The organism is Streptomyces sp. NPDC104313, assembly GCF_055583985.1.
The window spans coordinates 402,292-457,978 of the sequence record NZ_JBVJMW010000004.1; the positions used below are offsets into that span (position 1 = coordinate 402,292).

Sequence of the window (55,687 nt, forward strand, 5' to 3'; positions counted from 1 at the left end):
CGCCACCCGCTGGGTCTTCGGCTCCAGGATTCCGGTGGCCGCGGCCGACACCGAGGCCAGTACCGACCCGATCACGGCGAGCAGCCCCACCATGATCATCGACGGCAGCGCCGATCTCAGCCGCTCCTCGATAGGCCCAGGGGCCAGGAGCTCGACCAGCGATGCGTTCACGGTCACCAAGGACGCCGCCTGCGCGAGTCCCCGCCCGACCTCGCCGGCCGCGACCGCGTACAGCGCCCGCCGGTCGGCCTGATGCGCGAGCCGGATCGCCAGAGCGACCTGCCGGGGCAGGGTAAGCGCCATCGTCTTCAGGCTGAGCTCCAGCCAGGCGTCGTGGTGCTGACTCCACCCCGTGTCGTAGGCGAGTTCGCCGCCGAACAGCAGCGTCTCGGAAGCCGATACGTGCGCGTCGGACGGCGAGCTGTCCGAGGGCGTGTCACTCATGGGAGCCCCCGGTGTCCTTTCGTTCCGGACTGCCGGTGACGGCGTTCGGGCAGGGTTGGACCGTCCCGTGGCCGGTCGGCCGGCAGGGATGGAGAAGCGGGTTGGGGGCGGTGAGTCTGGGGGCGGGCGCAGGGCCCATGGTGACCTCCGGTGAGGGTCGGTGGGGAGGCGGTGCGTGGGTGCTGCCGGGCTCAACGAGCCGCCCGCACTTTTCGAACACACGTTTTTGAGACGGAGTCGGATGCCGGTGCCCCAAGGGCGACGGGCGAGTGCCGGATACACCGACCCCGCCCGGCAAGGGCGTTGATCCGTAGTGCAGTTGGCTGAAACGCACTACCCACTCCTGACCCTCGGGCGCCGCGGTCCGGAGCATCACGGTGGCCGGGGACGGGCGCTTTCAGGCGTGCGGATCGGTGAAGGCGACGGACGGGTGCCGCGCCGACGGAGGTACGCCTTCTGCCGTGGCTCGCCGCCCGGAGTCGTGGAGGAGATCATGAGAGACCATGTGCACGGGGGTCTTCGTGGTGGCGAGGAGGACGGCTGAGGGGAGAGCCGCTCCGAGCCGCTGTCCCTCCGCCGGGTCGGTGTGCGCAAGGGACAGGAGTGTCAGGGCGATGCGGCGTACGTACCCGAGGAAGCCGCACGGGGTGGCCGTGGCGCCACCTGAGCGTGGTCGTCGGCGACGCGGGAGCGTCATGGGATGTGCGGTGTGGTGCCGTTGGGCGCGATCACCCGGACAGGACCGCTGCGCGGAGCCGTCGGACGACGAAGTCCGGCGGTGTCGTGCCGCCGGACCGGGTTCGGACGCGTGGGATCAGCGGTCGCCGCCGTGGAAGACGCAGCCGACCGTAGCGCCGCTGCCCATGCTGACCACCCCCACGGCCGGATCGGCGCTGCCTCGTACGAAGCCTCCCGCGTAGCCGTCGTCCTCGGCGCCGCGTGCGCTCAGGTAGACGCCCCAGTTGAGGAAGAGTTCCCGCAAGCCGCCGGCGCTGTCGGGAAACGGCTCGGCGGTGGGACGTACGCGGCGCTGGAGTACGAACGGGCCGTTCATGGCCGAGGTGACCCTGCTTGCCCACTCGGACGGGTCCACCGTCCAGCCGGCGGTGATTCCGTTGCCGCCGTGCAGCAGCGTCGGCTTCAGAATCAGCTCGTGCTGGTGACCCAGGGCGTGGGCGAGCAGATCGACCCGGGTGCCCCCAGGGTCCGTGGCGTGGGGGCGCACATACCGCGTCCACGGCAGGATCCGGTCGAGGCAGGCCAGCTCGGCGGCATCGTACAGGTCACGGTGCTGCTCGTCGGAGAGCATCGCCAAGGTGCCCTTGTTGCCGTACAGCTCGGCGTCCAGTCGGCTGAACAGGCCCAGCCTGCCCTGCTCGACCGCGGTCAGCAGCGGCTCCAGCTGAGCCGCCGCGGTGGGGTCGGTGAGGTCCTCGGGCAGGAAGTACCGGAAGACGATGTCGACGGTTCGGCCCGAGGCGGTTGGACGGCCGTTCGGGTACGTGATCTCGCCGAGGTCGCAGGCGATCCCCTCGACCCCGAAGTCGGCCAGCTTCTCGGCGAACACCCGCAACCGGGGTCCCACGACAGCGAAGTTCTCCACCGTGTCCACCACGGCGACGACGGGGGCCCGGTCGGTGGGGATGTTCGCGGAGCACTCGGCGTACATGGTCCGCACCATGTGGCCCAGTGTGTCCTCGTAGCGGAGTCCGTGCCGCCGTACGAATTCTTCAAGCGGTGGATAGGCCAACATCGCCCGGTTGATGTCCGCGTTCTCGAATCCGCCGAGCGCGCTGGTGATATTGAATTCGAGAAGCTTGAACCCCGCACCGTCGTGATAAAGGTCCGCCCGTCCCAGGGGGAGGAGTGACCCGGTCCGGGCGCTCCGTGTGATCAGCGCCGATTGCAGAGGGTCCAGGCCGACCGCCGCGGCCAGTGCGGTGAGGCTTCCGCCGAATCCACGCTCCGGCAGCGAGCGCAGCAGCCCGTAGACGGTGTGGAGGTCTCCCACGAGGGTGCGGAGCTCGCTCTCGCCGAGGAAAGCGGGGCCGTTCAGGAACCGGTCCTGGTACGCCAACTTCAATGTGTCGGACTCCAGGGCGGCGGCCGTGGGGTTGCCTCTCGACGCGTTCCGCACGAGCTGCTCACCGTACGCGTGGCCCAGCCGCGACCTGGGCGGCCTGCGCGGACTCGTGGTCGTCGTCATGGGGTGTCCCTTCCGGAATGGACCGTGCTTTCGGTGCGGGCGGCGGCCGTGGTCGGTATGGTGCCGTGCTCTGGTCGGTAGCGGGCGGCCGTTCCGCGGGGCGCCGGACGGCCGCCCGCTCAGTCTGTTTCCGTCGTTCGCGGAGCCGGGTCGGCGCGGGTGATCCACCGTCGGCGGGCGCCCACGAGGAGCCCCATCGCGACCACCGCCATGACGACCGCGCCGGCACCGAACACGGCGCGGGTGCCGACCTCGGCGGCGACGATACCGCCGGCTGCCGCACCGACGGGCAGTCCGCCCCAGGCCACGAGCCGGTACACGCTGTTCGCCCGCCCGAGCAGGTGCTGCGGCACCAGGGTCTGCCGCAGGACGACCACGACGACGTTCCAGGTCACCGTCCCGCACGCGAAGATCGCGAGGGCCACACCGGCGGCGTACACCGAGGGTACGGTGGCAAGCACCGTCTCGCTCGTGGTGATCAGGACGGCGGTGGCGACCAACGCTCCCTCCCGGCCGAGACGTTCCGTCAGCGCGGGGGCGAAGCGTGAGGCCAGGACGGCTCCAACCGCTTGGCAGGCCAGCAGGACGCCGTAGCCGAACGGACCGAGGCCGAGCTCCTTCCCGCTGTGCACCACGAGGACCGCGAGCATCGCGCTCCCGGCGAGGTTGATCAGACAGGACACCAGGGCGAGGCTGCGCAGCAGATGATGCGAGAACAGCCATCTGGCGCCGGCCAGCATCTCCGACAGCACGCCGGCCCTGTCCGGTGCACGCTCGACGGGCCGGGTGCGGCGGATGCGGCTGATCAGGACGGCGGAGCACAGGAAGGTGGCCGCGTCCACGCCGAAGGGCAGGGCCGTCGCCACACCGAACATCAGCGCGCCGAGGAGCGGGCCGATGAAGCCGGTGCCGGCCTCCTGCGCCGCCATGATGCGGGCGTTGGCGGTGGAGAGACCGGCCTGCGGGGTGATGAAGGGGACGAGTACCTGGGCCGCGTTGCGGCAGAGGACCTCGCCGACGCCGAGCAGGAACATGCATAGGTAGAGCAGCGGCAACCCGCCCCAGCCGCCGAGGATCCCGAAGGTGAGCACCGCCAGCAGGACGGCCCGGCCGACGTCGACGCGCACCATCATCGCCCGGATGTCGATGCGGTCCACCAGAAGCCCCGCCGGGATGCCGAACAGGAGGAACGGCGCGGTGAAGGCGACCGATGCCGCGCCGATCAGGCGGGGATCGTCGGTCAGACGGGTGGCCAGCAGGGGCGCGGCGGCGATGGTGGCCCCGTCACCGAGCGAGGACACCGCGGCGGACCACCACAGCCGGGAGAAGTCGCGTCCCAGCACGGGCCGTTGTGCGTCGGCCTTGTCTGTCGTCGACGCGGTCATGAAAGCGCGTGGCAACGCAACCGGCAGTACATCGCCTCCCCCTTCGATGTGGCTGCCCCGCCGACGACGCCCCACCAGTGCGTGGTCGCTCCCGAGGCCCGCACAGCCAGGTGCACGGGGTCCCCGAGAGTAGTCGGCGCCCGCCATGGAGTCGAGGGAAAGATCGGATCCGGCGGGGAAAGGCGGGCGACCGCCGTTCACGTACCCGGGACGAAGCCGCCGAGCACTTCCCGCAAAGATCAAACAGTGTACGTATGAAGGGGGTTGTGTCCTGCGGTCTTCTGATATGTTCACCGCCGCTGGGCGGGTGAATCGGCGGTCAGCGACGTGCACGCAGGGGAGGGCATGCCGTCAACGGGGCTTCAAAACACTGCGTCAGGCCTCCGGTTCGTGCTCAGGGCCGATTGTTCGGCGCGACGACATGCGGCTGGTGATTTCCTCGTCCCCCAAGCGCGCGACCGCGTATCGCGCTGCCCGCGGCCAGGACTGCCACGAAGCAGCCGGCGCGCAGATGGAAGGGTGGGAACAACGTTCATGAGAACCTACGAACCCGACGGGGAGAGACAGCCGACCGGCGCCCGCCGTCGCCTCGCACGTCATCCGCTGGTCCGCCGCCTCCGGCGCCCCGGAGGCATACGTTGAGTCTCGCGGCGGGCCTGACGGACGCCCGCCCGGACGCCGTCGAAACGGTGACGGTCGCCGTCATCGGCACCGGGGCGATCGGGCGGGATCTGGTCAGCAAGATCGACCGGTCGCCCAGGCTGGACTGCCGGCTGGTGGCCGGACGCAATCCGGAGTCGGCGGGCCTGCGGTACGCGGAAAGCCTCGGCTGTGCCACCACCGCCGCGGGGATCGAGGCCGTACTGGCGGCGGAGAGTCCGTTCGACGTCGTCTTCGACGCCACCAGCGCAGCGTCCCACCGGGACCACTGGCCGCTGCTGGAGCCACTCGGGACACTGGTGATCGACCTGACCCCCAGCAAGGTCGGGCAGATGGTGGCGCCCACCGTGACCGGGGTGGCGGCCGAGGCCGCGCGCAACGTCAATCTGATCAGCTGCGGCGGCCAGGCGTCCGTTCCGGTCGTGCACGCTCTCGCGGCCCGCTTCCCGGTGACGTACCTGGAGGTCGTGTCGACCGTGGCGAGTGATGTGGCCGGACGCGCGACCAGGCTGAACCTCGACGAGTACGTGGCGGCCACCGGTCACGCCGTGACGACGTTCTCCGGTGTGACCGACGTCAAGGTGATCCTCAACATCAGTCCGGCCGTGCCGCCGGCCACCTTCCGCACCGTCATCCATGCCCGGGTGCCGGGCGCCGATCAGGCGGCGGTGCGGGCGGTGGCAGACCGAGCGGCCGAACGGGTGCGGTCCTTCGCCCCCGGGTACGAGGTCGTCGCCTGCACCGCGGTCGGCGATTTCGTGACGATCGTCCTCAAGGTCACGGCGCACAGTGACGTCCTGCCTCCGTACGCGGGGAACCTGGACATCATCAACGCCGCCGCTGTCATGGTCGCCGAGCAGTACGCGGCCCGGCCGGACCGGGTGTCGCGCATGGGGGTGACGTCGTGAAGCAGGTGGTGATCCACGACCCGACGTTGCGCGACGGCCAGCACGCGGTCCGCCACCAGCTCGGGCTGACCGCGCTGCGCCGTTACGCGGAAGCGGCGGACGCGGCGCGGATTCCGGTGGTGGAGGTCGGCCACGGCAACGGACTGGGTGCTTCCTCGTTGCAGGTCGGGCCGGCCGCGGCGACCGACGACGAGATGCTGTCGACCGTCCGCGAGGCGCTGCGCCACAGCCGGTTGGGTACCTTCATGCTGCCCGGCTGGGGCACCTCCGACGATCTTCGGCGGGCGATCGCCCACGGGGTCGACGTCTTCCGCGTCGGCGTCCACGCCACCGAGGCGTCCTTGGCCGAGCGTCATCTGGGCTTCCTGAGGGACGCGGGCGCCGAAGCGCACTGCGTCCTGATGATGAGTCATATGGCCTCCCCGGACGAACTGGCCGAGCAGGCCGCACGGGCCGTCGGATACGGGGCGCGGGCCGTGGGGATCATGGACTCCGCGGGTCACTTCCTCCCTCCGGACGTCACCGCGCGGATCGGTGCGATCGTCGAGGCGGTCGACACCGTCCCGGTGATCTTCCACGGACACAACAACCTCGGCATGGCCGTCGCCAACTCGGTGGCCGCCGCTGCCGCCGGCGCGCTGATCATCGACGGCTGCGCCCGTGGCTTCGGGGCCGGGGCCGGAAACACCCAACTCGAAGTGCTGGTACCGGTGCTGGAGCGAAGCGGGTTCGCCACGGGCATCGACCTGTACGCGCTGCTGGACGCCGCCGACCTCGCCGAGCGCGAACTCATGCCCGCACCACCGGTGACCGCCTCGATGAGCATCGTCAGCGGCCTGGCCGGAGTGTTCTCCGGCTTCAAGCACCGGGTCGTCGAACTCTCCGGGGCCGCGGGTGTGGACCCGCGCGAGGTCTTCTTCGAACTCGGCCGGCGGCAGGCCATCGCCGGCCAGGAGGACCTGATCGTGGACGTGGTAGCGGAGTTGAGCGACCGCGGGACCGACGGCTGACGCGGTAGGGGATCCGGTCAAGAGAGGAGGACCAGCTACATGACAGTTCCGGAAGCTGTGCCCGAGCCGAACGGGACAGCGGGTGTCGAGGTCACCCGTATGTCGTTCGACGAATTCCTGGCCATCGGCCCTCGGGGGCTGTACAAGGCCGACCGCCCCGTGGTGATCAAGCTGCCGGACAGCGTGCAGGGACTCGGACGGGACGAAGTGGCGGCGCGCCTGGCCGAGATGACCGTCACCCTGTTCACCGAACCCGGCGACAAGAACCACCCGGGACGCTGGGAGACACGGGACATCGAGCTCCGCGAGTTCTTCGCGGACGAGCAGCACCTGACCAGCACGGACACCTGGCACCGGGTGGTGTCGAACATCCGCAGCAGTCCGGCCGACGTGAACGCCGTCATCGGCTTCGACGCCGAGGAGTTCTTCGGCTACGGCGACAGCCTGTACGCCGCCAACCTGTGGATCAGCCACCGCGGTGTATTCACCAAGAACCACTTCGACGAGTTCGAGAACTTCAACATCGCGCTCGAGGGCCGCAAGCGGTTCATCATCGCCCCACCCGGCGTGCGGGACTACTACCCGCGCTCCGTCCTGCGCGGATTCGGGGACAAGTCGAACGTGGTCGATCTCGACGACGTCGACCTGGCGCGCTACCCGAGGCTCGCGGCCAAGCTCGCCCAGCGCCGCGACTTCGTCCTCGAACCGGGTCACATGCTCTACCTGCCGCTCGGCTGGTGGCACCAGGCCGAGTCGCTGGGCGAGATGAACATCAACGTCAACTTCTGGCTCAAGTCCAAGAAGATCCTCCACCGGCCGCACGTGCTCGGCGTCGCCCTGTACACGTACGCCTACCGAAGACTCAAGGGCGTCTACAGCTACAAGCCCACCGAGGGGACATCCCGATGAGCGAGCGCAGGACCATCACCCCCACCCACCGCTACCGCAACAACGACAAGCTCATCGGGATCGGCAACGCCTTCTGGAGCATGTCCTACGAGAACGGGGTCGCCGGCATCGTCGGCGACCTGGAGGACGGTGTGTTCCACATGCCCGACGGGCATGAGTTCGTCAACTTCACGGTGTGTTCCTACCTGGACCTGGACACCCACCCCAAGGTCATCGACGGCGCGGTCGCCTCGCTGCGCCGCTTCGGCGTGCTCGACCACTGCATCCCGCGCACCCGCGTCCAGACACCGGTGCTGCTGGAGCTGGAGGAGTCGCTGGGCGAACTGTTCGGCGCGATGGTGATCAGTGCGCTCTCCACCGCGGCGGCCAGCACCGGTCTGCTTCCGATGATCGCGTCGGGGCACCTGGGCAACGGCACCAGGCCGCTGATGGTTTTCGACAGGAACGCCCATGTCTCGCTGGCCAACTCCAAGCCGAGCTGCGCCGACGAGAGCGAGGTCGTGACCTGCCGCCACCACGACCTCGACTTCCTCAAGGACATGTGCCGCACCTACGAACGCGTCTGCTACGTGGTGGACGGCTCGGACAGCCTCGGCGGCTACGCGCCCGTCGAGGAACTGGCCGAATTGCAGGAGAAGTACAACCTCCTGGTCTTCTACGACGACTCGCACTCGCTGTCCGCGTACGGCGAGCGCGGCATCGGCTACGTACGCACGCACTCCCCGGTGCTCGACGAGCGGACCATCACCGTCGCGACCCTGACCAAGGGGTTCGGGGCCGGAGGCACGGCGATCCTGCTCGACGGCTACCCCGAGGAGACGCGCCGGCTCATCGAACGGTTCGCGGGCCCGCTGGGCTACTCGCAGAAGATGAACGCCGCCGCGGTCGGTGCGGCACTCGCCTCGGCCGAGATCCACCGCACCGAGGAACTCACCCGGCTGCAGGGGCGCCTGCGGTCCAACATCGCGCTGTTCGACTCGCTCGTCCTGACCGAGCAGACCGACAGCACCTACCCGATCCGGGTGGTGCCGATGGGCGACGACACGGTCGTCGACGCGGCCAAACAGGTCTTCGCGGCCGGTTTCTACACCTCACCGGTGTTCTTCCCGATCGTCGCGCGCGGTACGGCCGGACTGCGGGTGATGTTGCGGGCCGGCCAGAGTGCGGAGCAGATCAAGCGGCTCTGCGCCGCTTTGATCGAAGCCGGGGCGCACCCGGCGGGCACGCTCCCCGGGACGGTGAACCGGTGACCGGGGCGGCCAGGGCGATTCCGCGCAGCATCCTCTACACACCGGCCCTTTCGCCGGAACAGGTGGTGAAGGCCTGGTCGTACGACGCGGACGTCCACCTGATCGACCTCGAGGACTCCGTACCGCCCGCCGACAAGCAGGCCGCCCGCACGGTCTGCCGGGCCGCGCTGGAGAAGACGCCGCGGCCGGAGAACGTCGCCGTGCGGATGAACGAACTCGGCAGCCTCGCGGGCGTCCACGACGTCCTGATGCTGACCGCCGGCCCGGTGCGGCCCGGCATCGTCCTGATGACGATGGTGACCTCGTCGGACGAGGTCGACCTGCTGCGCCGGATGCTGGCGTCGGCGGGCGCCTCCCCCGAGATCTACGTGACGGTGGAGACGGCCGAGGCGGTCACCCGCATCGACTCCATCGCGCGCTCCGCCGACGGCTTGGTGCTCGGCTCGGCCGATCTGGCCGCCACACTCGGTGTCGACATCAGCTGGGAGGCCATGCTGGCAGCCCGGCAGGCGATGGCGATGGCCTCCGCCCGGCACGGCACGGCGTGCGTCGACACGGCCAACTACCGGCTCGCCGAACCGGCGGTCCTCGCCGAGGAGACCACCCGGGCGCGGGCGCTCGGCTTCCACGGCAAGGCGACGGTGCACCCGGGCGAACTCGATGTGATCAACCGCCTCCTGCGGCCCCGGCCCGAAGAGCTGGTACGGGCGCGTCGAGTGGTGGAGGCCGTCGCGGCGGCCGACGGCGGGATCGCCGTCCTGGAGGGGAACATGGTCGGCCCGCCGTTCGCCCGGCTGGCCCGCACCTCGGTGGCGCGCGAGGACGCCTGGACGAGCCGGTTCGGCCGCGCCGGTGAAACCGCGTGAGCGCGCCGGTGATGGTCCGGGCCGCCGACATGGCCGGTACCCGGCGGATGCTCCGCGTGGTCGACGTGCTCGGCGAGATGTTCGTCGACCTGGCCGCCGGCCGTACCCGCTCCCCGGCCCGCACGGTTCTTGAACACGGCGACCGGCGCGTCCTCCTGGTCAGCCCCGCCGTATGGGAGCAGCGCGCGGTGGGCAGCGTCAAGGTCACCACGCTCACCCCCGACAACCCGGTACGCGGGCTGCCGCTGATCCACGGGATCGTCGCGCTCACCGACCTGGAGACCGGGCGGATCACCGCGCTCCTGGACGGCGCCGAGCTCACCGCTGTCCGCACCGGCGCGGTCGCCGCTCTGGCGACCCGCTGGTGCACCCCCGACGACGCCGACGATCTGGCGGTGATCGGCGCGGGAGTGCAGGCGCACGCCCTCGTCCGGGCGGTGACGGCGGTACGCCCGATCCGCACCGTCCGCGTCCACTCGCGCACACGTGCCGGGGCCGAGAAGCTCGCCGACCGGATCCGCGACACCGCACCACGGCCCGTCCACGTGAGGGTCTGCGACACCGCGAGGGACGCCGTCACCGACGCGGCGATCATCTGCACAGCCACCTCCACCGACGACGGCACACCCGTGGTCGAGGCGGACTGGGTGACCCCCGGTGCGCATGTGAACGTGATCGGCGGAACCCACCCGGACGCCGTCGAGCTCGCCCCCGCCCTGCTGGCCGATGCGGTGACCATCGTCGAGGACCGGTCCGCGGCGCTGGACGGCGCGGGCGAGATCCGGGCCGCACTGGCCGACGGCCTGATCAAGGTCGAGGACCTGTACGAACTGGGCGGCCTGGTGAGCGGCGAAGTGGGCGTCACCGGCCGGACCACGGTCCTGCGAACGGTCGGCATGGCCATCGAGGACACCGCCGCCGCGGTGGCGCTGTTCGAGGAGTGTCGTACGGCCGAGCAGGGAACAGGCGACCCGACCGCGGTGCCGCCGACAAGACAGGGAGTGCCCGATGGACACGCATGAGGACCTTGGTCCGGGACACGGGCATCCGTGGTTCGGCCGCCACCGGCTGAGGCCCGCCGCGTCGGCGGACACGATCCGGCAGATGCTGAGGCACGAGCTGCGGGAGACCGGCTGGCCGTACCAGAGGGTTCTTCCCGCGGCACCGCTGGCGATCCCGCGCGCGGCCTACGCCGAGATCTTCCGGGCGAGCGTCGCGCTGGTCGATCTGCTGCGCCGTGCCGCCCTGGAGAGCGGGCACACCACCGCCGACAGGCTGGCGGCGTACGAGATGCCCGCCACCGAGGACCGGCTGTGGCTGCGCGACCCGTTCATCGAGGAGCGGTACGCCGACTCCGTGGTCCGCCCGGATCTGGTCATCGGGCCCGACGGGCCGCGGTTCCTGGAGTTCAACGTCAGCGGTGCGCTCGGTGGCGTGGTGGAGACCCAGAGCCGACTGGCGGTGTGGCGCCGGCTCCACTCCGACGAGGAGGGCCGGGCCCCGTTCCGGTCGCCGAGTCCGTTCGCCGTACGCGCCGAAATGTTCAGGTCGCTCAGCGCGGAGTCGGCGGTGGCACCGAGGGTGGCCGTCGTCGGAAGTGCCCGGGTGACCGGCGTGGAGCGGCGGTACTTCGAGATGGAGGCCGACCACTACAACAGCCACGGTCTGACCACACGCTTCTTCGAGCCGGAGGAGCTGCACGAGGCGTGGGACTGCGCCCCGCACCTGCGCTATCCGGTCGGACTGCGGAACTTCACCATCCCGGACTGGCTCGACGCGGGTCTCGACACCACTCCGGTCCAGGACGCCCTGGACCACGGCTGCCTGCTGGTGGGTACCCAGACATCGACGTTCCTGCACAGCAAGCTCACCATGGGGCTCCTGTCGGAGGGACGGCCCTGGATGACCGAGGGCGACCGGGGGCTCATCGAGCGGTACCTGCCGTGGACGCGGATCCTCTCCGAGCGCAGGACCGACCGTGGGGGTCAGCAGGTCGACCTGCTTCCGTTCGTGCTGAAGAACCGCGAGCTGCTGGTGCTCAAGGCCGCCCTCGGGGAGAGCGGGCAACAGGTGATCATCGGCCGCGAGGCCGATCAGGCCGTGTGGGAGGCAGCTGTCGGCGAGGCCGTCCAGGGCCGCACCAGCGTGGTCCAGGAGTTCGTGCGGCCGGCGACCTGCCGGGTCGCGCTGATCGCCGACGGGGCCGACGAGCCGTACGACGTCGATGTCGCCCCCGTGCTGGGGCCCCTGATATTCGGAGGCCGGCCGGCCGGGTTGTTCTGCCGGTTCTTCGGTGACGGTTCCGCCGGGATCGTCAGTGTCCGAGGCGGAACGAGCAGTTCCGACAACGTGATGGTGGCGATCTGACGGCAGCACCCCGCAGGCTCCGCCCCGCGCACCGGCTCGCCCGTCCGCGCCGCCCCTGATCGAGTGACATCACCGGAGAGATGCCGCATGACCCTGCGTCACGTCAAGGACAACGAGTACGTCGAGGAGCACGGCGGGGACTTCGAGGACTTCGAGCCGGGCATGGTGATCCGGCACTGGCCGGGCCGTACCCTCTCCGAGGCCGACAACACCTGGCTGACCCTGCTGACGATGAATCAGCACCCGCTCCACTTCGACCAGCACTACGGGGCCGGCGCCGAGTACGGAAGGGTCCTGGTGAACAGCGGCATCACGCTGTGCCTGGTCGGCGGAATGACCGTGCAGGCTCTGTCGGCGCGGGCGGTGGCCAACCTGGGCTGGGACAGGGTCCGTCTGAAGAGCCCCGTCTTCGTCGGTGACACCCTCTACGCGAGCAGCCGCATCCTCGACAAGCGGCTGTCCCGGTCCCGGCCGGGGCAGGGGATCATCACGGTGGAGACGACCGGCACGAAGTCGACGGGAGAGACCGTCATCGTCTTCGAGCGGTCCTTCATGGTTCGCTGCCGTGAACTGCCCGACACACCGAGGGGCCAGGACCCCGAGGAAGCGACCGCCGTTGTCGAGGGCGGCCCGCCCGCGTAGCGCATGGTGCCGCTGGTCCCGTACCGCCCCGGGCTCGTCCGGTTCATGGGCGGCCCCGCCCGGCCGCCCATGACCTGCGGCCCGCGTGCCCCGCGGCTACGCTCGGAAAATGGAAGACAGCGGAGCCGGCTCCGGGCCGTCGCCGGACAGCGCCGACGTCCAGGATCCCTCGGTACAGGCCCGGCTCGTCGCCCTGGTGGACGAGTGGTCCGCCGCGATCGTCTCGAACGACGTGCCGCGGATGAGGGCCTTCATGGCGGACGAGTGGGTCATCGTCTCCGAGTCCGGCATCACGGACCGGGACGCCTTCCTCGGCTACGTCGCGTCCGGCGACCTGACCCACACGGCGATGCGGGCCATCGGCCCATCGAGGGTCCGCGTCCGCAAGGACACCGCCACGGTCACCGCACGGATGACGAACACAGCCCACTACGGTGGCCGCCGCTTCGACGCCGACGAATGGGTCACGGACGTCTTCGTCCGGCACGGCGCCCTGTGGCTGTGCGTGCTCACCCACATCACGCCCGCCGCCCCGACGGACCCTCCGTCCGACGCATGAGCCGGCCGACCGGCTCCGCCCGTCGCAGGAGACGCCTCGGCTACCCGGCCGCGGCGGCCGTCTTCGCCATCGGCATGGCGGGCACCACGCTCCCCACCCCGCTCTACGGTCTCTACCGGGAACAGCTCGGCTTCTCCGAACTGATGGTGACCGTGGTGTTCGCCGTCTACGCCCTGGGAGTGATCGCCACCCTGCTGATCGCCGGGAACGTCTCCGACGAGGCGGGGCGGCGGCCCGTTCTCCTGGCCGCCCTGGGCTTCTCGGCGGCCAGCGCCTGCTGCTTCCTCTTCGAGGGCGGACTCCCCGCCCTGTTCGCCGGACGGCTCCTCTCCGGGTTCGCCGCCGGCCTGCTGAGCGGGGCGGCGACGGTCACGGTGATGGAACTGGCCCCGCCGGGGCACGCGGCGCGGGCGGGGCTGGCCGCGACCGCCGCGAACATGGGCGGCCTGGGGTGCGGCCCGCTGCTGTCCGGACTGCTCGCCGAGTACGCCCCCTGGCCCCTGCGGCTCCCCTTCGTCGTGCACCTGGCGCTGATCGTCGTGGCCGCCGCGCTGACCTGGTTCCTCCCGGAGACGGTCGCCTCCTCCCGGGTGCGGGGACTGCGGCTGAGGCCCCAGGGGCCGGCCGTCCCGCCCGCGATGCGGGGCGTGTTCGCCACCTCGGCGCTGGCCGCCTTCGCCGGGTTCTCCCTGCTGGGCCTCTTCACGGCGGTCGCCCCCGCGTTCGTGGCCGAGACGCTCGACGTGCACAACCTGGCCCTGACGGGGCTCGTCGTCTTCTCCGTCTTCCTCGCCTCGACGGCAGGGCAGGCGCTCATGGGGCGGGTCGGTGAGCGGCGTGCCCTGCCGGGCGGCTGCTTCGTCCTGGTCGCCGGACTCCTGCTGGTGGGCGCCTCGTTGCTGTTCGCCTCACTTCCCCTGCTCGTCGCCGGTGCGCTGTGCGGCGGGCTAGGCCAGGGACTGGCGTTCCGCGGTGCGGTGACGGCGATCAGTGCCGCCGCGCCGCCCGAGCACCGGGCCGCGACCGTGTCCGCCTTCTTCGTCATCGCCTACCTGGGCATCTCCCTGCCCGTGGTCGGCGTCGGCGCACTCACCCTGGGGATCGGACTCCGGAACGCCGGACTGACCTTCGCCGGCTGTGTCCTGGCGCTCGCCCTGGGCGTCGGCCTGTACCTGGCGCGGCGGCCTCCCGCACCCCGCTGACGTACCTGGGACAGCCCTGGCCGACGTACCGGAATACCCTTGCCGTACCTGCCGATCACGGTGCGAGACTGGCCCCGTGGGCACAGCGACGCGCTTCCAGCAGACGGTCATCTCCTGGGCCGCGGGCGACGGGGACACGCGAGCGCCGGCGGAATCGCTGGACCTCGCACGTCTGCCGGAACCGCTGGACGGACTCCTCTCCTGCGTCTGACCCAGGGCTCGCCGCTCAGCGCGCGGTGGGACCGGAGCTGTGCGCCACCGGCTCCGGCTGTCGGCCACCACCGAGGGGTGACCGAGGGTTTCTGGCGGACGCGAGGGCTTCGGGTGGCGGTACTTTCCGGCCGAAGCGGCGGTTCGGCACATCGGGAGATCCGTATGTACCCGCAGGTCGGGCGGTAGTTTCGCGTTGAACCGCCGAAGTTCGTCCATATGCTGGACGGCTTGCGCGAGGCGCCTGAGCTGCCCGAATGACCATTCGGTCGATTCGGGCACTCGTCTGCGGCTGGAAGCTGGCCGTCGATGTGCGCTTACTTTCCGCATGCGTAAGACTCCTGACCGCAATCAGATACGCGACCAAGGAGTCTTCACCAATGCGACGCAACCCTCATGAGATCATCGCAACCGTCACGGCGAGCACCCTTCTGCTCGGCGGTTTCGCGACCGCCACCGCCCAGGCCGCACCGGCGAGGGCGGAGAGCCTCTACGCACCCTCGGCGCTCGTCCTCACCGTGGCCCGCGGCGAGGACCCGCTGACCGCCACCGTCGAGCGGGCCGTGACGCTCACCTGCGCTCCCACCGCCGAGGGAACGCACCCCTCTCCCGCTGCGGCCTGCAAGGAACTGGCCGCGGTCCAGGGGAAGTTCTCCGAGCTGACCGCCGGTCCGTCCAACCGGACCTGTACCCGCCAGTGGGACCCGGTCTTGGTGACCGCCCACGGCGTCTGGCAGGGCAGGCAAATCGAGTTCAGCACCACGTACGGCAATGCCTGCGAGATGGCGGGCAGCATGAACGACAACGCCGTATTCGCCTTCTGATCCGCCGGGGCGTGCCCTCGCCGGGGTGACGGAGCGCGACTCCGTTCCGTCCGATCGCGTCCGGCGACCCGCCCCTCCCGGCGTGCCCCGCACACGCCACCCGTTCACGACGACCGGGAGCCATGTGGTCGCCCCAGCCGTTTCCGCCGCGGCCGGCAGCGACCCGCCCCGGTCGGTTCGTCACCGGACGGCCCGCATCCAGGTGGCCCCCCGGGTCGGGGTGTCGCGCTACGTGCCCGCCGCGGATCCGGAGTACGGCAGCAGAGCCATCTCGCGCGCGTTCTTGATGGCCGCGGCCATCTGGCGCTGCTGTTGGGCGCTGATCCGGGTGACCCGCCGGCTGCGGATCTTCCCCCGGTCGGAGATGAACCGCCGCAGCCGATCGGTGTCCTTGTAGTCGATGTACGTGATCCTGGCGGCGTCCAGGGGGTTCGTCCGGTTCTTGAGTGGCTCGCGGGGGTCCTGCTGACGTGCCATGGGGCTTCCTCGTGCTCGGTGTGCCGGGAATGTCGGGAGTGTTGGGTGTGAGACCGGTGGGCCGCGGTCACGGGCCGGGGCGCGGGCGGTGCGGGTCGGGGCGCCGGCGGTACGGGACGGGGTCAGTGGACCGGGTCGAGGAGTGCGTCGAACGCGGCGGGCAGGCTCTTCCATGCCTCCCGGCCGGAGCCGTACTCCTCGTCCGTGAGCAGGCAGGAGTCCAGCAGGCCGGTCAGGCCGTCGCGGTCGAGGCCGGGGGAGACGAAGACCAGGTGCTGGCAGCAGTCGCCGTGCTCCGGGTGCCAGTCCAGCGCGGCGGCCACCCGCCGGTAGGGCGCCACCATGGACCAGGCGGCGTCCGGGAGCGAGGCGAGCCAGGGGCCGGTGTTCTCCACGCAGAGCGCGCCGCCCGCGGCGTCCCAGGAGAGCAGGGTGTCCGGTCGGTCCGCGAGCCAGAACCGGCCCCGGCTGCGGGTCGCCGCGCAGCTCAGGTCCTCCAGCGCGTCGAGCAGGCGCTCGGGGTGGAAGGGCCGGTGCCGCCGCCAGACGAGCGTGCCCACCCCGGCCTCGTCGGCCTCCTGCGGAAGGAGCGCGCAGGCCGGGTGCTGGCCCGCGTCCGCCGCCTCCACGTCGAATCCCGCGAAGGAGAGCCGGGCCAGCTCGGCCGATCCGGGAGCGGCCTGGCGGGCCGTCGGGTTCAGCTGCCGGATCAGGGCGCGGTCCTCGTCGTCGGCCGCCGGGCTCGGCGTCACGGCCAGGACGGGCGCGTACTCCACCTGCCGGGCCCAGGTGTCGCCGATGGTCCGCCGGTCGGTCGGCGCGGCCGCGAGGCCGGCCTCGGCCAGATCGTCGCCGTTGGAGAGGCAGGGCAGGACGAGAGTGGGGTCGACCGCCGCGAACACGTTGGTGACCTCGGCGGCGGTGGTGTGCGCGGCGATCACCTCGGCCATGGACTTCGGCTCGACGGAGTCCCAGAGTTCCAGGACGGCGAGGCGGGTCCGCCCGTCCCCCGCGAGGCGTTCGAGTTCGGGGACGAGATCCTCACGCAGCGCGCAGCAGGCGCAGTCGTTCACCAGCGGCGTTTCGCCGGAGGCCAGCTCGCCACCGGTATCCCGCAGGGAGCGGCGTACCGTCCCGCAGGTGGCCGTGGACAGGTCGTGGTGCAGTGCGACGCTGTGGGGGACGTCCCGCAACAGCCCTTCCACCACCTCGCGGCGCGCCTCGGAGTGCAGGCCGCAGACGATGACGACGGGCAGTTTCGTGCGGTGCTCGCTCACCGGGCCCCACCGCGTCCGTAGCGGCGTTCGAAGCGCTCTACGCGTCCGGCGGTGTCCAGGACGCGGGCGGTGCCGGTGTAGAAGGGGTGGCTCGCGGAGGAGATCTCCACGTCGACCACCGGGTAGGTGTTGCCGTCCTCCCATGCGACCGTGCGGTCGCTGGTCAGGGTCGAGCGGGTCAGGAACGCGAAGTCGGCGGCCTTGTCGCGGAAGACGACGGGGCCGTAGGAGGGGTGGATTCCGGGCTTCATGGCGATGTCCTCCTGGAGGTGGGGCCTGGGGCCTGGGTTCTGGGTTCTGGGGCGTGTGCGGGGGAGGGGGAGGGGCGGGGCCTTGGCTGCCTCAGCGCTCCTCGCGGAAGTCGACATGGCGGCGGGCGACCGGGTCGTACTTGCGCAGCACCATCCGGTCGGGGTCGTTCCGCCGGTTCTTGCGGGTGACATAGGTGTAGCCGGTCCCCGCGGTGGAGCGGAGCTTGATGACCGGGCGTAGTTCGTTGCGAGCCATGGGCGCTACTATATGGCAATGGTTTCCATTTTCACTAATGGATGCGCCGAAAGAGAGGCAGGTAACTTTCCATGTCCGCCCACTGTCAACTGACCGGCTCGAAGCCAGGATTCGGCAACAACATCTCCCACTCGCACCGCCGGACGTCCCGCCGGTTCGACCCGAACATCCAGCGCAGGCGGTACTGGCTGCCGGGCGAGGGGCGGTATGTGCGCCTCACCCTGAGCGCTCGGGCGATCAAGGCCGTCGACATCATCGGCATCGACGCCGCGGTCGCACGGATCCGCGCGCGGGGAGGGCGGGTCTGATGGCGAAGAAGAGCAAGATCGCGCGGAACGACCGGCGCCGGGCGACCGTGGACCGTTACGCCGCCCGCAGGGCCGAACTCAAGGAGATCATCCGCCGGCCCGGCACGCCTGAGGGTGAACGGGGCGCGGCTGTCAAGGAGTTGCGGCGTCAGCCGCGCGACGCCAGTGCCACGCGGTTCCGCAACCGGGACAGCGTCGACGGCCGACCCCGGGGGTATCTGCGCAGGTTCGGACTCTCCCGGGTCCGGACGCGTGAGCAGGCCCACGCGGGATTCCTTCCGGGGGTGACCAAGTCCTCCTGGTGAAGGCCGTCCGAGCGCCTGCGGGTGGTGGTGCGGCGGTCGGGCCGCGCCACCACCCGCAGGCGCGTCTCTCAGCGGCCGACCGGGTCGGCGTGTGTCCCGTCCCCGGGGGTGAGGAGGGCGAGGTGGCCGCCGTCGTCCAGGGGGGTCGGGACGGTCAGGGTCGTGAGCAGCTCCGCCCGGTCCGCGTCGAAGACGTGGACCTCGCCATGGCCTCCCCGGCTGACCGCGACCAGGCTCCCGCCGGGGGAGGCGGCGACGGCCCGCCGCTGCACCCCGTCCCAGGGAGTCCCGCCGGCCCGGGGCGCACCGGACATGGCGGGCAGGGGCAGGCGCGCGCCGACCTCCGGGCGGGACCCGGCGGCCGGGGGTGCGGTGAGCAGGACGAGCTCGTCGCCGTCCGGGTGGACGCGGGTGTACGCGACGTGGCGGGCGGTCACCGCGAGCCGGAACACCAGTCCGGGGCCCAGGTCCAGCCGGCCCGTGACGCCCGTGTCGAGGTGGTGCCACCAGGCGTCGTTGGACCAGTCCGGCCACTGCCCGGGGTCACCCGGTCCGCCGCGCACGCAGGACCAGAGCATCCGCCGCACGGGGTCGAGCCGCAGGTAGTAGCCGCGCCCGCCGGAGCGCCCGTCGGCGGACCAGGGAAGGGGGGTCCCGGGGGTGAGGTCGTCCCCCTCCCGTCGTGCGCGATGCACTCCCGAGCCCGCGGCGGCGAACACCCGGCCGGTGAGCGGGTCGTGGGCGTCGCCGTGCCCGTCGTCGTCCGGAAGGGTGATCCGCCGGACCGGGGTCGCCGGAGGGCATGCGGGGGCCGACCGCATCAGGTCGCGGTGCCGGTGGACCAGCAGTTCGCCCGGCTCCCGGTGGCGCAGCACCACGAGGGAGGGCGGGCCGCCGAGGACCGTGACCCCCGGCTCGCCCGTCCGCCCCCGTACGCGTACGGCGACGGCGCCGTCCGGTGCGTCGAGGTCGACGGCCGTCAGGAGGCCTGTCCAGGCCTCCTCGTTGCGGCCGAGGCCGGTGGTCACCGCGAGGTGCCGCCCTGACGGGTCCGCCGCCAGGTGTTCGGCGGGGACCGCGACCGGTATGCGCCGCCGGATCAGTGGACGGCCGGCGTCGGGGCCGTAGGGGTCGAGGACGAGCAGCTCGCCCGCCCGGTCGTCCACGCAGGCGGTGAGGTCGCCGGGCAGGGCGAGGAAGCCCGCGTGCTCTGCGATGTGCCGGTGGTTCAGCGCGGCGCGCTCCGTGCCGTCCGGGAGGTCCAACAGGCTGATCCGGCCGGCGACATGGTCGGAGACCAGCAGGCGCGGCGGTGCGTGGGGCGAGGGGGGTGGGGACTGCGGCATGGCGAACTCCTGCGGTCGGCGGGGTCATAGGGGGCGGCGGGGGCGTTGGGACCCGGCGAGGGCCGGGTGGGAGCCTCGGCCGCTTTATTGGAAATGATAATCATGTGTAAGGTTTCGGCTTGTGGCGGGGATCGCTCCCGGGGCTCCGCCGCCGTCTCTGCCGCATCCCCGGGACCACACAGGAACGTTGAGGGACCGTCTATGTCACGAACCGCGCTGAGAGTGCGCCGCTGGGCCGCGATCGCCGTACTGGGAGGCCTGCTGGCCGGCTGCGGAACCGGGGAGGCCGACACCGCGGGACGCGCCGTCGCTCCGGAGAACGGATCCGGCGCCCGCACGAGCCCGGACGTGCGGCCCATCGAGGCAGCCACCCGGATCACCGACGCCAAGGGCGTCGCCGTCTCCCTGCCGAAGCCGCCGAAGAAGATCGTCTGCCTGGTCGCCCTCTGCGACGACATCCTCGTCGAACTGGGTATGACCCCGACCGCCACCAACTCCCAACTGCTGGCGCACCCGAAGTTCCTGGGCGAGGAGAAGGCGGCGGGCATACCCGTCGTTCCCGGCGGCTTCCTCAGTCCCGAGGTCGAGGCGATCCTGTCCCACCGGCCCGATCTGGTGATCGGTCTGGAGGACACGCACGGCAGGCTGGCCCCCGCGCTGAAGGGCGCCACGACGTTCTGGCCGGTCCAGCCCGGATCCTGGCAGGACAGCGTCGGCTACCTGCGGGACCTGGCCGCCCTCACCGGCCGCACCGAGCAGGGCGAGAAGGCGGAGAGGGCCTTCCGCGGCCGCCTGGCGCAGGCGGAGAAGAGCAGGAGCGACAGGACCGCGCTGATCGTCTACGGCGGCGACGAGAACTTCGGCGTGGCCACCCCGGAGACCGATGTGGCGGCCGGACTGTTCCCGAAGATCTCCCACTACCCCTGGAAGAGCCGGGGCGTCGACGGCAGCTACAGCCTGGAGGAGATCCTCGCCCAGGACGTCGACGTCCTGTTCGTGGAGACCCTGTCGTTCGGCGCGCCGGACGGCAAGCTCTCCGACAAACTGGCGAAGAACCCGCTCTGGTCACGGATCCCGGCCGTGAAGAACGGCAAGGTCATCGAGGTCGACTCCGAGGTGTGGGCCAAGGGGCGCGGCACCCGCTCCCTGGGCGTCGTCCTCGACGAGGCGACGGCCGCACTGCGGTGAGGCGTCCGCCCGTGGCGCCGCTCTGCCTGGGCGCGGCGGCCCTGGTGAGCGCGGTCTGCGCGCTCAGCCTCGGCACGCCGTACGTCCCGCCCACCAGGCTCCCGGCCACCCTGGGGGCCGACGGGCTCGCGGGGCTCGTCGTCACCGAACTGCGGCTGCCTCGCCTGGTGCTGGCGCTGATCTCCGGGGCCTGCCTGGGCGCGGCGGGCCTCGTCCTCCAGGAGGCCCTGCGTAACCCGCTGGCCGTACCCGAGATGCTGGGGGTCTCCTCCGGGGCCGCCCTGGGCGTCGCCGCACCGCTGGTTCTGGCCTTGGCCGTGCCCCTGGGACTACAGCCGTTCCTCGCCCTGGCCGGGGCGGCGCTCGGCGGTCTGCTCACCCTGGTCGCCGCCGGATTCGGGCGGAGCCCCTCGGCCGTCCTGCTGACCGGTGCCGCGGTCGCCGCCGCGCTCCAGGCGGCTCTGCTGGTACTCATGGTGATGGCCGACCAGCTCGACCTCCAGCTCATCTACCGCTATCTGCTGGGCAGCCTGTCCGCCCGCACCTGGGACGACGTCACCGGTCTGCTGCCCTGGCTCGCCGTGGCCGTCCCGGCGTTGGTGCTGTGCGTGCCGGTGCTCGGTGTGCTGCGTCTCGGCGACGACGACGCCCGTGCGCTGGGCGTCCGCGTCGAACGCGCGCGGGTCGCCGCGCTGGGCATAGCGGTCGTTCTCATCGCCCCCGTCGTCGCGGTCTGCGGTCCGGTGGCCTGGGTCGGCTTCCTCGCCCCCCACCTCGCCCGCCGACTGCGCCCGGACGGCGGCGCGGCCGGGTGGCTCGTCCGGTCCGCCGCGTGCGGCGCGATCGTCGTGCTGTGCGCCGATCAGCCGGCCCGGCTGTTGCTCGCCCCGGTCGAGACGCCCGTCGGTGCCTGGACCGCCCTGGTCGGGGTGCCGGTCGGGGTCGTACTGCTGAAGCGGGGGAGTCGGCCCGCCCGGGACCGGGGGCCGGTGGCCCCGCCCGTACCGGGGACTGTGCCGGACCTCCCCGCTCCCGGCCTGCGGAAGGCGGAACGATGACGCTCACCGACACCGTGCCCGGACCGTCCCGTCGGGCCCCGCGCGCACCGGGCGTCCGGATGGGCGGCCTGGCGCTGCTCGTCACCGCGGTGGCCTGTGCCGATCTGTTCGCCGGCCGTGGCGTCAGCCCCGAAGGCGTACGGGCCGTGCTGCTCGGCGCCGGTAGCGACCCCACCGCCGAGCACATCGTGCTCCAACTGCGGCTGCCCCGGCTGCTGGTGGCGCTGGTCGCCGGGGCCTGCCTCGGCGTGGCCGGACTCGTGCTCCAGTCGGCCCTGCACAACCCGTTGGCCGGGCCCGAGGTCACCGGCGTCACTCCCGGCGCGGTGCTCGGCGCGGTCACCGCGACCGGCCTCGGCCTCGCGGGCTGGGAATCTCCAACAGCCGTGGTCGTGGCGGCCTGCCTCGGCGGCTTCGCCGGGGCGGGGCTGCTGTGGCTGCTCGCCGGGCGGGACCGGGGCGACCCGGAACAGACAGCCGTGTACGGCGTCCTCGTGTCGGCGGTGCTGGCCGGGCTCACCGCGGTCGTTCTCCTGGTGGCGCCCGGTGAACTCGGCAGCGTCGTGCAGTGGTTGATCGGTTCCACCGAGGGCCGGGTGTGGCAGCACTGGAATCTGCTCTGGCCGTGGGCCGTCTTCTGGGGTGCGGCGGCCTGGCTGCTCGCCGGGCCGCTGACCCTGTTGCGCTGCGGCGACGAACAGGCCGCTGCCGCGGGCCTGGCCACCGGCCGGGGCCGGGGTGCCGCGCTCGTCTGCGCCGTGGCGCTGACGGCCGGTGCCGTGTCGGCCGTGGGGGCGCTCGGATTCGTGGGGCTGCTGGTGCCCCATCTGGCGCTGGCCGTCTTCGGGGCCGACCTGCGCATCACCCTTCCGGGTGCCGCGCTGCTGGGCGCGGCGGTCGTATGCGGGGCCGATGCCGCCGCCCAACTGCTGTCCCGGCTGCTGGCCGCCGCGCTGGAAGCGGACCGGCTGACCCTTCCGGTCGGCGCCCTGACCACCTTCGTGGGGGCCGGGCTGCTGATGGTCGTGGCGCGGCGACGGGCGGACGAGCGATGACGGCGAGCGGTACGCGGACGGGACACGTCGATGTCGGCGTCGTCGCCGACGGAAGTGGAGGACAGCGGATGAGGAGGGTGGCATGTCGGAAGGCCTGACCGGACAAGTGGATTCGAGCCCGGTGGAGGCGGCCGGTTCGGAAGTGGAACCGGGCGTGGTACTGGGCCCGGAGGTCGTCAGGGCGCAGGGGCTGACCTTCGGCTACCCCGGACGCACGGTCCTGCGCGGGGTGGACCTGAGCGTCCACGCCGGCGAACTGGTCGCCCTGATCGGGCTGAACGGCTGCGGCAAGAGCACCTTCCTCAAGCTCGCCGCCGGACTGCTCACCCCGAGCGGCGGGCGCATCCTGCTCGAAGGCGACGACGTGGCGCGGCTGCCCCGCCGCACGGCCGCCCGGCGGGTGGCCCTGCTCCATCAGTCGGCGCCCGCGGTACCGGGACTGACCGTGCGTCAACTCGTCCGCCAGGGGCGCTACGCCGCCCGGGGGCCGCTCGGGATGCTGCGGGAAGGCCTCGACGAGGTGACGTCCCGGGCGCTCGCGGACGTCGGCGTCACCGGCTGGGCCGACCGGGCCGTGGACGCGCTGTCCGGAGGTGAGCGCCAGCGGGTCCGGCTGGCCATGGCGCTGGCCCAGGACGCCCGCGTGCTCTTCCTCGACGAGCCGACCACCTATCTCGATCTGCGGCACCAACTGGACGTACTCCAGACGGTCGTACGGCTGCGCGCGGAACGTCGGCTGACGGTGGTGATGGTGCTGCACGACCTCAATCACGCCGCGCGGTTCGCCGATCGGATCGTCGCGCTGCGCGAGGGACGCGTCGTCGCCGACGGGCCTCCGGCCGAGGTGGTCACCCGGCGTCTGCTGGCCGAAGTCCTCGGTGTGGACGGCCGGGTGGGGACCGACAGCGAGGGAGGCTGGCCCGTCTGTTACCCAGATCACCCTCTCGATTCGCTCCAGCTATTGCGGAATGAAAATCATATTCATTAGTGTCTGTGTTGCGGAACGCACCAACGCCGCGACCGAAACACCCATCCGATCCACCGAATGGAGAAACCAACTCATGGAGAACAACGTGGTGTTCAGCCCGATCGCCGACCAGGGTCAGCTCGCCCACCTCTCCGCCACCCACTCGAACGCCCTCGTCGAGAACCCCTTCGACGACGCCGTCGAGGCCGACACCGCAGCCGAGAAGTAGGCGACGCCTGCCGCTGACGGCAGGTTCCCCGCGTGGCGCGGGGCGGGCCCGCCCGGTGACGACCCGGGCGGGCCCGCCCCGTTGAGCCCCTGAGCTTTCCGCACCTCTGCTCCCGCCCCCGCTTCCCGCTCCGGAGGATTCCGTGACCCGCAGTCGACTCGCTCCCGGCACCGGGATCGTCACCGTCCCCGGTGACGCCCCCGTGCTCCGGACCTCCGGAGGGGAGTTCCTGCGCATCGACACCGGCGGCGTCTCCGGCGAAGACCTGGTGCGCCGGCTGGCGGGGGTGGAGGCACCGGGCGTGGACGCACCGGGTGAGGGCGCGCACGCGGCCGAACTCGCCCGTCTCGTCGTGGCGTTCGAAGAGGATGGGCACGCGGTGTCCGCTCCGCCCCGGGCCCCGCTCACCGGCCGTACCGTCCACGTCCTCGGCGACCCCGTGCTCACCGAGCCGCTGGCGCGCTGCGCCGGAGCGGAAGGGGCCGAGGTTCACCGGATCGCCCCGGACGGCGTGGCGGAGCTCGCCAGGGTGGCCCCGGACCACCGCACCGAAGGGCGCGTCGCCGTGGTGTGGTGCCTCGACTCGCCCGTGCCCGAAGGGCTCTGGGACGCGGCGGACCGGCTGCCCGGGCGGCGCATCGCCTGGCTGCGCTGCCACCGAGAGGGAGCCCACAGCTGGACCGAACCCCTTGCCGCGGCTCCGGGCGACGTCACCTCCCGTCACATCCGGCTCCGCAGGCTCGCGGCCACCCCCGCCCATCGCGAACTCGCCGCGTACTGGGCCGGACACCGGACCCCCGACACCGGACCGCACCCCACCGAAGCCTCCGCCGCCCTGATCGCCGCGCTTCTCACCGCCGATCTGATCGCCTGGGCCGAAGCCGAAGCCGAAGCCGAAGCCGGGGCCGAAGCCGGGGCCGAAGCCGGGGCCGAAGCCGGGGCCGGGGCCGAAGCCGGGGCCGGGGCCGAAGCCGGGGCCGGGGCGAGCCGGGCGACCGTTCTCCCGGTGCGCCGTCGGCTGCGCCGGATCGATCTGCGCGATCTCACCTTCACCGAGCACCCCGTGCTCCCCGTCCCGGACGTCGCGCCCCTCCCTGTTCCGACGCCGGAGCGGGCGCGCGCCGGAGCCGGTTCGGTCAAGGCGCGCCCGTGAACACCCCTACCGTGTACGTCCCCACGCCGGACGGCACCGCGCTCGCCACCGACGTATGCCTCCCGGACGGGATCCGCCCCGTTCCCGCCGTCCTGATCAGAACCCCCTACGGGCGCGATGCCCACCGTGCCGAGCTGCGCGGCTGGGCGGCGCACGGATTCGCCGCCCTAGCCCAGGATGTTCGCGGCCGCCACGGCTCACCGGGGGAGTGGCAGCCCTATCGGGGCCACGAGAAGACGGACGGTGCGGCCACCGTCGCCTGGATGCGGGCGCAGGAGTGGAGCAACGGGGAGGTAGTCGCCGTCGGCACCTCCTACGCCGCGCACTGCGCCCTCGTGACCGCACTCGCCGCCCCTGGCGCCGGCTGCGATCCGGGGCCCGACGCCTACCCCGGCGACTTCCACCGTGACGGAGTCCCCGACGCCGTCATCGCCGCTGTCCCCGCGCTCGGGCTCGCCGAGACGGCGCGGGAGCCCGGGGGCCCGGAGCGGCTGTGGGCCCGGGCCGGCTGGTGGGCGGCCCACGGCGACCGTCGCGACTCCGACCCGGACGCGTTGGCCCGCGCCCTGGCGGACGACCCTCGGCTGCTCGAACACCTTCCGGTCGCCCGCCTCGCCGAGCGGCTGGCCGAGAGCCTGGGGCGCGAACTGCCGTCCTGGTCCCGGCTCTGGGCCGGCCGTGGACGGGGCCGGCTCGTCGCGCTGGGCTCCACCGCCCGCCTTCCGCTGCTCGCCGTCGGCGGCACCCGTGACCCCTTCGCCGAGGACACTGTGGCCCTGTGGCACGGCTGGGGCGGACCGTCCCGCCTGCTGCTCGGGCCCTGGGGCCACCGCCTCACCGCTGACCCGGACGCACCGGCCCGCGCCCGCGTCAACCTCGGTGCGCTGTATGTACGGTGGGCCCGCGCGGCGCTCGCCGGGCGGCTGGAGCCGACGCGGCACGGCGTCATCGCCCTCGGCGCAAGCGGTCGCTGGCACAGCACACGGGTGCCAAGCACCCCCCGCCCCGCCCGCACACCGGACGCCACCACGCCGGAGGGGGCGGATGGGCCGGATGGACTGGTGGGGTCAGCGGGGGCGGACCGGCCGGAGGCGGAGTGCCGCTGGCCCTTCGGCTCACCCACCGGTCTGCGGCTGCTCCACGGAGCCGAGTTCAGCGCCGACCCGGACCACCCCGTGCGCTCCGACGACCTCGCCGTCCCGGCCGGCGGCGACCGTGCCGACCGCTGTCTGCTCCTCTCGCCACCGCTGCCCCGCCCGCTCGACCTGGCGGGCGCCGCCGTCGCCCGGATCAACGTCACGGCCGACACCCGCAGCGCCGACTGGGTCGTACGGCTGACCGCGCTCGACCCGTCCGGCCGAGCCGAACCGCTCGCCTTCGGCATCGTCCGGCGCACCGGCCCACCCGGCGAGGCCGCGGACATCACCGTGCCGCTCGGCACGCTGGGCCGTCGGCTGCCCGCCGGGACCCGGTTGCGCGCGGAGATCGCCGGACACCACTTCCCCGCCCACGTCCGTAACCCGCACACCGGGGAGGACCCGGTCACCGCCACCCGGCTCGCCCCGTCCCGCCGCACCGTGAACCCCCGGGGCAGCACCCTCCACCTGCCCGTCGTCGCCCGACACCACTACGTCGAGCCCGCATCGGAGATATGCCGTTGACCAGCGCCCTGCCCATCGAAGCCCTCGTCGATCCCGTCAGCGGGATCATCCGCGACGTCGCACCGGTCGAGCACCCCACCGGTGCGCCGCCCCGCTACACCGCGATGACCGCCGATGTCGCCGACGCCCGCCGCCTCGGCGCCTGGCCCGCCGACCGCGTCTCGCTCGGCACCACGTTCGGCGACCCCCGGGGCGCCTGGATCGCCGCGGTGGCCGAGGCCGTCGAACGCTACTGCGGCAACCGCCTCCCACCGCCCGGCCACCCCCAGGAGCCCCGCCGGGCCACCGCCGCCGAACTGGCCGCCGAGGGCCACCGCGTCTACGGCCCCGGCGCTCTACCGACTTACGCCCCCTGGCAGTTCGCCCGCCCGGGATTCCCCTACGCCGAACTCACCCCCGAAACCCCGGCGCTGTGGACCCGCGCCACCGAGAACGGGCGGCCCTGCTGGGCCCCCGTCGCGCTGACCCATCTCAACTGGCGACAGGGTGAACTGCGTTCGCTGTCCCGCACCCACCACCTCAACTACGCGGGTATCGCCACCGGGCAGGGGCTCGACGACGCCGTCGAGCGTGGGCTCCTCGAAGTCGTCGAGCGCGACGCCCTGGAGCTGTGGTGGCACCTGGACGGGCCCACCCGGGGCATCGAGGCGGCGAGTGTCCCCGGGCTCACCGAGGATCTGGCAGGCTGCGGGCTGGACGTACACATCGTGGAGATGCCCTCCGAGTTCGCCCCCTGTGCGGCGGCCCTCGTGCACGATGCCGGGCGCGGCATCCACGCGGCCGGGTTCGCCTGCCGGTACGACCCGGCGGAGGCGGCCCGCAAGGCCGTCCTGGAGGCCGTGCACACCTGGGTGTTCACCCAGGGCGCGGTGGACTCCGACGGCTGGGTCCACCGGGCGGTCGAAGCCGGGATGCTCGCCCGTGGCCTCTACCTCGACCACCGTGCCGACCGACGCTATCTCGACGACTGCGGGCCCGGGTTCGCCGCCGTCCGGGACCTCGGGGCTCATGTCCAGGTCTGGCTGGACGACCGGATGTCCCCGCTCGCCCGCCGCTTCACCGAACCCGCGCTCGGTACGGTCCCGGTCACCACGATCGCCCCCGGAAGCCGCACCGCGCTCGACGCGGCGCTCGCCGCCGGGGAACACCGGGTGATCACGGCTGACCTCACCACGGAGGACGTCGCCGAGACGACACTGCGCGTCGCCCGCGTACTGGTCTCCGGACTGATCCCCAACGCCCCCGCCGCCTTCGCCTACTTGGGCTGCCCGCGCTTCGCCCAGGCGGCGCTCGCCCGGGGCTGGCGAACCCGACCGCCCACCGCCCCGGGGGACTTCACCCTCGCCCCGCCCCCGCACATGTGAAGGAGCGTGCCGCCATGCCCGACACCTCGGCCCGGTCCGCCGCCCCCGATCCCGGGACGCACCCCGCGTCCGGCCTCCTGCGCCGGGCCCTCGCAGACGTCCGTTCCTCGCGCGCGCCGGGGCTCGCCCGGTACGTTCCCGAGCGCCCGTCGCCCTGGAGCGGGACCGGGCTGCCGTTGGCCGGGGGCGAGGTCCCCTCCGGGGCGGGTCGAGGAGCCGGGGGCCGGTCCGCGATCGACCTGGACCGCGTCCTGCGGCTCTCGCTGGCCGCTCCCACCGGCACCCCCGCCCGGCTGCGGCCCGTCCCATCGGCGGGAGCCCTGCACCCGGTGCGCGCACACCTGTTGATCGGGCCGGGGTGTTCACTGCCGCCCGGACGCTACGCCTACGACCCGCTCACCCACCGCGCCCACCCGCGCGGCCCGGCCCCCGACGGCGTATTCCCCGGAGCCCTCGTGGTCCTCACCGTGGCCGCGTCCCGCACCGTCGCGCACTACGGCCACCGGGCCTGGCCGCTGCTGCTGCTGGACACGGGCCACGCCGCCGCGGCCCTGGCGCTGGCCGGAACCCCGGCCGCCGAGGTGCTGGTCTGCCTCGACGCGGACGCCGCCCTGCTCTCCGCCGCCGCCGGACTGCCCGCCGCTCCGGACCGGTCGGGTGCCTGGCCCGGTACCGAACCTGAACTGCCGCTCGTGGCAGTCGGGTTGACGCCTGCGGGTGGGACCGCGGCCGCCCCCGGGATGCTGGTCGCCTGGGCCGGTCCGCCCGGTGCCCGTACCCCGTCTCCGCAGCCCGGCGCGGAGACTGCCCCGCTCGACGAACTCGCCGCGACACGGCGACTGTTGCATCACATCGCGGCGTCCCCCGGTCTCCCGGGCGGCACGTGGTGCCCGGCAGCCCGCCCGGGACCGGTGACCGACGAGGCCCTGGAAGCGCGCCGGAGCGCCCCGCCCGACGACCTGAGGCACCCGCCCGGCAAGGACCTGCTCGCCCGGCTCCTGACCACCGCCCGGACAGCACTGCCGGACGGGCCCGCCTGGACCGCGGCGGTCGGCGGTGGCGACCCGGCCCTGTACGAGAAGTCTCCCGGCGGCAGGGGCCTGGACGTCCGAGCCTCCGGGGACGCGCGTCCCACCCTCGGCCGCTGGGCCGCCGGCCAGCGGTGGATCGGCTGCGCGGGCGCGGTGCTCCTCGCTCACGGCTGCCCCGGGGGCGCACCGCCGGCCGCTGTCCGCACCAGCCACCTCGCCGCCGGGTACGCGGCCGGAGCGGTCCAGGCCCATGCCACCGCACTGGGCCTGCGCTCCCGGCCCATCGGCTCCTGGCAGCGGGCGGACCTGGGCGCGGCCCTCGGCGAGCCTCCCGGACGCGACTGGATCGTGCACGGCCTGGCGGTGGGGGCGCCGCCACCGCCAGGCCCCGCCGCTCCGGGCTTCGTCCTACGTCCCCCAACGCCCGAAGCGCCGCCTGCCCCGACGGCACCCGACACAGCGACGCCGACACCCGCCGCCCCGGCGGCTCCGCCCGGCGAGGAAGAACGCCCATGATGCTCCACCCCGAACTCCTGCGCGCCGCGAACACCGCGCGCCGCCCGCTCGGTCTCGCCACCGCACTGCTCGCGGCGGTCACCGCCACCCACCTCGCCCAGGCGGTCCTCCTCGCCCTCGTGCTCGCCCGAATCGCCCGGGGGGAGACGGCCGCCCTCGCTCCGCTGCTCACGGCCGTGATCGCCGTCGTCCTGGTCCGTGCCGCACTCGGCCGTGCCCAGCGCCTGACCGCCGTCACGGCGGGAGCCGCCGTACGGGTCGGGCTTCGCGACACCCTGCTGGAGCGGCTCGGCGCGCTCGGCCCCACCGCGATCACCGGTGCGCGCGCCGGAGCGGTGCGCGCCACGCTGGTGGACGGCGTCGAGGGCGTCGACGCGTACGTCTCGCGCTATCTGCCCCAAGCGCTCATCACCTGCGCGGTACCTCCGCTGCTGCTCGTCGCCGTCGCCCTCGTCGAGCCGTACGCGGCCCTCGCCCTCGGCCCCGCCCTGCTGCTCGCGCTCTTCGGGCCGCGTGGGTGGGACCGGCTGCTCGCACGACGGGGCAAGGAACACTGGGACTCCTACGAAGCCCTCGCCGCCGACTACCTGGAGGCACTTCAGGGCATGTCGACCCTGCGCGCCACCGGCGCGGTGGGCCGCGTACGGGAACGGCTGGAGCGGCGGTCGGCCGCCCTGCACCGGACCACCGTCGCCAAGCTCCGGGTCTCGCTCGTCGACACCGGCCTCACCGACCTGGCCGTCCAGGGCGGCACGGCCGCCGCCGTTCTCGTGGCGTGCACGTCGGCGGCCACCGGACGTACCGCCGCCACCGGCACCTACCTCCTGCTCCTCCTCGCCTCCGAGTGCTTCCGCCCTGTTCGCGACCTCTCCCGCGAGTGGCACGCGGGCTACCTCGGAGTGTCCGCGGCCGACGGAATCGCCGGCCTGCGCACCGCCGAAGCCGCCGTGCCCGACGCGGGCTCCGTGGCCGCCGCCTGGGAGAGCCCACCCGAGATCCGGTTCGAGGACGTGCGCTTCACCCACCCCGGGAGCGGGCGGCCCGCCCTCGACGGCGTCACCTTCACCGCCGCCCCCGGGCACACCACAGCCGTCGTCGGTCCGTCCGGGGCCGGGAAGTCGACCCTGCTGAGCCTGTTGCTGAGGCAACGGGACCCGGACAGCGGCTGCCTCACCGTCGCCGGGACGGCCACCGCCGCGTACACCCTCGCCTCACTGCGCCGAGGCATCGCCGTGGTCTCGCAGGACACCTACCTCTTCCACGCCACGATCGCGGAGAACCTGCGGATCGCCCGCCCGGCCGCCACCGACGAACAACTGCGAGCCGCCGCCCGTACCGCCGGGATCGACCAGGAGATCGCCCGGCTGCCGGACGGTTACGCCACTCTCGTCGGCGAACGCGGCGCGACGCTCTCCGGCGGACAGCGCCAACGGCTGGCCCTCGCGCGGGCGTTGCTGGCCGACGCCCCCGTCCTGATCCTGGACGAGGCCACCAGTGCGGTCGACGAACGCGGCCAGGCCCGTATCGTGCGGGAGCTGTCGGCGGCCGGCCGCGGACGCACCTGCGTCGTCGTCGCCCACCGACTCGACGCCGTACGCCACGCCGACCACATCGTCGTCCTCGACGCGGGCCGCGTCGTCGCGGCGGGCGACCACACCACCCTGCTCGCGGGCGGCGGCGTGTACGCCTCGCTCGTCGCGGCCGGGCGCACCGCACAGGAGGACCGCGCCGCATGACCCCGTCCCCGTCCCCGGCCCTTGCCCCGACCGATCCCGCCCGTCCCCGCGGCGCCGGTCCCGCCGCCCCCGACGATGCCAGAAGCGGCGCCCTGCGCTCACTCCTCCCGGTCCTCGGCGCGCACCGCGGCACCGTCCTGCGCACCTGCGTGGCCGCCCTCGTCGATCAGGCGGCCCTGGTCGCCCTCGTGACCCTCGCCGCGTACACAGTGGGCACGGCCGTCACGGAGCACCGCCCGCCGACCCCGGGGACCGTCGCCGTCCTGATCGGGCTCGTTCTGCTCCGGGCCCTCGCCACCTGGCGGGAGATGGACCTCTCGCACGACCTCGCCTACCGGGTCCTCGCCGAACTGCGCGTCCGGGTCTTCGACGGGCTGGCCGGCAGCGCCCCCGCCCGGATCGCGGGCCGGCGCAGCGGCGACCTCGCGGCCACCGCGCTCGGGGACGTCGAGGCGCTGGAGTTCTTCTACGCCCACGCCATCGCCCAACTCCTCGCTTCCGGTGTGGTGTTCGCGGTTTCGGCCGTGGTGCTGGCGGCCCTCGGCCCCTGGCTGCTGCTCGCCGTCCTGCCCGCCGCGCTCCTTCTGATCTGGACGCCGCTGTTCGAAGCGCGCGGACGGGCCGAACGCGGGGCGCGGACCCGGAGCGCGCTCGCCGAGGTGTCCTCCGAGACCGTGGAGAGCGTTGACGGCCTGGGTGAACTCCTGATGGCGGGGGCGCTGAACCGCAGGCGGGCCCGGCTCCGGTCCGCCGGGCGCGGGCTCGCCCGCGCCCAGCGCGCCGAACAGTCCTGGGAGACCGGTGCGGGCGCGACCCGCGACCTGCTGGTCGTCGCCGCCGTCATCGCGGTCGTGACGGCCGCCGCCCACGCCGCGTCCGCCGGACGTCTGGACGGGGCGTGGGCCCCGGCCGCCATGGCACTCGCCCTGGGAGCCCTGGCCCCGGTTGCCGAATCGGCGGCCGCACTCGGCCGGGCCGGGGGGCTGCGCGCCGCCGCGGCACGGGTCCGGGCCGCCGTGCACGCCCCCGCCGGAGCCCCCGCACCCACCGCCCCCCGCCCCCTGCCGGCGGGCCCGCTGGGCCTGCGGCTGCGCGGAGTCCGGTTCGGCTACGGGGGAGAGGCCGTGCTGGACGGCGTCGACCTGACCCTCCTGCCGGGCGAGACCGTGGCCCTCGTCGGAGCGTCCGGGGCGGGCAAGTCGACCTGCGCACACCTCCTGGCGCGGTACTGGGACCCCGAGGCCGGCGCCGTGGAGCTCCTGCCCCCCGTCCCGGCCCACCCGGTGGACCTGCGGGACCTCACAGAGGACGATCTGCGTGCCGCGGTCTCCGTGGTGGGGCAGGAGGCCCCGCTCTTCCACGGCACCCTCGCCGAGAACCTCCGCCTCGGCGCGCCGGACGCCACGGCGGACGAACTGGAAGCGGTGACCGGGATCTGCGGCATCGCCCCCATCGCCGCCGCCCTGCCCGACGGTCTGGACACCGCCGTCGGCGAGCGCGGCGCGACCCTGTCCGGCGGCCAGCGCGCCCGGGTGGCCCTGGCCCGGGGGCTGCTGAGCCGCCCGCGCGTGCTCGTCCTGGACGAGACGACGGCCCATCTGGACCACCGGGGCGACGCGGAACTGTCCCGGGCGCTCGCGGCCGACTCCGCCACCCGGACGACCCTGGTGATCGCCCATCGCCCGGCCACGGTCCGCAGGGCCGACCGGATCGCGGTCCTGGACGGTGGGCGCATCGTCGAGGAGGGCACCTGGGACGAGCTGATCCGGGCGGACGGGCCGCTGACCCGCCTCTTCGCCCACGAGGAGAGGCCTTAGCCCGAGAGGAGAGGCCTCAGGAGGTGTCCTGTCGATCGGGCCGGATCAGGGAAGGGGCTGCTCCGCCCAGATGATCTTCCCTCGGGGGGTGTAGCGCGTGCCCCACCGATGGGCGAGCTGCGCGACCAGGAACAGCCCGCGCCCGCCCTCGTCCGTCGTCCTGGCGTGCCGCAGCCTCGGCGAGGTGTTGCTTGCGTCGGACACCTCGCAGGTCAGCGCCGACTGGAACAGCAGCCGCAGCCGTACCGGCCCCGCGGCGTACCGGATCGCGTTGGTCACCAGCTCGCTGACGATCAGCTCCGTCGTCATCGACAGCTCCGCGAGCCCCCACGCCTCCAGCTGGCGGGAGACCTTGGCCCGGGTCTCGCCGACCGCCGCGGGGTCCACGGGCACGTCCCACGAGACCAGGTGATCGGGGCTCAGGCGATGCGTCCGGGCGAGGAGGAACGCGATGTCGTCCGGTTGCGGTACGGGCAACAACTCCTCGACCACCGCCGGACACAGCTCCTCCAGTGGCATCCCGTCCCGCGACACCGCCCGGCCCAGCCGCTCCATTCCGCGTTCGAGGTCCTTGTCGGCCCCTTCGATGAGCCCGTCGGTGTAGAGGCCGAGAAGGCTTCCCTCGGGGAGCTCGATCTCCAGGGACTCGAAGGGCAGCCCGCCGAGTCCGAGGGGCGGTCCGGAGGGCAGGTCCGGGAAACTGACCGTGTTGTCCGGTGTGACGACCACCGGCGGCGGGTGACCGGCCCGCGCCATCGTGCAGCAGCCGTTCGCCGGATCGTAGACGGCGTACAAGCAGGTGGCCCCCACCACCGTCGTCCCGCCCCGCTCCGCCGGTCCCCCCGCGCGCTCCTCCTCGCTGAGCCGCAGGACGAGATCGTCCAGGCGCGCCAGCAGCTCGTCCGGGGGAAGGTCCATGTCGGCCAGCGTCTGTACGGCGGTGCGTAGCCGGCCCATGGTCGCGGCGGCCCCGATGCCGTGCCCGACGACATCGCCGATGACCAGGCCGACGCGGCCGCCCGACAGCGGGATCACGTCGAACCAGTCGCCGCCGACCCCGTCCTTCGCGTCCGCCGGAAGGTAGGAGGACGCCACGTCCAGCGCCGTGCCGCCGCGCAGCGTGTGCGGCAGCAGGCTTTGCTGGAGCACCAGTGCCGCGGTGTGCTCCCGGGTGTAGCGGCGGGCGTTGTCCACGCACACGGCCGCGCGCGCCACCAGCTCCCGGGCGGGCGCCACATCGTCCTCGTCGAACGGCACCGGATTCTGCGACCGCATGAAGGTGGTCAGTCCCAGCACGGTGTCGCGCGCCCGCATCGGTACGGAGATCAGCGAGTGCAGCCCGAACTCCCGGAGCCGGGCGGCCCGCGCGGGCTGCTCCACCGTCCACCCGTGGCTGTCCGGGTCGAGTGCCGGGAGCAGGACCGGGTCGCCGTCCAGGAGGAAGCGCGCGTCATGCGGCGGCGGCACGAAGTCGACCGCCTCCCCGACCCGTACTACCGCCTCCGGGCAGCCTTCCCGCACCGAGCTCATGCCGGCCCGGCGCATGGCCGGCCGCTCGCCCCCGGCCGGCGTCATCGACCCCGGCCGGTCGCCGCCGAACGGGTTCTCCAACAGGTCGACGAAGACGAAATCCGCGAACCGGGGCACCGCGGAGTCGGCGAGTTCCTGCGCCGTACGCTGTACGTCCAGGGTGCTGCCGATACTCGCTCCGGCCTCGTTCACCAACGCCAGCAACCGGCGCGCGTTCCACCGGTCGGTGACGTCGAGGACCAGGTAGCCGACGCCGATCCGCCGGTCCCGGGCGTCGGCCAGCGGGAAGAACGAGCTCGCGTACGCCCGTCGGCGGTGCGGATCGGCCCAGCTCCAGCCCAGATACTCGTAATCCGTGATCGCCTCGCCGGTGATCAGGACCTGCCGCATCAGCCGCTCGATGGGCGTCGCCAGTTCTCCGGGCAGTACCTCGCTCGGCCGGCGGCCCAGACGCTGCTCCCGGGGCACGCCGCCGAACCGTTCCAGGGTGTCGTTCAGCCAGAGATAGCGCAGGTCGGGGTCGAGTACCGCCATCCCGACCGGCGACCGGGTCAGGAAGTCGTCCAGCACGGACCCGCGCATGGTCCAGTGCGAGGTGAGTTCCCGCCCGGACACCAGGAAGCACTCTCGCCCGGCGATCAGGAACGAGGCGGTGGCCCGCACGTCGATGTCCAGCGACCGGCCGTCCCGGGACCGCAGGGTGACCAGCCCGCTCCACCCCGAACCGGCCCGGCAGCGGGCGGCCACCGCGGCCGTGCGCCGGGCATCCGCGGGGCCCGTGAGCAGCAGGGCGGCGGACCGGCCGACCACCTCGGCCGCCGGATACCCGAGCAGCGCCTCGGCACCGCGGGTCCAGCCGACGACCGTGCCGTCCCCGGCGATCACCGCCGCCGCGCCGTCGGTCATCCGCGCCGGTTGCCGCCCGTCCCCGGAGGGCAGCGGGCCGGGCTCCGCAGGGGAGCCCTCATCGGCGGATGCCATTGCACCTCACCACCCTCTGTAGGTTTCCATGGTCGCTCGTTGCCCCGGTCCGCGCCCGGTGCGGGGTCCGGGGCAAGGGCTGTCCCTCGTTCGGCGGCGTGACGGAGCGGGCTGTGAGCGCGTTGGTGGTGGTGACAAGCGGTTGCTTGTCCACCTGCCCCGCGCTGGACCCGTGTGGGTGGACGGCTCCGGCCCCGACAGGAGGGCCGGAGCCGTTTCCATGCCCGGGATCAGAAGCGGAAGCAGATCTCGCGCTTTCGCAGCCACGAGCCCAGCCAGTCGCCGGACGGGATGGGGACGCACCACCTGCGGGTGGGTGGCGACTCGGCCCCCGGCGGCGTGGGCGAGGGCGCCACAGCGGACGGCAGGACGGACGGCGGGACCGCCGGGGTCGTTGCCGGATCGGTCGGAGTCGGCGTCGGAGTGGCAGCCGGCGCAGGAGTGGGAGTGGGAGTGGGCGTCGGGCTCGGCGCGGGTGCGGTCGGGGCGGCCAGCTCGGTCAGCATCGTCCGAAACACCTTCGAGGACCGCGGGTTGCTCCCGCACTGCCAGACGCCGTGCGGGCAGTAGTCCGTGACCGTCTGGTAGAGCGGCTTGTGCCGGTCGATCCACTCCAGCATCCGCCGCATGTACTCGGGGTTGTCGCCGTTGCGAAAGAGCCCCCACTCCGGGAACGAGATGGGCTTGCCGTGCTCCGCGGCGAAGTCGACGTGCTTCTGGAGTCCGTAGGGGTCGGTGACCTGGTCGTCGAAGGTCTCGCCGGGCGGCTGGTCGTAGGAATCCATCCCGATGATGTCGACGACGTCGTCGCCCGGGTAGCACTGGGTCCACGGCACCGCGTCCCGCCCCCGGCTCGGCGTGAAGTCGAAGCGGAAGTCCTGACCGGGCACCGCGCGCATCGCCGTGACGATCCGCTCCCAGTACGCCTTCCAGGACGCGGGATCGGGGCCGCACCGATGGGTGTACGTGGTGCCGTTCATCTCCCAGCCGAGCACGATCACGGTGTCGGGAACGCCCAGCCCCACCAGGCGCTCCGCGAGGCGCTCGAAGTGCTGGTCGTAGTCTCCGGCCGCGCCGGCCCGGAGCAGGGTGCGGACCTCGTCGTCCGGGACCCGCTCCTCGTTGCGCTCCAGCATCGGCACGTTCAGGACGAGCATCCGTTCCGGGTCCGCCTGTCTCCAGTCCGCCCAGGCGTCGAGGAAATCGGGAGCGCCTTCGATGTTCACCCACAGATCGCCCGGCAGGTACGTGTGTCCCACCCGCAGCTCCGCCCCGCCGAGCCAGCGCGACAGCTCGGCCATCCTGCTGACCCCGGCGGGCCCGTAGTCCAGATACGCGCCGTGTGCCGTGCTGCTCGCCGCCCCCGACGGACCGGGGGCGGCGCCGTCGACGGAATCGGTGCCCGGCGGTGACTGGCCCGCGATGCCGCCACCCGCCAGGAGGCTGAGAGCAGCCGCCGCGATGCACGAAACGATGAGACGGCGCTTAGCCGGCATTACTCCTCCTGGCTGCGGTGAATTCCGGCCGGTTCGGCCGGATAGGGAGAGAGTCGCATCATTGTGTACCGGAGGCACGTGTAGGAGTCCATTTATCGTATTCGGCGTTGCGGGCGTGCCGTTCAGGTGAATGTGGGGCCGAACGTGAAGGGCAGTGATCCGACGCGGTTGTCGAAATTCGAGTCGACCAGTTCCGGATCTCCCAGATCTCGCATGACGGGACGACGGCCGATCAGTTCCCGGAACAGCGACGTCATTTCGAGGCGGGCCAGATGGGCTCCCAGGCAGTGGTGCGGGCCCCCGCCTCCGTAGCCCAGATGGGGATTCGGCGACCGGGTGATGTCGAAGCGATCCGGATGAGTGAAAACCGCGTCGTCGCGATTGGCCGACGCGTAAATGAGGGCGACTTTCTCCCCCGGAAGGAACGTACGGCCGCCCAGTGCGCATTCTGCGGTGACGGTCCTGCGGAACTGGATGATCGGTGTCGAATGCCGCACGATCTCGTCGACGGCGCCGCCGATGTAGCGGTCGAAGTCCGACCGCAGCAGCTCCCGCTGCTCCGGATGCCGGTCGAGCAGGAACAGCCCGTGCGCGATGGCGTTGCGGGTCGTCTCGACCCCGGCCACCAGCAGCAGCGAGAAGAAGGCCCCGAGCTGCCGCCCGGACAGCGCCTCGCCGTCGATGTCCGCGCTGACGAGCGCCGAGACGAGGTCGTCCTCGGGGTGCCGGCGCCGTTCCCGGGCGAGCCGCCCCATGACGATCTGCATCCGGGCCAGCGATGCCAGCCCACGGCCGGGAATACGCAGCCGGCCCCGGCGCTCGACACCGACGTGCTCCGAGGCGTGGTAGATCTGCTCCGCGATCCGCGCCCGGTAAGGCTTCGGGATGCCCATCAGGTCGCAGATCACCTCCAGCGGCAGCCGCGAGGCCGCCGAAGGCATGAAGTCCCGGGGGCGCTCGGCGATCAGCTCGTCCACCAGCAGCGCGGCGAGCCGGCCGACGTTCTCCTCGACGTCCGCCAGCAGCCGGGGGGTGAACCGGCGCGAGATGATCCGGCGCAGCGCGGCGTGCTCGGGGCCGTCCATGTTGACCATCGAGTTCCCGAACAGCGCCTTCGCCCAACCGGCCGGCTCCGGGGTGGTGACCCCCGGAGCGCTCGCGAACACCTGGGGCGTGCGGCTCGCGGTCCGCACGTCCGCATGGCGCACCAGGGCGTGGAACGGCTTGCCGGCGGTGCGCGCGGCATCGGCCCGGGGAGTGAACAGGACCGGCGCGTCCAGCTCCCGCAGCAGGGCGAAGGCCCTGAGCCTTACGGGGCGCGGCAGCTGCCAGAAGGCAGGGTCGGCCAGATCGACGTCCGCCGCGCGCAGTACGCGGTCCCCGGACAGCTGGTACGGAACGGGCATGCCCATCACCTCCACGGTTCGCCAGGCCATGGTCCGGCCCGCCGGCCGCGAGGGCCGCATCGACGCGGCCCGTCGCTCCCGATGAACCCGCACCCTCACGCGTTTGACGGAACGGAACCGCCGTGTGGGCGCTGTACGCCGCGCGCACGAGAACTGTTTCGCCCCCGCCTCGTTGTCAACATCGCCATCAGAAGCACCTCGAACGAGTTAACGAGTAGATGAGGCGAGTGAACGAGAGGCAGGTAGTCACCTCATGAGCCCCACCCCCGCGAAACCCGGAGGTCCCCGCGTTCCCTCCCGCCGGATCGTCCTGCGCGGAGCCTTCACCGCCGCAGTGGTCACGGGCACAGCGGGCGCTCTGCGCCCGCTGCTCGACCGTGAGGAGGCCGACGCCGCCCGGTCCCGGCCCGTGCGCGAGGCGCCCGCGTCCGGTTCCGGATCCCGCCCCGTATCCCCTACGGACGAGTTCGCCGAGATGTACCGGGGCCGGGAGATCAGTGGGACGGCGACCGTCGTCGTTCCCGCCGGCGCCCCGGACGACGACCGTGTGAGGGTCGCCGCCGAACCGGGCGCCGAGATCCGCATCGACGGCAGGCCCCTGCACGTCATGAGGCGGGCGGACGGCACCTATCTGAGCGAGGTCCGGCACTACGAGTCGTACCCGACGCTGCTGGAGACGGCCCGTGCCGCCGTCGACGAGCTCGGCGCCGCCCAACTCGCGCACCCCGCCGCGCACCGCATGTGAACCAGGAGGACCAGTACCGGTGTACACCCGCAAGAACCAGCGCGATCTCACGCGCACCGAAAAGCGCCGGCTCGTCGACGCGATCCTGAAACTGAAGCGCTCGGGCCGCTACGACGACTTTGTCGTCACGCACCGGGAGTACTACGTCATGGACACCGAGAGGCGGCCTCGCCCGGCGCACATGACATCCTCGTTCTTCCCCTGGCACCGCCAGTACCTGCTGGAGTTCGAGAAGGCGCTCCAAGGCGTCGACGCGGGCGTCAGCGTCCCGTACTGGGACTGGACCCAGGACAACAAGCCGACCTCATCGCTCTGGGCGGAGGATTTCCTCGGCGGCGACGGCAGGACCGGCGACCGCCAGGTCACCACCGGAGCGTTCGCCTACGGTGCGGGCAACTGGAGCGTCGGCAAGGGCGTCACCGACGAGCACTACCTCACCCGCAACTTCGGCAGACCCGGTCGCGACCCGGTCTCCCTCCCCACCGAGAACGACGTGGCGCGGGTGCTCGAGGACCCCGTCTACGACACCGAGCCCTGGAACAGCGTCTGCACCGAGGGCTTCCGCAACCGCGTCGAGGGGTGGGGGATCCAGGGCGTGCGCGGAGTGGGCCTCCACAACCAGGTCCACCAGTGGGTCGGCGGCCCGATGGCGGGCGCGGCCTCCCCCGAGGACCCGGTGTTCTGGCTCCACCACTCCTTCATCGACCTGCTGTGGGACCGGTGGCGCAAGGCCCACCCGAAGTCCGCCTACCTGCCGGGCCGCAAGCCCGCCTCGCCCGGCCCCGACCGCGATTACGTCTTCGGGCTCGACGAGGCGATGCCCCCCTGGGCCGTGACCCCGAGGAAACTCCTCGACCACGGCAAGCTCTACCGCTACGCCTGAGCCCGGACGAAGGAACGGCCGACCCCTCCGAGTGGAGGGACCGGCCGTTCCGGAAGCTACGGGAGATCAGCGGCCGTAGCCGTAGCCCCCGTTGCCGTGGTGACCCGCGTCCGCGTTGACGCAGGTGTTGCCGAAGGCCGGGTTCAGCAGACCGATCACGTTGATCGTGTTGCCGCAGACGTTCACCGGCACGTGCACGGGGACCTGGACGGCGTTGCCCGAAAGGACGCCGGGGGAGGCCGCGGCGAGTCCCTGCGCACCGGCGTCCGCGGACGCCATGCCGGCGCCGCCGGCGATCAGGGCGCCGGTGCCGGCCATGACAGCGGCGACCTTCGTCATACGAGACATGGAGAACTCCTTGTAAAGAAGGGGGTGTGCTGCGGATGCGAGGCCCGCACCCCCTGACAACGCGACAGACGCCGGACGGTAACGGATCGGCTCATAGGTGATATCTCCGACGCGCCCGTCCGGCGTACGCCCGGCGCGTCAGCGCCCGATCACCGGCAGCCCGCTCAGCCGCTCGTGCCAGTCCCGCGCCGCCGGGAACCGGGCCTTCACGTTCTCCACCGCCCGCTCCCGTACGGCCACCTGCGACTCGCGCAGCCGCAGCAGCGGCTCCAGGCCCGGCCGTGCCAGCAGCAGCCGCTGGTTGACCACCGGCACCGGTCCCCAGTGGTTCTTGTACCGCTCCGCACCGCGCAGCAGGCTCAGCACCGTGCGCCCGCTGTCCGAAGCCTGCTGGGCGACCTCGCGCAGCAGCATCGTCGACACATCGACCTTCTGCTCGCGCAGCGCCGGATGCGCACCGTACAGATAGCCGCCCGTCAGCTGCCCGGACTGCAACGACAGGTTGGACGCCACCACCTCGCCGTTCAGCCGGAACTCGGTCATGGCCGCCGTACCGTCCCCCACCATCCGCCCCACCGACCGGATCAGATGGTCCGAGAACCGCGCCCGCAGATGCTCGGGGTTGACCGCCCGGCCCTCCCACTGCCGTTCGTGCAGCCGCAGCAGCGTGCCGATCGCGGCGGGCACGCCGTCCCGCGGGATCCGGTGCGCCTGGACCCCCAGGGCGTCGACCTTGCGCAGTTTGGAGCGCAGCCGCTGACCCCGCGAGCCCGTCAGCCGCGCCACCGCCTCTTCCAGGGGCTCGGCCGGCAGTTCCATGCACGTCGAGTCCGTGAGCCGGCTCCGCGCCCCGGCCCACCGCCCGAACAGCAACTGCGCCGACGCGTCGGGCCTGACCTCCCGCAGGTCCACCACGGTGTGCCGGGCCGCCCGGTCCAGACCGCGCCCCAGCGCCCCCACCGCGTAACCGGCTTCCTCCTCGTCCAGCAGGATGTCGAAGAAGTCGGAGATCGCCCCGCCCATCGGGACGAGCAGCGGCATCGGACGGTGCACCAGCATCAGCGGCGCCGCCCCGATCAGCCGCCCCGCCCGGCGGACCAGCAGCACCCGCAGCCGGCCCTCCTGGCCGTAGGAGATCCACCACGAGTGCAGCCAGGCATGACTCTGGAACGGGGTCGCGGTGGCGCAGCGGCGGTGCAGCGCGTCCCACTCCCCGGCGAGCGCGCCGAACTCCCCGAAGTCCCGGCACAGGGTCACGGCGAGGCCGCCCGCCCGCAGCCCCGTCATCGGACGAGCTCCCGGTCGTCCTGGGCGACGCTGCCGCCCTCGGCCGTCGGACCGGGGACCTGCGCCGAGACGCGCCAACCCGCCCGGTGCGGCCGCACCAGCAGCACGAGACCGCCCAGCAGCCCGCCCGCGGCGGCCCCCACGGCGGCGCCCAGCGGCACGGACGGCGAGACCGGCTGGTCCGGCGTCATCGCATGGGTGAACTTGATCAGCTTCACCCCGGTGTCCTTGGAGACATGGCCGCTGCTCACGATGACGGCCTCGATGACCGCGTTGGCGATGTCGGCCGCCTTGCGCCGGTCCTCGGACGTGCCCGTCACCGCGATCATCGGCGAGTCCGGAGAGGTCTCCGAACGGACGTGGGACCGCAGCTCACGCACCGGCTCGCCCGCCGCACCCTGGGCGTACGAGAGCGTCGCGTCGCTCGTCGTCAGCCGCCCGTACGACTGGGCGTACCCCAGGGCCGCCGAGGGGTCCGTCACCTCCTCGGCGACCGCCATCGCGTAGCTGGTGGCCTCGTACCGGGGCGCGGCGAGCGCACTGTACGAGAGCCCGGACGCGGTGCCGATCAGCACGGAGACGGGCAGTGGCCACCAGTGCGGCAGCCGGGCGAGGGCGGTGCGCAGCCGACGGACGACGACATGTCGCTGCTGCTCGGGTGACTCGGTCATGAAAGGGCTCTCCGGTTCGGTGGGGCGGTGTCGAGGGCGTACGCGTACACGTCCATCAGGCGCTCGCTGCTGCGCCTGATGTCGTAATGGCCGACGGCCCGGGGCGGCGGCTGCCGGCCCGCTCCGGCCTGTATCCGCTGCCGCAACCGGGCGGTCAGCTCCTCGGGGCTCCCGGCGATCCGGGTGGCCGCGGGGGCGTGGGCGGCGGGCAGGTCGTCGATGGCCGGGCAGGCGTCGTGGAGGACGGGCAGCCCTGCGGCGAGCGCCTCCACGGCGGCGAGACCGAAGGACTCCTCGCGGGACGTGGAGACGAAGGCGTCCACGGCGCTCAGCAGCGCCGGAACACCCGGGACGGGACCGTCCCCGCGCTCGTCGCACTCCCCGAGGAACCGAATCCGGTCCACGGCCCCCAGGCGCAGGGCCAGCGCTCGCAGCGCCCCGGCCTGCGGACCGTCCCCGGCCAGCAGCAGGCGGGCCTCCGGCAGAGCCGCGACCGCGCGGATCAGCACGTCGAACCGCTTGCCCGGCACCAGCCGCCCGACCCCGCCGACGACGAACGCCTCGTCGGGGATGCCCAGTTCCGCCCGGACGGTTGCCCGAAGTCCCGCGTCGAAGCGGAACCGGTCCGCGTCGATGCCGTTCGGCACCAGCCGGATCCGGTCCGCCGGTACCCCCCAGTCCCGCAGCCGGCCGGCCACGGTGGAGGAGACGGCGACGGTCGCCGCCCCGAGGCGTTCGGTGGAGAGGTAGAGGGCGCGGATGGACCGGGTGAGCGGGCGGCCCTCGATCTCGGCACGCCCCAGGGAGTGCTCGGTCGCGACGGTGGCCCGGTTCCCGGCGAGCCGGGCCGCGACCCTCCCGTACACACAGGCCCGGTACAGATGTGTGTGGACCACGTCGTAGCGGCCGTCCCTGATCAGCCGGGTCAGCCTTCCGACGGCCGACAGGTCCCGGTTGCCGCGCATCCCGAGGTGGGTCACCCGGACGCCGTCGGACCGCAGCTCCTCGGCCACCGCCCCCGGGTTGGTGAGCGTCACGACATCGCACTCCACCGGCAGATGACGCAGCAGCAGCCGCAACTGCCGCTCGGCGCCGCCGACCCCGAGCCCGGTGATGACGTGCAGCGCCCTCACCGCGGACCCCCAGCCCGCACAGGCCCGGACGCACGGGAGCCCGCGCCGGGCGCCGCCACCTGCCGCAGCCCGTGCCGCAGGTCCTTCGCCCACAGGCGCACGCCCCGGTCGGCCTGGCTGATGTGGGTGCGGGGCAGCGCGAACCGGCCGAGCAGCGGGCCGGGGGCCAGAGCGCACGCGTAGCCGTAGCCCGCCGAGCGCGCGGCCTCGGTGACCCGGCGGTCGAGGATGCCGTACGGGTAGCAGAAGCCCTCCGGGAGCGACCCGGTGAGATCGCCGATCAGCTCCCGGCTGTGCCGGGTCTCCCGGCGCAGCTCCTCGGCCGGCAGCTCCGTCAGATCCTGGTGGTACAGACCGTGCGAGCCGACCTCCATGCCCGCGGCGGCTACCCGCCGGACGCCGTCGTGGGTGAGCAACGGCTTGCGCGGGCCGAGCGGATCCCACTCGTTGACTCCGCCCGGCCGACCCGGCAGGACGAAGACCGTCGCCCGGAAGCCGTGCCGGCGCAGCACCGGCAGCGCCTCGTCGAGGAAGTCCGCGTACCCGTCGTCGAAGGTCAGCCCGACCAGCCCGCGCCGCCCCGCGTCCCCCGCGCGCAGCAGCTCGGACACCCCCACCCCCGTCAGCCCCCGGGTGCGCAGCCAGGACAGCTGCTCGTCGAGGCGCCCGGGGGAGACGGTGATGCCGTACGGATCGTCGCTCGGGTCCGTCACCGAGTGGTAGGTGAGGATCCACGGCTGACGGCGGGTGTGCGGGCGGAGCCGGGACGAGGGAGCGTCGGGGCAATGTGCCGAGGATTCAGCGGCCATCAAGGAACCTCCGTCGGGTGAGTGCCAGCAGGGATACGACCTCGGGCGAGCGCAGCGCGAGCCCGGTCAGGAAGAACACGGCGGGGACGAGGAGACACCCGGCGGCCAGACTCAGCACCGGATCGGGGACGAGAGGGGCGACCGCCCAGCCGACCGCGCCCGCCGCCAGCGACGCCCCGGCGAGCCGGCCCAGCGAGAGGGCCACGGCCCGCGTCCGGATCGGTACCACCCGGGTGCCGAGGCCCATGAGGAGCAGCAGTGCCGTCGTGCTGATCCCGATCGCGTTGGCGCTCGCGATGCCGTCCACGCCGAAGCGGTACGTCAGGGCGTACCCGGCCCCCATCGTGACCAGTAGCCCGGTGCCCATGGCGAACGCCGGGAACCAGGTGGGCCGCCCGGACGAGAAGAACGGCCGGCTCAGCGCGCCGACCAGGCAGTGCCCCAGGAGCCCCAGCGCGTACACCCGCATGACCTGGGCGGTGGACGCGGTGTCGGCGGCGTCGAACGCACCGCGCTGGAAGAGCACCTCGATGATCTGGGGCGCGTAGCCGAGGACGACCGCCGTGCCGAGCAGCACCACCATCCCGGCCAGCACCAGGTCCCGTTCGACGCGCAGCCGGGCCTTCTCCCGGTCCCCCGCGGCCATGGCCTGCGCGACCACCGGGAAGGTCACCGTGCAGATCATCAGCGACAGCACCATCGGCATCTGCGCGACCTTCTGCGCGTAGTTGAGATGCGAGATCGCGCCCGCCGGCAGCGTGGAGGCCAGGAACCGTTCCACCAGTACCTGGGACTGACGGCTCACCACGAACAGGACCACGGGGGCCAGGACCGCGAAGCCCAGCAGCGGAGCGGTCCGCGCGGACCGCTTCCGGTGCCGCCCGAACCTCGGCAGCCGGGGCCGCGCGAGCGGTACGAGCCGCAGGAACATGGGCAGTTGGGTCAGGATCATCAGCACACTGCCGACCGCGACCCCCACCGCCGCGGCCCGCACGCCCCACGCCGCGTGCAGGGCGAGCGTCATCCCGATGATGCCGAGGTTGTGGGCGGCATAGACCCCGGCGGGCGGCAGGAAGCTGCGGTGCGCGCGCAGCGCGGCGCTGAAGTATCCGGTGATCCCGAAGGTGAGGACGGTGACCGCGGTCAGCCGTGTGCAGTCCACGGCGAGCCGCGGATCGGCCAGGCCCGGGGCCAGCACACCCACCACCCACGGGGCCCCCGCGATCAGCAGCGCCGCGCCGCAGGAGAGCAGGAGGAACAGACGAGGGAAGGTGGCCGCCACCAGATCCCGTACGGGGTCGGAACCGGGAGCTTCTCCGGCCCTGGCCCGCCGGGTCAGGGCCAGGCTGAACGCGGGGATGAGGAGGAGCGCCATCCCGTCCTCGATCAACAGCGTCGCCGCCATCTCGGGCACGGTCCAGGCGATCAGGAAGGCGTCACTCGCGTCGCTCGCCCCGAAGTACCGGGCGATGGCCTGGTCCCGCACCAGACCGAGGACGGCCCCCAGCACGGTCAGCACCGCGGTGCCCGCCGCCGCACGGGCGAGGAAGGAGCCGAGCCGGGGTGCCTCGCCGCCGGCGATCTCCGGCGCGACACCGGGGGAGAAGGGCCTTTCGGGTCCTCCTCCCGGGGCCGGGAGCAGCGCCGGGGCGGCCGTGTCCGCGCGACGAGGCTCCGCCTCCGTCCCCGTACCGGTGTCGCTCATCCGGCGATCACCCGGTTCGGCCCGGCCAGCGCCCACCAGGCGGCCAGCCCCAGCACGACCCCGCTCAGAACCGTGGTGGGCCCGCCGATGTCCGCGTACAGGAAGTTGACGCTCTGCCAGGTCATCAGGGCCACCGCCGCCAGCCCGCAGTCCAGGGCCGCGTGTCCGTGTGAGCGGGCGACGCACAGTCTGCGGACCGCGCCGGCCAGGATCGCCGCCCAGCTGCCGACGAGCGCGGTCAGACCGATGAGGCCCTGCTCGCTGAGGACGAGGAGATACATGTTGTGCGGGGAGAGGAGCGCCTGCCGACGGAACTGCCGGCCCGCCCCGGCCGTGTCGCTGCCGGAGGAGAGCCCGATGGAGGCGTGTCCGTCACGATGGCCGGGAAAGCCCTTGAGGCCGACCCCGGCGGCCGGCCGCTCCCGCCACATCGCGCCCGCCGCGCTCCACATCGCGTAGCGGTCGCTGACCGACCGGTCCGGGGTGCTGGTCACCCGGGTGACACTGGCGGCCCGGTCCGCGATCATCTCGGAGCCGACGCCGAACCCGCCGACCAGCACCACCCCGGCCGCGCCCAGCACGGCCAGCGACGTCAGCGCCTGCCGCCGCCCGGTCAGCGCCAGGACGACGAGGACCGCGGCGACCGTGGCGATCCACACTCCGCGGCTGAACGACAGCGTCAGGGGCACGATCAGCGCGACGGCGAGGACGGCGGCGCACGGCCGCAGCCAGGCCGGGGCGTTGCGCGGTGTACGCAGGGCACAGGCCGTGGCGGCGAGCAGCCCGTAGGCGACGACGGTCGCCATCCCCATGATGTCGCTGGGCCCGAACGTGCCGACCGCCCGGATGTCCTCGCCCATGTACGAGGCGCCGGTCCCGGTGGCGTACTGGTGGACGCCCGTGACGCCCTGGACGACCGCCAGGAGGACGAGCGAGCCGCCTACGATCCGGAACCCGTGGGCGTCCCGAAGCAGTAGACACACGGCGATCGGTACGAGGACGAAGACCTGGAGATAGCGGACGAGCCCCGGCAGGGCCGCCGCCGGGTCCGCCGCCGTGACCGTGGCCACCGCGAAACCCACGGCGGGCAGGCCCAGGACCAGCGCGGAGGTGGCGCTCAGCGGACGCTGACGCAGATACAACAGCCGCCCCACGCACACCAGCACCGCGAGGCCGGAGGCCACATCGGCCGGGCCGCCCCCACCGGAGGCCCCGGAGGGCAGGGCGGGCAGCAGGACGGTCGCGACCAGCGGCAGGAGCGGCCAACGGCTCAGCCAACCTCGGGGCCCGGCCGCCGTCGACGGCGCGGGCGGGGTCAGGACAGCGGCCATGATCAGCTGCCTCCGAGCCGGAACAGGGAACCCGCGGTACGCGCGAGCACGCACGCGTCCTGCCACAGCGACCAGGTCTCGATGTAACGGTTGTCGAAGCGGGCCCGCTCCTCGATCGAGGTGTCGCCGCGCAACCCGTTGACCTGGGCCAGCCCCGTGATGCCCACGGGCATCCGGTGGCGGGCCTGATAGCCGGGGTGGGAGCGGCTGAACTGCGCCACGAAGAAAGGGCGTTCGGGCCGCGGGCCGACCATGCTCATATCGCCGCGCAGGACGTTCCACAGCTGCGGCAGTTCGTCGAGGGAGGTCCGGCGCAGCACTCGGCCGACCCGGCTCATCCGCCCGTCGGAGGCGACGTTCCAGCGGGTGGCGGACTCCTGGACGTCGGCGGGCCGCAGCGTACGGAACTTCAACAGGACGAAAGGGCGCCCGTGCCGGCCGACGCGTTCCTGGCGGAAGATCACGCCCGGCCCGTCGGAGAGGCGCACGGCCAGGGCGCAGGCCGCCATCACCGGTGCCGCCAGCAGCAGCCCTGCCGTGGCCAGGACAGCGTCCATCGCCCGCTTCGCCCCGTGGCCGACAGGACGGTTCGTCCCGTCGTGCAACGGCTGGACGGTAAAGCCCCACAGATGATCGGGGCGGTCTTCCGCCGGGTGCCCGGCGACAGCGCCGGGACCGGTGACGAGCCACACCCGGCAGCCGTGTCCGGTGAGCAGGGTGAAGAGAGCGGCGCCGTCCGGAGTGGCCTCGGGCGGGGCCGTGAACACCGCGTGCCGCACGCTGTTCTGCACGACGGCCCGCCCCACCTCCTGGGGCGAGGCCAGGACCGGCAGCGGCACAGCGTCGCAACCCGCCTGCTGCTCCTCGTCCCCGGACGCCGGGGCGACCAGTCCTACCGGCCGCAGCCCGTAGGCGGGGTGGTCGTACAGCGCGGCCGTCACCTGACGGGCCGGCGGCCCCTGGCCCACGACCAGCGTGGACAGCGGACGGCGGGCGGCGGCCCGCCGCCGCGCCCGGTACACGGCCGCACGTCCCGCGCAGGTCAGCGCGGTCTGCGTGGCGGCCCCGTACGCGAGCACCGTCCAGCCGATCGCCTGTTGCGGGGCCCAGGCGTCCAGCACCTCCTTGGTCACGTACCACTGGAGGAGGGTGAGCCCGAGGAGGGCGGGGAGTTCGGAGAGGACCGAGGGGGACAGCCGCATCCCGTACAGGCGACGTCGGGCGAGGAACAGTACCTGTGCCACAGCCTGGGCGGCCACCAGCAGCCAGGGCCACGAGACCGGGACGACCAGGGCGAACGTCACGGCCGGGGCCAAGGCGTCCGCGCACAGGAGCGGCGCGAGACGGCCGTACCGGATGGTTCGACGCTCGCCGGGCTGCGCCTGCGCACCGCCGCCGCTTCTTCGCGGCGGATGAACCGTGTGAGCCTGCAGGGCTGTTGCCTGACCAGCGCCGGGAACCGGTGCACTCTCCATCGTCATCGCTCGGTGCGCTTCCTCGTCGTGGGGCCGGACTTGCCGACAAGTTCCTGGTAGAGACCGGCAACCGCCCCCGCGGTCCGTCGGACGTCGAAGGACGCCCGGGTGTGGCGTAGGGCCCGGCGCGACAGCGCCTCGCGCAGTTCCGGGTCGGCGAGCAGCGCGGTCAGCGCGGCGGCCAGTGCCGCCGGATCCTCCGGCGGCACCAGACAGTGGTCCTCGTGGCCCGGTGGCAGGCTCTCCCTCGCCCCGTTCACGTCGGTCATCACGACGGGGCGCCCGCAGGCCATCGCCTCCAGCGGGGCCAGTGCCATGCCTTCCCAGCGGGAGGGCAGCACGAGGACGTCCGCCGCGCGGATCCACGGCCGCACGTCCTCACAGGCTCCGGTGAACAGCACGCCCGGTGGGGCCGATGCCTCCAGGCCGTCCCGGTCGGGCCCGTCTCCCACCAGTACCAGGCGGGCTCCGGCCACCTGCATCCGACGCCAGGACCGCAGCAGCACGTCCTGCCCCTTCTGCCGGGTCAGCCGGCCGACGCAGACAACCAGCGGGGCGTCCCGGCCGACGCTCTCCAGTAAGGGCAGCGAGCCGCGGGCCTCCGCCCGGTCCCTGCTTCCGCCGGGACGGAAACGGTCGAGGTCGATGCCGTTGTGGATGACCGACCAGCGGGCGGCGATACCCGCCTCCTGCCCGGTGCGGCGTTCGGACTCGCTGACGCACAGGATGTGATCGGCCCAGCGCGCACCGAACCGCTCCCAGCCGAGCGCGAGTTCCGCGGTGCGACCGCCGACGGCCTCGAACGACCAGGCGTGCGGCTGGAACACGGTGGGGACCCGACCACGTACCGCGATCCGGCCGGCGAGTCCCGCCTTGGCGCTGTGGGCGTGCACCACGTGCGGGCGGCATTCGCGGACGATCCGGCGCACGGCGGCCACCTCGCCGGCCAGCCGGGGCCCGGGGGCGCGGGTGGCGGACCAGCCGTGGACCTCGGCGCCCGCGGCCGCCGCCCCGAGGGCCAGCGGGCTCCCGGGCGGGCAGGCCACCACCGGGCGCAGCCCGGACCCGGCCTGGGCCCTGACGAGATCGGTGACGACCCGGGCCACTCCGCCATCCACGGGCTGAACCACATGAAGGACCGTCAATGGGCTTTCTTCAGTACGACGCATGTGCAGCACGCACGGCTCTCTTCGCTCAATCCGGTGAGTAAAGCCGATGTGCACTTTGACAGAGTTGTGGCGAAATCGTGCGCGTGACTCGCTCATACGACCACAGGGGGATGACGCGAGGAAGAGAGCCGTTCGAGTGGTCGTGCGGCAGATCGGCGAATGACCTAGGGTCTTTTACAGGCAGCCGACGAAAGGGCTTTCCGGGAGTCCCTGTACGGAATTACGGGGGTTCTCCGTGTGTATCCCGCCGCTTATGGTGTCAGCCTTGTCCGGCACGTCGCACTCCGCCGGTCGCCACACCGGATGGCCGCACCATCTATCTGTCTACTAAGGGGTTTCCCGTAAATAATATCCGGGTCGGCGTGACGTGCCTGGGCGTTGTCGGCCGTCCTCCTGTCCGGCGATGGCGAGGTTGTGCGGGCGCGCGCTGCTGAGCTCGGCTCGGTGGACATCGTCGCCTCTGAGTCGGCAGCCGCCCCTGCCGCCTCGGCCGGCGTCAGCGCTCACCTGGCCGCAACGCCCGCCAACCCGGCCGACGGTGACCACACGCTTCAGGCCGTTCTCGTGGTGGCGAACGGAGTGGCGAAGGAGACGTTCGCGGCGCGCGCCACGATTTCCACCTCGTCGCCCAGAGCCCATTCCGCGACCCGTGACGCCATAGCCGCCGGCACCACGTCACTGATGTCCGGCGCGGCCGGAATGTCGTACGTGGCGTGGGCGTCATGGGGCATGACGACCCGGTAGTCCAGCTCCAGGGCCCGGCGGGCGGTGGCGAGCACGCACATCTCCGACATCACCCCGCACACGGCGAGCGCCCGGACGCCCGCCGCCGTCAACTCGGCCTCCAACGAAGTCTCCTCGAAACCGTCGTCCTCGTTCTTGCGGATCACCGTCTCGGCCGGCCCGGTGCGCACGGGCAGGCGCAGCTCCCATCCGGGCGTCCCCGGCTCGTCGGGCTGTCCGGCCGCGCCGTCGTTCTGTAGATGGACGACGAACGCCCCGGCCTCCCGGGCCCGCTCGATCAGATCCGTCACCCGGTCCAGCAGCCGGGTCGCGTCGGGCACGGCGGCGTCACCCGCGACGAACGCCGACTGGACGTCGACGACGAGCAGCGCCGTTACGGGGGCGGGGAAGGCTGTCATGTCGGGGGAGTCCTCACGTTGTCGCGGCGGGTGCGCGGGTGAAGGCCCGCCCGGAGCTGATCGTGCCGTACGAAGGACTGTGGCCGCCCGCCGATTTCCGGCGGGCGGCCACGGGGTCAGTCGGTGCGGTCCACGAGGTACGGGATCAGCGTGAGCAGATCCCCGTGCGCGCTCTCCGCCAGCGGCACCCGGTCCAGGCAGGCGTGGGCCGCGGCCAGGTGCTCGTGTGCCTCGGCGACCGCGGCCCGCCGCCCGCCGGCCCTGTCGATCAGCTCGGCCGCACGGCGCGCCGCCAGGTCGTCGAGGGGTCCGGCGGAGGTGAGCAGTTCGTCGAGACTTCGGGCCGCCGGGTGATCGGCGGACAGGGCCGCGAGCACCGGGTACGTCTTCTTGAGCCGTCGCAGATCGCTGTGCACGGGCTTTCCGGTCACCTGGGGATCGCCCCAGATCCCGAGCAGGTCGTCCACCGCCTGGAACGCCACCCCCACATGTCGCCCCGCCAGGTCCAGCGCCTCGACGGTGCTCGTCGGGGCACCGGCCAGCAGCGCGCCCAGGGCGGCGGCGCAACCGAGCAGGGAGCCCGTCTTGTGGGTGGCCATCGACCGGTACTCGTGCGGCAGGACCGCACCGGGACCGGTCCACGGCCGGGACTCGAAGAGCAGGTCCTGCGCCTGACCGTTCACCAGATCGCCCAGTGTGCGCGCCAGTTGACGGACCGCCGCCGGGCCGCCCGGCCCCGGAGCCTCCGCCAGCGTGGAGACGGCCAGCGCGAACAGCGCGTCCCCCGCGAGGACCGCCGGGCCCGTGCCGTACGCCTTCCACAGCGTCGGCCGACGGCGACGGGTCTCGTCGCCGTCCATGATGTCGTCGTGGATCAGGGAGAAGGTGTGGATCAGCTCGACGGCCACCGCGCCGAGCACCGCGTCCGCCGCGCTGCCACCAGCGGCCTCCGCACCGAGCACCGCGAGCGCCTGGCGGACCCCCTTGCCCTGCGATCCGGGCGCCGGCTCGCCGCCGGTCCCGCTCCAGCCCAGCGAGAAGGCCGCCGTCTCCGCGTGCCAGGGGTGCAGCCGTCCCACCGACTCCACCAGGGCCGGGCGTACGAGCTCACGGCAGCGGTCCAGTATCTGTGAAGCGCTCGCCCGGGTGGTCGTGGAGAGCGTCATCGGCGGTCGTCCCTCTCGCCCGCGAAGGCCCGCTCCACGCCGAGCTCGGCGTATGCCTTCTCGACCATCTCCTGGGCGTTGAGCAGCCCGATCCGGCTCAGCCTGCCGCGCAGTTCGTCCAGGTCAAAGGCGGTGGCGCCACGGTCCCGGCCGAGCCTGGCCCGCGCCTTGACCAGGCCGAGCGAGGCCAGCGCCTCTCCCCGCGGCTCGTCCATCGCACGGAACTCGCCGAGCGCCTGCTCGTAGACCTCGCGCGCCTCCTCGTACCGTCCGGCGCGGAAGAACACGTTGGCCCGCATCTTGTGGTTGTACGCCAGAGCGCTGGAGAGGTTCATCTCGCGGCAGGTGACCTCGGCCTCGGAGAGCAGATCGAGTGCCCGAGCGGTCGCCCTGTCCCGGAGGGAGACGATGTCGGCTATGCCGCGCAGGGCCCACGCCCGGCCCCGCCGGTCGTCCGCGTCGCCCGCCAGGACCGCCGCCTCCTCGAACATCTCGAGCGCCGTGTCCAGCGAACCGGTGTTGCGGTGGATCTGCGCGATGCCCTCCAGCGCCCAGACGGTGTGCCGGGCCTCGCCCCGGGCACGGGCCTCGGCCAGCAGCTGTTCGTGCAACGTCGCGACGGTCGCGTAGTCACCCTGGATCCGTCCGGTCTCGGCGAGGCCGGCCAGCGAATAGCCGCGGGCGACCACGTCGCCGCCCCGCTTCCCCAGCTCCGCGGCGAGGCCGAGCAGCCTGAACGCGAGGCGCAGCGAACCGCGTTGGCGTGCCAGCGTGCCCCCGCTCCACAGCGCCCACGCCATCGCCCCGGTGTTCCCGGCCGTCCGCGCCGCCCGGTAGCTGGCCTTCCAGGCGCGGTCGGCCTCCGCGACCTGCCCGAGCCTGCGGTGTGCCTCGGCCACGGCGAGGCCCGAACGCGCCACCTCCTCCTGCGATCCGGAGAGCTCGGCCTGCCTCAGGTGGCGAACTCCCTCGGCCAGTACGTCGGTGAGGGAGGCGTTCACCGACAGCTTGGTGAGTGCTCCCTGGTACTCGGGTGCCAGCGCCTTGGTCTGCATGGGGGCCTTCCGCGCGGTGCCGGGCCGCACCGGCGCGACTATACCCGCCGTTTATACGCGGAAGGTATAGTCCGGCGGTCGTGCAGGCCCGGATCTTGTGGGGGTTGGACGCCGCACGTCACACGCGGCGCACCGTCCTGTCATCGATCAAGACGGCAGTCGGGCGAGGAGGGTTGCTCGGGGAGTCCAGGTCGTTCCCGTGTTCCCGTCGCGAGCCGCCCCCTACGCCCTACCTGTGCGCCGCAGCCGGTGGCGCACCGCGCGCCGGGCGACCGGGCCGAGCTCGTCCAGCACCCCGGCCAGCTCGGCGAGCCGCTCCAGCGCGTCGAAGGCGCGCCCGGCCCCCGCGGGGTCGACGCCCTCGTACAGCTCCAGGCCCACGAACGACCCGGTCACGGCGCGTGCCAGTCCCACCGGATCGGTGAACTCGCCCAGCGGCGAGTCCGCCAGGACCCGGACCAGCACCTTCTCGATCTCGGCGGTCCACAGTTGGAGCCCGGCGGCGGTCGCGGGCGCCAGCCCGGGCTGGGTCTGGGCCCCCGCGAGCACTTGGGCGAGAAAGGCGACATGACCGCCGGCCCGCTCCTCCTCGTGCAGTTCGCGCCCGCACCTCAACAGCTCGGCGAGGGTCGTCACGACGGCGAGCCGGTCGCGGTGGCGGGCCACCCGCTGCTCCGCCCCGTGCCGACAGGCCGCCGCCAGCAACTCGTCGACCGAGCCGAAGTGGTAGAAGACCAGTGCCTGGTTGACCCCTGCCGATGCCGCCACCGAGCGGGCCGACGTCTTGGCGATCCCCTGTTCGGCGAGGGTGCGAAGCGCGCCCTCCAAAAGCTTCGTCCGGGTGTTCGCGCCCGCCGCGTTCCCCGTCGTCACGCCCGCGCCTCTTCGCGGACCGGGCGCAGACCCGCCCGTACGCCGTGGCGCAGGGCGTCGACATAGCGGGCGCGGAACGTCCCCTCGTACCCGAACAGCGGGCCGAAGCGTCGGTTGGTCACCGCGACCCGGATGCGGAAGCGGCCCGTGGCGTCGTCGAAGGACTCGCGGACCTCGGCGTCACCCCCGATCAGCCGAGGGACGCGCACGTCGACGGGCCCCTCGCGGAAGCGGTGTTCCCCGGAGCGGATGAGCAGGGAACCGTCGGGCTCCGCGGTGAGCCGCAGGTCGGTGGCCAGGTGCTGGTGGGTGCCGAGGTAGTCCAGCACACAGGACCGCTCCGGGCTGTGCACCATCGTGGCGTCGAAGCGGCGCGGACCGCCCGGCAGGGCGAACGTCCGGACGAAGGTCACGGTCTCCCGGCCGTGGGCATCGGTGTACGGCACGTTCTCGATGGTGAACGGGACGTCGCGGCCGGTCCTCGGTACCAGGATGTTGCGCGTGGCGCCGAGCGCGAGGAACGGCTTCACGAACGCCCGGCCGTGCCAGATCCGGTCCATGGACCCGCGACCCACGCACGCCTCCCCGCTCTCCAGGCCGACCGAGAAGCGACGTCGCAGCTGGGGGTGGAGCCGCTCGAAGCCGTCTCCCATCGCACGGGCGAATATCGAGGTCACGGGCGCTCCAGCCGGGCGAGGAGGGACGGGGCGACGGCAGGACGGCCGGGCGGTCTGCGCAGGCAGCGGCGGGCGGCGGGCGTGAGGCGGGACGGGGGTACCAGCAGCGCGGCCAGGGCGGCGGACAGCGCGGCCGCCGGGCCGAAGGAGAGGGCGGCCGCCACGACGACGCCCCGTACCAGGACCTCCGCCAGGGCGTACGCCAGCGACCGGGCCGGGCTGACGTCGCGTTCGCACCACAGCCGCAGCCGGTCGAAGGACCAGGCGGTCGCCCAGCCCATCAAGGGCCGGAACACCAGCCGGTCCGCGACCGCGCCGAAGCGGCCCCAGCGGGTCCGGTAGTCGTAGCCGGTCAGGAAACGGATGCC

Annotated in this window: 54 protein-coding genes (2 of these 54 running past the window's edge); 27 read left to right on the forward strand and 27 right to left on the reverse strand. The window is 72.9% G+C overall.

Annotated features, from left to right (window positions below):
* The 4 genes from ACZ60Q_RS11985 to ACZ60Q_RS12000 form a co-directional block, all read right to left on the reverse strand.
* Positions 1 to 444 carry the beginning of an ATP-binding cassette domain-containing protein gene (locus ACZ60Q_RS11985; protein ID WP_469632013.1) on the reverse strand. 1,557 nt of this gene lie to the left of the window's left edge, so only the first 444 of its 2,001 coding nucleotides appear in the window; the start codon lies at positions 442 to 444; its stop codon lies beyond the left edge, outside the window.
* Between the two features lie 397 nt (positions 445 to 841).
* Entirely contained in the window at positions 842 to 1,141 is a 300-nt protein-coding gene (locus ACZ60Q_RS11990) for a hypothetical protein (RefSeq protein WP_469632016.1), read from the reverse strand.
* 117 nt (positions 1,142 to 1,258) lie between these two features.
* A complete protein-coding gene (locus tag ACZ60Q_RS11995; RefSeq protein WP_469632017.1) occupies positions 1,259 to 2,650 on the reverse strand; it encodes a hypothetical protein in 1,392 nt (463 codons plus the stop codon).
* Between the two features lie 119 nt (positions 2,651 to 2,769).
* Entirely contained in the window at positions 2,770 to 4,035 is a 1,266-nt protein-coding gene (locus ACZ60Q_RS12000) for an MFS transporter (RefSeq protein ID WP_469632020.1), read from the reverse strand.
* Positions 4,036 to 4,673: 638 nt separating this feature from the next.
* Between ACZ60Q_RS12000 and ACZ60Q_RS12005 the strand changes: the two genes are divergently transcribed.
* The 12 genes from ACZ60Q_RS12005 (at position 4,674) to ACZ60Q_RS12060 (ending at position 15,442) form a co-directional block, all read left to right on the forward strand.
* Positions 4,674 to 5,603: an acetaldehyde dehydrogenase (acetylating) gene (locus ACZ60Q_RS12005; protein ID WP_469632023.1), complete on the forward strand. Its 930-nt coding sequence runs from the start codon at positions 4,674 to 4,676 to the stop codon at positions 5,601 to 5,603.
* Positions 5,600 to 6,613, forward strand: coding sequence for a 4-hydroxy-2-oxovalerate aldolase (gene dmpG, locus ACZ60Q_RS12010; RefSeq protein WP_469632025.1), 1,014 nt, complete (start codon positions 5,600 to 5,602; stop codon positions 6,611 to 6,613). Before ACZ60Q_RS12005 ends, dmpG begins: the two co-directional genes overlap by 4 nt.
* A 39-nt stretch (positions 6,614 to 6,652) precedes the next feature.
* A complete protein-coding gene (locus tag ACZ60Q_RS12015; RefSeq protein WP_469632027.1) occupies positions 6,653 to 7,522 on the forward strand; it encodes a cupin-like domain-containing protein in 870 nt (289 codons plus the stop codon).
* Positions 7,519 to 8,772, forward strand: a complete 1,254-nt coding sequence (locus ACZ60Q_RS12020) for an 8-amino-7-oxononanoate synthase family protein (RefSeq protein ID WP_469632030.1) — start codon at positions 7,519 to 7,521, stop codon at positions 8,770 to 8,772. Before ACZ60Q_RS12015 ends, ACZ60Q_RS12020 begins: the two co-directional genes overlap by 4 nt.
* Positions 8,769 to 9,638 (forward strand): HpcH/HpaI aldolase/citrate lyase family protein, encoded by an 870-nt coding sequence (locus tag ACZ60Q_RS12025; RefSeq protein ID WP_469632033.1) that lies wholly within the window; start codon positions 8,769 to 8,771, stop codon positions 9,636 to 9,638. Before ACZ60Q_RS12020 ends, ACZ60Q_RS12025 begins: the two co-directional genes overlap by 4 nt.
* Positions 9,635 to 10,660 (forward strand): ornithine cyclodeaminase family protein, encoded by a 1,026-nt coding sequence (locus tag ACZ60Q_RS12030; protein ID WP_469632035.1) that lies wholly within the window; start codon positions 9,635 to 9,637, stop codon positions 10,658 to 10,660. The genes ACZ60Q_RS12025 and ACZ60Q_RS12030 overlap by 4 nt, the downstream gene beginning before the upstream one ends.
* Positions 10,647 to 12,005, forward strand: a complete 1,359-nt coding sequence (locus tag ACZ60Q_RS12035; RefSeq protein ID WP_469632037.1) for a hypothetical protein — start codon at positions 10,647 to 10,649, stop codon at positions 12,003 to 12,005. Before ACZ60Q_RS12030 ends, ACZ60Q_RS12035 begins: the two co-directional genes overlap by 14 nt.
* 87 nt (positions 12,006 to 12,092) lie before the next feature.
* Positions 12,093 to 12,647: a MaoC family dehydratase gene (locus tag ACZ60Q_RS12040; protein ID WP_469632040.1), complete on the forward strand. Its 555-nt coding sequence runs from the start codon at positions 12,093 to 12,095 to the stop codon at positions 12,645 to 12,647.
* 109 nt (positions 12,648 to 12,756) lie between these two features.
* Positions 12,757 to 13,206, forward strand: a complete 450-nt coding sequence (locus ACZ60Q_RS12045) for a nuclear transport factor 2 family protein (RefSeq protein WP_469632043.1) — start codon at positions 12,757 to 12,759, stop codon at positions 13,204 to 13,206.
* Positions 13,203 to 14,408 (forward strand): MFS transporter, encoded by a 1,206-nt coding sequence (locus ACZ60Q_RS12050; RefSeq protein ID WP_469632045.1) that lies wholly within the window; start codon positions 13,203 to 13,205, stop codon positions 14,406 to 14,408. The genes ACZ60Q_RS12045 and ACZ60Q_RS12050 overlap by 4 nt, the downstream gene beginning before the upstream one ends.
* Positions 14,409 to 14,484: 76 nt before the next feature.
* A complete protein-coding gene (locus tag ACZ60Q_RS12055) occupies positions 14,485 to 14,619 on the forward strand; it encodes a hypothetical protein (RefSeq protein ID WP_469632047.1) in 135 nt (44 codons plus the stop codon).
* A 379-nt stretch (positions 14,620 to 14,998) separates the two neighbouring features.
* Positions 14,999 to 15,442 carry a subtilase-type protease inhibitor gene (locus ACZ60Q_RS12060; RefSeq protein ID WP_469632049.1) on the forward strand — a complete coding sequence of 148 codons (444 nt, stop codon included), beginning with the start codon at positions 14,999 to 15,001 and terminating at the stop codon, positions 15,440 to 15,442.
* A gap of 228 nt (positions 15,443 to 15,670) precedes the next feature.
* Here the strand turns inward: ACZ60Q_RS12060 and rpsR are convergent, their stop codons facing one another.
* The 4 genes from rpsR to rpmG form a co-directional block, all read right to left on the reverse strand.
* Positions 15,671 to 15,919 carry a 30S ribosomal protein S18 gene (gene rpsR / locus ACZ60Q_RS12065; RefSeq protein ID WP_469632052.1) on the reverse strand — a complete coding sequence of 83 codons (249 nt, stop codon included), beginning with the start codon at positions 15,917 to 15,919 and terminating at the stop codon, positions 15,671 to 15,673.
* Positions 15,920 to 16,041: 122 nt separating this feature from the next.
* The gene (locus ACZ60Q_RS12070) at positions 16,042 to 17,196 is read right to left on the reverse strand and encodes a CobW family GTP-binding protein (protein ID WP_469632055.1); all 1,155 of its coding nucleotides are present in this window, start codon (positions 17,194 to 17,196) and stop codon (positions 16,042 to 16,044) included.
* Positions 17,193 to 17,447, reverse strand: coding sequence for a type B 50S ribosomal protein L31 (locus ACZ60Q_RS12075; protein ID WP_469632056.1), 255 nt, complete (start codon positions 17,445 to 17,447; stop codon positions 17,193 to 17,195). Before ACZ60Q_RS12075 ends, ACZ60Q_RS12070 begins: the two co-directional genes overlap by 4 nt.
* 91 nt (positions 17,448 to 17,538) lie before the next feature.
* Positions 17,539 to 17,703 carry a 50S ribosomal protein L33 gene (rpmG, locus tag ACZ60Q_RS12080; RefSeq protein ID WP_344629941.1) on the reverse strand — a complete coding sequence of 55 codons (165 nt, stop codon included), beginning with the start codon at positions 17,701 to 17,703 and terminating at the stop codon, positions 17,539 to 17,541.
* 71 nt (positions 17,704 to 17,774) lie between these two features.
* Between rpmG and rpmB the strand changes: the two genes are divergently transcribed.
* Together rpmB and rpsN are read left to right on the forward strand one after the other, a co-directional pair.
* Positions 17,775 to 18,011: a 50S ribosomal protein L28 gene (rpmB, locus tag ACZ60Q_RS12085; protein WP_469632061.1), complete on the forward strand. Its 237-nt coding sequence runs from the start codon at positions 17,775 to 17,777 to the stop codon at positions 18,009 to 18,011.
* Positions 18,011 to 18,316 (forward strand): 30S ribosomal protein S14, encoded by a 306-nt coding sequence (gene rpsN, locus ACZ60Q_RS12090; RefSeq protein WP_469632063.1) that lies wholly within the window; start codon positions 18,011 to 18,013, stop codon positions 18,314 to 18,316. The genes rpmB and rpsN overlap by 1 nt, the downstream gene beginning before the upstream one ends.
* Positions 18,317 to 18,384: 68 nt before the next feature.
* Here the strand turns inward: rpsN and ACZ60Q_RS12095 are convergent, their stop codons facing one another.
* Positions 18,385 to 19,662, reverse strand: coding sequence for a hypothetical protein (locus tag ACZ60Q_RS12095; RefSeq protein WP_469632065.1), 1,278 nt, complete (start codon positions 19,660 to 19,662; stop codon positions 18,385 to 18,387).
* A 201-nt stretch (positions 19,663 to 19,863) separates the two neighbouring features.
* Between ACZ60Q_RS12095 and ACZ60Q_RS12100 the strand changes: the two genes are divergently transcribed.
* The 11 genes from ACZ60Q_RS12100 (at position 19,864) to ACZ60Q_RS12150 (ending at position 33,437) form a co-directional block, all read left to right on the forward strand.
* Positions 19,864 to 20,850 (forward strand): ABC transporter substrate-binding protein, encoded by a 987-nt coding sequence (locus ACZ60Q_RS12100; protein ID WP_469632067.1) that lies wholly within the window; start codon positions 19,864 to 19,866, stop codon positions 20,848 to 20,850.
* Entirely contained in the window at positions 20,847 to 21,908 is a 1,062-nt protein-coding gene (locus tag ACZ60Q_RS12105; protein WP_469632069.1) for a FecCD family ABC transporter permease, read from the forward strand. Before ACZ60Q_RS12100 ends, ACZ60Q_RS12105 begins: the two co-directional genes overlap by 4 nt.
* Positions 21,905 to 22,963, forward strand: coding sequence for a FecCD family ABC transporter permease (locus tag ACZ60Q_RS12110; RefSeq protein WP_469632071.1), 1,059 nt, complete (start codon positions 21,905 to 21,907; stop codon positions 22,961 to 22,963). Before ACZ60Q_RS12105 ends, ACZ60Q_RS12110 begins: the two co-directional genes overlap by 4 nt.
* Before the next feature lie 82 nt (positions 22,964 to 23,045).
* The gene (locus ACZ60Q_RS12115) at positions 23,046 to 23,951 is read left to right on the forward strand and encodes an ABC transporter ATP-binding protein (protein WP_469632073.1); all 906 of its coding nucleotides are present in this window, start codon (positions 23,046 to 23,048) and stop codon (positions 23,949 to 23,951) included.
* Between the two features lie 73 nt (positions 23,952 to 24,024).
* Positions 24,025 to 24,159: a streptamidine family RiPP gene (gene amiA, locus ACZ60Q_RS12120; RefSeq protein ID WP_469632076.1), complete on the forward strand. Its 135-nt coding sequence runs from the start codon at positions 24,025 to 24,027 to the stop codon at positions 24,157 to 24,159.
* Positions 24,160 to 24,301: 142 nt separating this feature from the next.
* Positions 24,302 to 25,312, forward strand: a complete 1,011-nt coding sequence (locus tag ACZ60Q_RS12125) for a hypothetical protein (RefSeq protein ID WP_469632079.1) — start codon at positions 24,302 to 24,304, stop codon at positions 25,310 to 25,312.
* Positions 25,309 to 26,973, forward strand: a complete 1,665-nt coding sequence (locus ACZ60Q_RS12130) for a CocE/NonD family hydrolase (RefSeq protein WP_469632082.1) — start codon at positions 25,309 to 25,311, stop codon at positions 26,971 to 26,973. The genes ACZ60Q_RS12125 and ACZ60Q_RS12130 overlap by 4 nt, the downstream gene beginning before the upstream one ends.
* The gene (locus ACZ60Q_RS12135) at positions 26,970 to 28,337 is read left to right on the forward strand and encodes a YcaO-like family protein (RefSeq protein WP_469632739.1); all 1,368 of its coding nucleotides are present in this window, start codon (positions 26,970 to 26,972) and stop codon (positions 28,335 to 28,337) included. Before ACZ60Q_RS12130 ends, ACZ60Q_RS12135 begins: the two co-directional genes overlap by 4 nt.
* 14 nt (positions 28,338 to 28,351) lie before the next feature.
* The gene (locus ACZ60Q_RS12140; RefSeq protein ID WP_469632085.1) at positions 28,352 to 29,884 is read left to right on the forward strand and encodes a nitroreductase family protein; all 1,533 of its coding nucleotides are present in this window, start codon (positions 28,352 to 28,354) and stop codon (positions 29,882 to 29,884) included.
* Entirely contained in the window at positions 29,881 to 31,620 is a 1,740-nt protein-coding gene (locus ACZ60Q_RS12145; RefSeq protein WP_469632088.1) for an ABC transporter ATP-binding protein/permease, read from the forward strand. The genes ACZ60Q_RS12140 and ACZ60Q_RS12145 overlap by 4 nt, the downstream gene beginning before the upstream one ends.
* Entirely contained in the window at positions 31,617 to 33,437 is a 1,821-nt protein-coding gene (locus ACZ60Q_RS12150) for an ABC transporter ATP-binding protein (RefSeq protein WP_469632092.1), read from the forward strand. Before ACZ60Q_RS12145 ends, ACZ60Q_RS12150 begins: the two co-directional genes overlap by 4 nt.
* Positions 33,438 to 33,482: 45 nt before the next feature.
* On the opposite strand, the gene ACZ60Q_RS12155 is transcribed toward ACZ60Q_RS12150, so the two are convergent.
* The 3 genes from ACZ60Q_RS12155 to ACZ60Q_RS12165 all read right to left on the reverse strand — a co-directional run bounded on the left by ACZ60Q_RS12155 (position 33,483) and on the right by ACZ60Q_RS12165 (position 38,850).
* A complete protein-coding gene (locus tag ACZ60Q_RS12155; protein ID WP_469632095.1) occupies positions 33,483 to 35,948 on the reverse strand; it encodes a SpoIIE family protein phosphatase in 2,466 nt (821 codons plus the stop codon).
* Between the two features lie 230 nt (positions 35,949 to 36,178).
* The gene (locus ACZ60Q_RS12160; protein ID WP_469632097.1) at positions 36,179 to 37,444 is read right to left on the reverse strand and encodes a glycoside hydrolase family 26 protein; all 1,266 of its coding nucleotides are present in this window, start codon (positions 37,442 to 37,444) and stop codon (positions 36,179 to 36,181) included.
* A 122-nt stretch (positions 37,445 to 37,566) separates the two neighbouring features.
* Complete coding sequence (locus tag ACZ60Q_RS12165; protein WP_469632098.1) at positions 37,567 to 38,850, reverse strand: cytochrome P450; 1,284 nt, start codon at positions 38,848 to 38,850, stop codon at positions 37,567 to 37,569.
* A gap of 253 nt (positions 38,851 to 39,103) precedes the next feature.
* On the opposite strand from ACZ60Q_RS12165, the gene ACZ60Q_RS12170 reads away from it, so the two are divergent.
* Together ACZ60Q_RS12170 and ACZ60Q_RS12175 are read left to right on the forward strand one after the other, a co-directional pair.
* Positions 39,104 to 39,595, forward strand: a complete 492-nt coding sequence (locus ACZ60Q_RS12170) for a tyrosinase family oxidase copper chaperone (protein ID WP_469632100.1) — start codon at positions 39,104 to 39,106, stop codon at positions 39,593 to 39,595.
* A 19-nt stretch (positions 39,596 to 39,614) separates the two neighbouring features.
* On the forward strand, positions 39,615 to 40,478 hold the full coding sequence (locus ACZ60Q_RS12175; protein ID WP_469632102.1) for a tyrosinase family protein: 864 nt from the start codon (positions 39,615 to 39,617) through the stop codon (positions 40,476 to 40,478).
* A gap of 66 nt (positions 40,479 to 40,544) precedes the next feature.
* On the opposite strand, the gene ACZ60Q_RS12180 is transcribed toward ACZ60Q_RS12175, so the two are convergent.
* The 15 genes from ACZ60Q_RS12180 to ACZ60Q_RS12250 all read right to left on the reverse strand — a co-directional run.
* On the reverse strand, positions 40,545 to 40,826 hold the full coding sequence (locus tag ACZ60Q_RS12180) for a chaplin (RefSeq protein ID WP_469632104.1): 282 nt from the start codon (positions 40,824 to 40,826) through the stop codon (positions 40,545 to 40,547).
* 138 nt (positions 40,827 to 40,964) lie between these two features.
* Positions 40,965 to 42,113 carry a GNAT family N-acetyltransferase gene (locus ACZ60Q_RS12185; RefSeq protein WP_469632105.1) on the reverse strand — a complete coding sequence of 383 codons (1,149 nt, stop codon included), beginning with the start codon at positions 42,111 to 42,113 and terminating at the stop codon, positions 40,965 to 40,967.
* Complete coding sequence (locus ACZ60Q_RS12190) at positions 42,110 to 42,784, reverse strand: YveK family protein (RefSeq protein ID WP_469632108.1); 675 nt, start codon at positions 42,782 to 42,784, stop codon at positions 42,110 to 42,112. Before ACZ60Q_RS12190 ends, ACZ60Q_RS12185 begins: the two co-directional genes overlap by 4 nt.
* A complete protein-coding gene (locus ACZ60Q_RS12195) occupies positions 42,781 to 43,917 on the reverse strand; it encodes a glycosyltransferase (protein ID WP_469632110.1) in 1,137 nt (378 codons plus the stop codon). The genes ACZ60Q_RS12190 and ACZ60Q_RS12195 overlap by 4 nt, the downstream gene beginning before the upstream one ends.
* Positions 43,914 to 44,726 carry a polysaccharide deacetylase family protein gene (locus tag ACZ60Q_RS12200; RefSeq protein ID WP_469632112.1) on the reverse strand — a complete coding sequence of 271 codons (813 nt, stop codon included), beginning with the start codon at positions 44,724 to 44,726 and terminating at the stop codon, positions 43,914 to 43,916. Before ACZ60Q_RS12200 ends, ACZ60Q_RS12195 begins: the two co-directional genes overlap by 4 nt.
* Positions 44,716 to 46,431 carry a murein biosynthesis integral membrane protein MurJ gene (gene murJ / locus ACZ60Q_RS12205; protein ID WP_469632114.1) on the reverse strand — a complete coding sequence of 572 codons (1,716 nt, stop codon included), beginning with the start codon at positions 46,429 to 46,431 and terminating at the stop codon, positions 44,716 to 44,718. Before murJ ends, ACZ60Q_RS12200 begins: the two co-directional genes overlap by 11 nt.
* A complete protein-coding gene (locus ACZ60Q_RS12210; protein WP_469632116.1) occupies positions 46,428 to 47,762 on the reverse strand; it encodes an O-antigen ligase family protein in 1,335 nt (444 codons plus the stop codon). The genes murJ and ACZ60Q_RS12210 overlap by 4 nt, the downstream gene beginning before the upstream one ends.
* Before the next feature lie 2 nt (positions 47,763 to 47,764).
* A complete protein-coding gene (locus ACZ60Q_RS12215; RefSeq protein ID WP_469632119.1) occupies positions 47,765 to 49,243 on the reverse strand; it encodes an exopolysaccharide biosynthesis polyprenyl glycosylphosphotransferase in 1,479 nt (492 codons plus the stop codon).
* A complete protein-coding gene (locus ACZ60Q_RS12220) occupies positions 49,240 to 50,415 on the reverse strand; it encodes a glycosyltransferase (protein ID WP_469632122.1) in 1,176 nt (391 codons plus the stop codon). The genes ACZ60Q_RS12215 and ACZ60Q_RS12220 overlap by 4 nt, the downstream gene beginning before the upstream one ends.
* 542 nt (positions 50,416 to 50,957) lie before the next feature.
* Positions 50,958 to 51,548, reverse strand: coding sequence for an isochorismatase family protein (locus ACZ60Q_RS12225; RefSeq protein WP_469632125.1), 591 nt, complete (start codon positions 51,546 to 51,548; stop codon positions 50,958 to 50,960).
* A gap of 116 nt (positions 51,549 to 51,664) precedes the next feature.
* On the reverse strand, positions 51,665 to 52,714 hold the full coding sequence (locus ACZ60Q_RS12230) for a polyprenyl synthetase family protein (RefSeq protein WP_469632127.1): 1,050 nt from the start codon (positions 52,712 to 52,714) through the stop codon (positions 51,665 to 51,667).
* Positions 52,711 to 53,769 carry a tetratricopeptide repeat protein gene (locus ACZ60Q_RS12235; RefSeq protein ID WP_469632741.1) on the reverse strand — a complete coding sequence of 353 codons (1,059 nt, stop codon included), beginning with the start codon at positions 53,767 to 53,769 and terminating at the stop codon, positions 52,711 to 52,713. The genes ACZ60Q_RS12230 and ACZ60Q_RS12235 overlap by 4 nt, the downstream gene beginning before the upstream one ends.
* A gap of 222 nt (positions 53,770 to 53,991) precedes the next feature.
* Positions 53,992 to 54,642: a TetR/AcrR family transcriptional regulator gene (locus ACZ60Q_RS12240; protein WP_469632130.1), complete on the reverse strand. Its 651-nt coding sequence runs from the start codon at positions 54,640 to 54,642 to the stop codon at positions 53,992 to 53,994.
* The gene (locus tag ACZ60Q_RS12245) at positions 54,639 to 55,319 is read right to left on the reverse strand and encodes a DUF4166 domain-containing protein (RefSeq protein ID WP_469632132.1); all 681 of its coding nucleotides are present in this window, start codon (positions 55,317 to 55,319) and stop codon (positions 54,639 to 54,641) included. Before ACZ60Q_RS12245 ends, ACZ60Q_RS12240 begins: the two co-directional genes overlap by 4 nt.
* Positions 55,316 to 55,687: the 3' portion of a hypothetical protein gene (locus ACZ60Q_RS12250; RefSeq protein WP_469632135.1), read on the reverse strand. It continues 321 nt past the right edge of the window; 372 of the gene's 693 nt are visible here — the last part of the coding sequence; its start codon lies off the right edge, out of view; it ends in the stop codon at positions 55,316 to 55,318. The genes ACZ60Q_RS12245 and ACZ60Q_RS12250 overlap by 4 nt, the downstream gene beginning before the upstream one ends.

Bases quoted from the DNA above. Each gene is read 5' to 3' on its own strand.
- ACZ60Q_RS11990 (WP_469632016.1), bottom strand. From the start codon at position 1,141: ATGACGCTCCCGCGTCGCCGACGACCACGCTCAGGTGGCGCCACGGCC.
- ACZ60Q_RS12035 (WP_469632037.1), top strand. From the start codon at position 10,647: ATGGACACGCATGAGGACCTTGGTCCGGGACACGGGCATCCGTGGTTC.
- ACZ60Q_RS12115 (WP_469632073.1), top strand. From the start codon at position 23,046: ATGTCGGAAGGCCTGACCGGACAAGTGGATTCGAGCCCGGTGGAGGCG.
- ACZ60Q_RS12140 (WP_469632085.1), top strand. From the start codon at position 28,352: ATGCCCGACACCTCGGCCCGGTCCGCCGCCCCCGATCCCGGGACGCAC.
- ACZ60Q_RS12200 (WP_469632112.1), bottom strand. From the start codon at position 44,726: ATGGCCGCTGAATCCTCGGCACATTGCCCCGACGCTCCCTCGTCCCGG.
- ACZ60Q_RS12015 (WP_469632027.1), top strand. From the start codon at position 6,653: ATGACAGTTCCGGAAGCTGTGCCCGAGCCGAACGGGACAGCGGGTGTC.
- ACZ60Q_RS12050 (WP_469632045.1), top strand. From the start codon at position 13,203: ATGAGCCGGCCGACCGGCTCCGCCCGTCGCAGGAGACGCCTCGGCTAC.
- ACZ60Q_RS12045 (WP_469632043.1), top strand. From the start codon at position 12,757: ATGGAAGACAGCGGAGCCGGCTCCGGGCCGTCGCCGGACAGCGCCGAC.
- rpmG (WP_344629941.1), bottom strand. From the start codon at position 17,703: ATGGCTCGCAACGAACTACGCCCGGTCATCAAGCTCCGCTCCACCGCG.
- ACZ60Q_RS12235 (WP_469632741.1), bottom strand. From the start codon at position 53,769: ATGCAGACCAAGGCGCTGGCACCCGAGTACCAGGGAGCACTCACCAAG.
- rpmB (WP_469632061.1), top strand. From the start codon at position 17,775: ATGTCCGCCCACTGTCAACTGACCGGCTCGAAGCCAGGATTCGGCAAC.
- ACZ60Q_RS12225 (WP_469632125.1), bottom strand. From the start codon at position 51,548: ATGACAGCCTTCCCCGCCCCCGTAACGGCGCTGCTCGTCGTCGACGTC.
- ACZ60Q_RS12075 (WP_469632056.1), bottom strand. From the start codon at position 17,447: ATGAAGCCCGGAATCCACCCCTCCTACGGCCCCGTCGTCTTCCGCGAC.
- amiA (WP_469632076.1), top strand. From the start codon at position 24,025: ATGGAGAACAACGTGGTGTTCAGCCCGATCGCCGACCAGGGTCAGCTC.
- ACZ60Q_RS12095 (WP_469632065.1), bottom strand. From the start codon at position 19,662: ATGCCGCAGTCCCCACCCCCCTCGCCCCACGCACCGCCGCGCCTGCTG.
- ACZ60Q_RS12170 (WP_469632100.1), top strand. From the start codon at position 39,104: ATGAGCCCCACCCCCGCGAAACCCGGAGGTCCCCGCGTTCCCTCCCGC.
- rpsN (WP_469632063.1), top strand. From the start codon at position 18,011: ATGGCGAAGAAGAGCAAGATCGCGCGGAACGACCGGCGCCGGGCGACC.
- rpsR (WP_469632052.1), bottom strand. From the start codon at position 15,919: ATGGCACGTCAGCAGGACCCCCGCGAGCCACTCAAGAACCGGACGAAC.
- ACZ60Q_RS12155 (WP_469632095.1), bottom strand. From the start codon at position 35,948: ATGGCATCCGCCGATGAGGGCTCCCCTGCGGAGCCCGGCCCGCTGCCC.
- ACZ60Q_RS12180 (WP_469632104.1), bottom strand. From the start codon at position 40,826: ATGTCTCGTATGACGAAGGTCGCCGCTGTCATGGCCGGCACCGGCGCC.
- ACZ60Q_RS12040 (WP_469632040.1), top strand. From the start codon at position 12,093: ATGACCCTGCGTCACGTCAAGGACAACGAGTACGTCGAGGAGCACGGC.
- ACZ60Q_RS12000 (WP_469632020.1), bottom strand. From the start codon at position 4,035: ATGACCGCGTCGACGACAGACAAGGCCGACGCACAACGGCCCGTGCTG.
- ACZ60Q_RS11995 (WP_469632017.1), bottom strand. From the start codon at position 2,650: ATGACGACGACCACGAGTCCGCGCAGGCCGCCCAGGTCGCGGCTGGGC.
- ACZ60Q_RS12210 (WP_469632116.1), bottom strand. From the start codon at position 47,762: ATGGCCGCTGTCCTGACCCCGCCCGCGCCGTCGACGGCGGCCGGGCCC.
- ACZ60Q_RS12215 (WP_469632119.1), bottom strand. From the start codon at position 49,243: ATGACGATGGAGAGTGCACCGGTTCCCGGCGCTGGTCAGGCAACAGCC.
- ACZ60Q_RS12020 (WP_469632030.1), top strand. From the start codon at position 7,519: ATGAGCGAGCGCAGGACCATCACCCCCACCCACCGCTACCGCAACAAC.
- ACZ60Q_RS12110 (WP_469632071.1), top strand. From the start codon at position 21,905: ATGACGCTCACCGACACCGTGCCCGGACCGTCCCGTCGGGCCCCGCGC.
- ACZ60Q_RS12230 (WP_469632127.1), bottom strand. From the start codon at position 52,714: ATGACGCTCTCCACGACCACCCGGGCGAGCGCTTCACAGATACTGGAC.
- ACZ60Q_RS12060 (WP_469632049.1), top strand. From the start codon at position 14,999: ATGCGACGCAACCCTCATGAGATCATCGCAACCGTCACGGCGAGCACC.
- ACZ60Q_RS12150 (WP_469632092.1), top strand. From the start codon at position 31,617: ATGACCCCGTCCCCGTCCCCGGCCCTTGCCCCGACCGATCCCGCCCGT.
- ACZ60Q_RS12165 (WP_469632098.1), bottom strand. From the start codon at position 38,850: ATGCCCGTTCCGTACCAGCTGTCCGGGGACCGCGTACTGCGCGCGGCG.
- ACZ60Q_RS12145 (WP_469632088.1), top strand. From the start codon at position 29,881: ATGATGCTCCACCCCGAACTCCTGCGCGCCGCGAACACCGCGCGCCGC.
- ACZ60Q_RS12190 (WP_469632108.1), bottom strand. From the start codon at position 42,784: ATGACCGAGTCACCCGAGCAGCAGCGACATGTCGTCGTCCGTCGGCTG.
- murJ (WP_469632114.1), bottom strand. From the start codon at position 46,431: ATGAGCGACACCGGTACGGGGACGGAGGCGGAGCCTCGTCGCGCGGAC.
- ACZ60Q_RS12160 (WP_469632097.1), bottom strand. From the start codon at position 37,444: ATGCCGGCTAAGCGCCGTCTCATCGTTTCGTGCATCGCGGCGGCTGCT.
- ACZ60Q_RS12185 (WP_469632105.1), bottom strand. From the start codon at position 42,113: ATGACGGGGCTGCGGGCGGGCGGCCTCGCCGTGACCCTGTGCCGGGAC.
- ACZ60Q_RS12100 (WP_469632067.1), top strand. From the start codon at position 19,864: ATGTCACGAACCGCGCTGAGAGTGCGCCGCTGGGCCGCGATCGCCGTA.